This window comes from Acidiplasma cupricumulans, from assembly GCF_001402935.1.
Lineage (GTDB): Archaea > Thermoplasmatota > Thermoplasmata > Thermoplasmatales > Thermoplasmataceae > Acidiplasma > Acidiplasma aeolicum.
Map to the genome: position 1 here is coordinate 1 of NZ_LKBH01000065.1, position 55,811 is coordinate 55,811.

General features: G+C 33.5%; 65 protein-coding genes and 1 tRNA gene. 31 read left to right on the forward strand and 35 right to left on the reverse strand.

Annotated features, from left to right (window positions below):
- Nucleotides 1–39 precede the first annotated feature (39 nt).
- The 4 genes from AOG55_RS02090 to AOG55_RS02105 are packed head-to-tail and all read right to left on the reverse strand — an operon-like array spanning nucleotide 40 to nucleotide 3,265.
- Nucleotides 40–840, reverse strand: a complete 801-nt coding sequence (locus AOG55_RS02090; RefSeq protein ID WP_048102100.1) for an ABC transporter permease — start codon at nucleotides 838–840, stop codon at nucleotides 40–42.
- 4 nt (nucleotides 841–844) lie between these two features.
- Nucleotides 845–1,825: an ATP-binding cassette domain-containing protein gene (locus AOG55_RS02095; RefSeq protein ID WP_048102192.1), complete on the reverse strand. Its 981-nt coding sequence runs from the start codon at nucleotides 1,823–1,825 to the stop codon at nucleotides 845–847.
- A gap of 5 nt (nucleotides 1,826–1,830) precedes the next feature.
- The gene (locus AOG55_RS02100) at nucleotides 1,831–2,253 is read right to left on the reverse strand and encodes a PadR family transcriptional regulator (RefSeq protein WP_052656833.1); all 423 of its coding nucleotides are present in this window, start codon (nucleotides 2,251–2,253) and stop codon (nucleotides 1,831–1,833) included.
- A gap of 52 nt (nucleotides 2,254–2,305) precedes the next feature.
- Nucleotides 2,306–3,265, reverse strand: coding sequence for a BadF/BadG/BcrA/BcrD ATPase family protein (locus AOG55_RS02105; RefSeq protein WP_048102101.1), 960 nt, complete (start codon nucleotides 3,263–3,265; stop codon nucleotides 2,306–2,308).
- A 111-nt stretch (nucleotides 3,266–3,376) separates the two neighbouring features.
- On the opposite strand from AOG55_RS02105, the gene lysS reads away from it, so the two are divergent.
- Nucleotides 3,377–4,498 (forward strand): homocitrate synthase, encoded by a 1,122-nt coding sequence (gene lysS / locus AOG55_RS02110; protein WP_048102102.1) that lies wholly within the window; start codon nucleotides 3,377–3,379, stop codon nucleotides 4,496–4,498.
- On the opposite strand, the gene AOG55_RS02115 is transcribed toward lysS, so the two are convergent.
- From AOG55_RS02115 to AOG55_RS02125, 3 genes are all read right to left on the reverse strand, one after another.
- Nucleotides 4,475–5,830, reverse strand: a complete 1,356-nt coding sequence (locus AOG55_RS02115) for a hypothetical protein (RefSeq protein WP_048102103.1) — start codon at nucleotides 5,828–5,830, stop codon at nucleotides 4,475–4,477. The genes lysS and AOG55_RS02115 overlap by 24 nt on opposite strands.
- Nucleotides 5,820–6,530, reverse strand: a complete 711-nt coding sequence (locus AOG55_RS02120) for an ABC transporter ATP-binding protein (protein ID WP_048102104.1) — start codon at nucleotides 6,528–6,530, stop codon at nucleotides 5,820–5,822. The genes AOG55_RS02115 and AOG55_RS02120 overlap by 11 nt, the downstream gene beginning before the upstream one ends.
- Before the next feature lie 82 nt (nucleotides 6,531–6,612).
- Complete coding sequence (locus tag AOG55_RS02125; protein ID WP_048102105.1) at nucleotides 6,613–7,326, reverse strand: hypothetical protein; 714 nt, start codon at nucleotides 7,324–7,326, stop codon at nucleotides 6,613–6,615.
- A 71-nt stretch (nucleotides 7,327–7,397) separates the two neighbouring features.
- On the opposite strand from AOG55_RS02125, the gene AOG55_RS02130 reads away from it, so the two are divergent.
- The 4 genes from AOG55_RS02130 (at nucleotide 7,398) to AOG55_RS02145 (ending at nucleotide 9,740) form a co-directional block, all read left to right on the forward strand.
- Nucleotides 7,398–7,976 (forward strand): CBS domain-containing protein, encoded by a 579-nt coding sequence (locus AOG55_RS02130; protein WP_048102106.1) that lies wholly within the window; start codon nucleotides 7,398–7,400, stop codon nucleotides 7,974–7,976.
- On the forward strand, nucleotides 7,969–8,526 hold the full coding sequence (locus AOG55_RS02135) for a CDP-2,3-bis-(O-geranylgeranyl)-sn-glycerol synthase (protein WP_048102107.1): 558 nt from the start codon (nucleotides 7,969–7,971) through the stop codon (nucleotides 8,524–8,526). The genes AOG55_RS02130 and AOG55_RS02135 overlap by 8 nt, the downstream gene beginning before the upstream one ends.
- Nucleotides 8,520–8,870 (forward strand): peptidyl-tRNA hydrolase Pth2, encoded by a 351-nt coding sequence (gene pth2, locus AOG55_RS02140; RefSeq protein WP_048102108.1) that lies wholly within the window; start codon nucleotides 8,520–8,522, stop codon nucleotides 8,868–8,870. The genes AOG55_RS02135 and pth2 overlap by 7 nt, the downstream gene beginning before the upstream one ends.
- A gap of 177 nt (nucleotides 8,871–9,047) precedes the next feature.
- Complete coding sequence (locus AOG55_RS02145) at nucleotides 9,048–9,740, forward strand: class I SAM-dependent methyltransferase (protein ID WP_048102109.1); 693 nt, start codon at nucleotides 9,048–9,050, stop codon at nucleotides 9,738–9,740.
- Nucleotides 9,741–9,788: 48 nt separating this feature from the next.
- Here AOG55_RS02145 and AOG55_RS02150 read toward each other — a convergent pair whose 3' ends face one another.
- From AOG55_RS02150 to AOG55_RS02160, 3 genes are all read right to left on the reverse strand, one after another.
- Nucleotides 9,789–10,934: a PLP-dependent transferase gene (locus AOG55_RS02150; protein ID WP_048102110.1), complete on the reverse strand. Its 1,146-nt coding sequence runs from the start codon at nucleotides 10,932–10,934 to the stop codon at nucleotides 9,789–9,791.
- Nucleotides 10,935–10,981: 47 nt separating this feature from the next.
- A complete protein-coding gene (locus tag AOG55_RS02155) occupies nucleotides 10,982–12,169 on the reverse strand; it encodes an MFS transporter (protein ID WP_048102111.1) in 1,188 nt (395 codons plus the stop codon).
- A gap of 302 nt (nucleotides 12,170–12,471) precedes the next feature.
- The gene (locus AOG55_RS02160; RefSeq protein WP_048102112.1) at nucleotides 12,472–13,461 is read right to left on the reverse strand and encodes a VIT1/CCC1 transporter family protein; all 990 of its coding nucleotides are present in this window, start codon (nucleotides 13,459–13,461) and stop codon (nucleotides 12,472–12,474) included.
- A 157-nt stretch (nucleotides 13,462–13,618) separates the two neighbouring features.
- Between AOG55_RS02160 and AOG55_RS02165 the strand changes: the two genes are divergently transcribed.
- The gene (locus AOG55_RS02165; protein WP_054964524.1) at nucleotides 13,619–14,971 is read left to right on the forward strand and encodes an acetyl ornithine aminotransferase family protein; all 1,353 of its coding nucleotides are present in this window, start codon (nucleotides 13,619–13,621) and stop codon (nucleotides 14,969–14,971) included.
- Here AOG55_RS02165 and AOG55_RS02170 read toward each other — a convergent pair.
- Together AOG55_RS02170 and AOG55_RS02175 are read right to left on the reverse strand one after the other, a co-directional pair.
- Nucleotides 14,966–15,481: a hypothetical protein gene (locus AOG55_RS02170; protein ID WP_048102114.1), complete on the reverse strand. Its 516-nt coding sequence runs from the start codon at nucleotides 15,479–15,481 to the stop codon at nucleotides 14,966–14,968. The two genes, AOG55_RS02165 and AOG55_RS02170, sit on opposite strands and share 6 nt — an antisense overlap.
- Before the next feature lie 4 nt (nucleotides 15,482–15,485).
- Nucleotides 15,486–15,974: an acyl-CoA thioesterase gene (locus AOG55_RS02175; protein WP_048102115.1), complete on the reverse strand. Its 489-nt coding sequence runs from the start codon at nucleotides 15,972–15,974 to the stop codon at nucleotides 15,486–15,488.
- 165 nt (nucleotides 15,975–16,139) lie between these two features.
- Here AOG55_RS02175 and AOG55_RS02180 point away from each other — a divergent pair, with 165 nt between their 5' ends.
- Nucleotides 16,140–16,715: a hypothetical protein gene (locus tag AOG55_RS02180; RefSeq protein ID WP_048102116.1), complete on the forward strand. Its 576-nt coding sequence runs from the start codon at nucleotides 16,140–16,142 to the stop codon at nucleotides 16,713–16,715.
- Here the strand turns inward: AOG55_RS02180 and AOG55_RS02185 are convergent.
- On the reverse strand, nucleotides 16,710–17,189 hold the full coding sequence (locus AOG55_RS02185) for an NOB1 family endonuclease (RefSeq protein ID WP_231563440.1): 480 nt from the start codon (nucleotides 17,187–17,189) through the stop codon (nucleotides 16,710–16,712). The genes AOG55_RS02180 and AOG55_RS02185 overlap by 6 nt on opposite strands.
- Before the next feature lie 91 nt (nucleotides 17,190–17,280).
- On the opposite strand from AOG55_RS02185, the gene AOG55_RS02190 reads away from it, so the two are divergent.
- On the forward strand, nucleotides 17,281–18,054 hold the full coding sequence (locus tag AOG55_RS02190; RefSeq protein ID WP_048102118.1) for a sulfite exporter TauE/SafE family protein: 774 nt from the start codon (nucleotides 17,281–17,283) through the stop codon (nucleotides 18,052–18,054).
- Here the strand turns inward: AOG55_RS02190 and AOG55_RS02195 are convergent.
- Nucleotides 18,049–18,819, reverse strand: a complete 771-nt coding sequence (locus AOG55_RS02195) for a HesA/MoeB/ThiF family protein (RefSeq protein ID WP_048102119.1) — start codon at nucleotides 18,817–18,819, stop codon at nucleotides 18,049–18,051. The two genes, AOG55_RS02190 and AOG55_RS02195, sit on opposite strands and share 6 nt — an antisense overlap.
- A gap of 190 nt (nucleotides 18,820–19,009) precedes the next feature.
- Between AOG55_RS02195 and map the strand changes: the two genes are divergently transcribed.
- Complete coding sequence (map, locus tag AOG55_RS02200) at nucleotides 19,010–19,885, forward strand: type II methionyl aminopeptidase (protein ID WP_048102120.1); 876 nt, start codon at nucleotides 19,010–19,012, stop codon at nucleotides 19,883–19,885.
- A 2-nt stretch (nucleotides 19,886–19,887) separates the two neighbouring features.
- On the opposite strand, the gene tmk is transcribed toward map, so the two are convergent.
- Nucleotides 19,888–20,511 (reverse strand): dTMP kinase, encoded by a 624-nt coding sequence (gene tmk / locus AOG55_RS02205; protein ID WP_052656835.1) that lies wholly within the window; start codon nucleotides 20,509–20,511, stop codon nucleotides 19,888–19,890.
- A 320-nt stretch (nucleotides 20,512–20,831) separates the two neighbouring features.
- Here tmk and AOG55_RS02210 point away from each other — a divergent pair, with 320 nt between their 5' ends.
- From AOG55_RS02210 to AOG55_RS02240, 7 genes are read left to right on the forward strand one after another with little or no spacing between them, the layout of a single operon-like run.
- Nucleotides 20,832–21,599 (forward strand): ABC transporter ATP-binding protein, encoded by a 768-nt coding sequence (locus AOG55_RS02210; RefSeq protein ID WP_048102121.1) that lies wholly within the window; start codon nucleotides 20,832–20,834, stop codon nucleotides 21,597–21,599.
- Nucleotides 21,599–23,188, forward strand: a complete 1,590-nt coding sequence (locus tag AOG55_RS02215) for a hypothetical protein (protein WP_048102122.1) — start codon at nucleotides 21,599–21,601, stop codon at nucleotides 23,186–23,188. Before AOG55_RS02210 ends, AOG55_RS02215 begins: the two co-directional genes overlap by 1 nt.
- A 31-nt stretch (nucleotides 23,189–23,219) precedes the next feature.
- A complete protein-coding gene (locus AOG55_RS02220) occupies nucleotides 23,220–23,669 on the forward strand; it encodes a 30S ribosomal protein S19e (protein WP_048102123.1) in 450 nt (149 codons plus the stop codon).
- A 45-nt stretch (nucleotides 23,670–23,714) separates the two neighbouring features.
- Nucleotides 23,715–24,059, forward strand: a complete 345-nt coding sequence (locus AOG55_RS02225) for a DNA-binding protein (protein ID WP_048102124.1) — start codon at nucleotides 23,715–23,717, stop codon at nucleotides 24,057–24,059.
- 2 nt (nucleotides 24,060–24,061) lie between these two features.
- Nucleotides 24,062–24,217 carry a 50S ribosomal protein L39e gene (locus tag AOG55_RS02230; protein WP_048102195.1) on the forward strand — a complete coding sequence of 52 codons (156 nt, stop codon included), beginning with the start codon at nucleotides 24,062–24,064 and terminating at the stop codon, nucleotides 24,215–24,217.
- A gap of 10 nt (nucleotides 24,218–24,227) precedes the next feature.
- Nucleotides 24,228–24,500: a 50S ribosomal protein L31e gene (locus AOG55_RS02235; protein WP_048102125.1), complete on the forward strand. Its 273-nt coding sequence runs from the start codon at nucleotides 24,228–24,230 to the stop codon at nucleotides 24,498–24,500.
- Between the two features lie 11 nt (nucleotides 24,501–24,511).
- The gene (locus AOG55_RS02240; RefSeq protein ID WP_048102126.1) at nucleotides 24,512–25,168 is read left to right on the forward strand and encodes a translation initiation factor IF-6; all 657 of its coding nucleotides are present in this window, start codon (nucleotides 24,512–24,514) and stop codon (nucleotides 25,166–25,168) included.
- Here AOG55_RS02240 and pyrE read toward each other — a convergent pair.
- Nucleotides 25,160–25,663 (reverse strand): orotate phosphoribosyltransferase, encoded by a 504-nt coding sequence (pyrE, locus tag AOG55_RS02245; RefSeq protein ID WP_052656837.1) that lies wholly within the window; start codon nucleotides 25,661–25,663, stop codon nucleotides 25,160–25,162. The two genes, AOG55_RS02240 and pyrE, sit on opposite strands and share 9 nt — an antisense overlap.
- A 78-nt stretch (nucleotides 25,664–25,741) precedes the next feature.
- Here pyrE and pyrF point away from each other — a divergent pair, with 78 nt between their 5' ends.
- Complete coding sequence (pyrF, locus tag AOG55_RS02250) at nucleotides 25,742–26,386, forward strand: orotidine-5'-phosphate decarboxylase (protein WP_052656838.1); 645 nt, start codon at nucleotides 25,742–25,744, stop codon at nucleotides 26,384–26,386.
- Nucleotides 26,387–26,448: 62 nt separating this feature from the next.
- A complete protein-coding gene (gene sppA / locus AOG55_RS02255) occupies nucleotides 26,449–27,180 on the forward strand; it encodes a signal peptide peptidase SppA (RefSeq protein WP_048102127.1) in 732 nt (243 codons plus the stop codon).
- On the opposite strand, the gene AOG55_RS02260 is transcribed toward sppA, so the two are convergent.
- A complete protein-coding gene (locus AOG55_RS02260; RefSeq protein WP_048102128.1) occupies nucleotides 27,175–28,182 on the reverse strand; it encodes a nicotinate-nucleotide--dimethylbenzimidazole phosphoribosyltransferase in 1,008 nt (335 codons plus the stop codon). The two genes, sppA and AOG55_RS02260, sit on opposite strands and share 6 nt — an antisense overlap.
- Before the next feature lie 179 nt (nucleotides 28,183–28,361).
- Between AOG55_RS02260 and AOG55_RS02265 the strand changes: the two genes are divergently transcribed.
- The 5 genes from AOG55_RS02265 to AOG55_RS02285 all read left to right on the forward strand — a co-directional run bounded on the left by AOG55_RS02265 (nucleotide 28,362) and on the right by AOG55_RS02285 (nucleotide 33,294).
- A complete protein-coding gene (locus tag AOG55_RS02265) occupies nucleotides 28,362–29,393 on the forward strand; it encodes an aminotransferase class I/II-fold pyridoxal phosphate-dependent enzyme (protein ID WP_055040837.1) in 1,032 nt (343 codons plus the stop codon).
- On the forward strand, nucleotides 29,377–30,807 hold the full coding sequence (locus tag AOG55_RS02270) for a cobyric acid synthase (RefSeq protein ID WP_231563441.1): 1,431 nt from the start codon (nucleotides 29,377–29,379) through the stop codon (nucleotides 30,805–30,807). Before AOG55_RS02265 ends, AOG55_RS02270 begins: the two co-directional genes overlap by 17 nt.
- A complete protein-coding gene (locus AOG55_RS02275) occupies nucleotides 30,804–31,754 on the forward strand; it encodes a cobalamin biosynthesis protein (RefSeq protein WP_048102130.1) in 951 nt (316 codons plus the stop codon). Before AOG55_RS02270 ends, AOG55_RS02275 begins: the two co-directional genes overlap by 4 nt.
- A gap of 212 nt (nucleotides 31,755–31,966) precedes the next feature.
- A complete protein-coding gene (locus AOG55_RS02280) occupies nucleotides 31,967–32,851 on the forward strand; it encodes a coiled-coil protein (RefSeq protein ID WP_048102131.1) in 885 nt (294 codons plus the stop codon).
- Nucleotides 32,852–32,853: 2 nt separating this feature from the next.
- Complete coding sequence (locus AOG55_RS02285) at nucleotides 32,854–33,294, forward strand: TIGR00304 family membrane protein (RefSeq protein ID WP_048102132.1); 441 nt, start codon at nucleotides 32,854–32,856, stop codon at nucleotides 33,292–33,294.
- On the opposite strand, the gene AOG55_RS02290 is transcribed toward AOG55_RS02285, so the two are convergent.
- Nucleotides 33,275–34,357 carry a sugar phosphate nucleotidyltransferase gene (locus AOG55_RS02290; protein ID WP_048102133.1) on the reverse strand — a complete coding sequence of 361 codons (1,083 nt, stop codon included), beginning with the start codon at nucleotides 34,355–34,357 and terminating at the stop codon, nucleotides 33,275–33,277. The genes AOG55_RS02285 and AOG55_RS02290 overlap by 20 nt on opposite strands.
- 461 nt (nucleotides 34,358–34,818) lie before the next feature.
- Here AOG55_RS02290 and AOG55_RS02295 point away from each other — a divergent pair, with 461 nt between their 5' ends.
- From AOG55_RS02295 to AOG55_RS02305, 3 genes are all read left to right on the forward strand, one after another.
- Entirely contained in the window at nucleotides 34,819–35,064 is a 246-nt protein-coding gene (locus tag AOG55_RS02295) for a hypothetical protein (RefSeq protein WP_156150336.1), read from the forward strand.
- The gene (locus AOG55_RS02300; protein WP_055032639.1) at nucleotides 35,061–36,641 is read left to right on the forward strand and encodes a signal peptidase I; all 1,581 of its coding nucleotides are present in this window, start codon (nucleotides 35,061–35,063) and stop codon (nucleotides 36,639–36,641) included. The genes AOG55_RS02295 and AOG55_RS02300 overlap by 4 nt, the downstream gene beginning before the upstream one ends.
- 183 nt (nucleotides 36,642–36,824) lie before the next feature.
- Entirely contained in the window at nucleotides 36,825–39,263 is a 2,439-nt protein-coding gene (locus tag AOG55_RS02305; RefSeq protein WP_048102137.1) for an ABC transporter substrate-binding protein, read from the forward strand.
- Here the strand turns inward: AOG55_RS02305 and AOG55_RS02310 are convergent.
- The 6 genes from AOG55_RS02310 to AOG55_RS02335 are packed head-to-tail and all read right to left on the reverse strand — an operon-like array spanning nucleotide 39,247 to nucleotide 43,627.
- Nucleotides 39,247–40,644: a hypothetical protein gene (locus tag AOG55_RS02310; protein WP_156318722.1), complete on the reverse strand. Its 1,398-nt coding sequence runs from the start codon at nucleotides 40,642–40,644 to the stop codon at nucleotides 39,247–39,249. The two genes, AOG55_RS02305 and AOG55_RS02310, sit on opposite strands and share 17 nt — an antisense overlap.
- Nucleotides 40,607–41,431, reverse strand: coding sequence for a hypothetical protein (locus AOG55_RS02315; RefSeq protein ID WP_048102139.1), 825 nt, complete (start codon nucleotides 41,429–41,431; stop codon nucleotides 40,607–40,609). The genes AOG55_RS02310 and AOG55_RS02315 overlap by 38 nt, the downstream gene beginning before the upstream one ends.
- The gene (locus tag AOG55_RS02320; protein WP_048102140.1) at nucleotides 41,415–42,446 is read right to left on the reverse strand and encodes a hypothetical protein; all 1,032 of its coding nucleotides are present in this window, start codon (nucleotides 42,444–42,446) and stop codon (nucleotides 41,415–41,417) included. Before AOG55_RS02320 ends, AOG55_RS02315 begins: the two co-directional genes overlap by 17 nt.
- A 53-nt stretch (nucleotides 42,447–42,499) precedes the next feature.
- Nucleotides 42,500–43,030 carry a GNAT family N-acetyltransferase gene (locus AOG55_RS02325; protein ID WP_231563442.1) on the reverse strand — a complete coding sequence of 177 codons (531 nt, stop codon included), beginning with the start codon at nucleotides 43,028–43,030 and terminating at the stop codon, nucleotides 42,500–42,502.
- A complete protein-coding gene (locus AOG55_RS02330; protein WP_048102142.1) occupies nucleotides 43,030–43,353 on the reverse strand; it encodes a transcriptional regulator in 324 nt (107 codons plus the stop codon). Before AOG55_RS02330 ends, AOG55_RS02325 begins: the two co-directional genes overlap by 1 nt.
- Nucleotides 43,354–43,387: 34 nt before the next feature.
- Entirely contained in the window at nucleotides 43,388–43,627 is a 240-nt protein-coding gene (locus AOG55_RS02335) for a hypothetical protein (RefSeq protein WP_048102143.1), read from the reverse strand.
- Nucleotides 43,628–43,698: 71 nt separating this feature from the next.
- Here AOG55_RS02335 and AOG55_RS02340 point away from each other — a divergent pair, with 71 nt between their 5' ends.
- Nucleotides 43,699–45,123 carry an RtcB family protein gene (locus tag AOG55_RS02340; RefSeq protein ID WP_048102144.1) on the forward strand — a complete coding sequence of 475 codons (1,425 nt, stop codon included), beginning with the start codon at nucleotides 43,699–43,701 and terminating at the stop codon, nucleotides 45,121–45,123.
- 1 nt (nucleotide 45,124) lies between these two features.
- Here AOG55_RS02340 and aroF read toward each other — a convergent pair whose 3' ends face one another.
- Genes aroF through AOG55_RS02385 form a run of 9 tightly spaced genes read right to left on the reverse strand, consistent with a single transcriptional unit; the run spans nucleotide 45,125 to nucleotide 52,568 of the window.
- Nucleotides 45,125–45,907 (reverse strand): 3-deoxy-7-phosphoheptulonate synthase, encoded by a 783-nt coding sequence (gene aroF / locus AOG55_RS02345; RefSeq protein ID WP_052656839.1) that lies wholly within the window; start codon nucleotides 45,905–45,907, stop codon nucleotides 45,125–45,127.
- Nucleotides 45,900–46,637 (reverse strand): indole-3-glycerol-phosphate synthase, encoded by a 738-nt coding sequence (locus AOG55_RS02350; RefSeq protein ID WP_048102145.1) that lies wholly within the window; start codon nucleotides 46,635–46,637, stop codon nucleotides 45,900–45,902. The genes aroF and AOG55_RS02350 overlap by 8 nt, the downstream gene beginning before the upstream one ends.
- Nucleotides 46,634–47,197, reverse strand: coding sequence for an anthranilate synthase component II (locus AOG55_RS02355; RefSeq protein WP_048102146.1), 564 nt, complete (start codon nucleotides 47,195–47,197; stop codon nucleotides 46,634–46,636). Before AOG55_RS02355 ends, AOG55_RS02350 begins: the two co-directional genes overlap by 4 nt.
- A complete protein-coding gene (locus AOG55_RS02360; protein WP_048102201.1) occupies nucleotides 47,175–48,323 on the reverse strand; it encodes an anthranilate synthase component I in 1,149 nt (382 codons plus the stop codon). The genes AOG55_RS02355 and AOG55_RS02360 overlap by 23 nt, the downstream gene beginning before the upstream one ends.
- Nucleotides 48,304–48,900 carry a phosphoribosylanthranilate isomerase gene (locus tag AOG55_RS02365; protein WP_048102147.1) on the reverse strand — a complete coding sequence of 199 codons (597 nt, stop codon included), beginning with the start codon at nucleotides 48,898–48,900 and terminating at the stop codon, nucleotides 48,304–48,306. Before AOG55_RS02365 ends, AOG55_RS02360 begins: the two co-directional genes overlap by 20 nt.
- Nucleotides 48,897–49,877, reverse strand: a complete 981-nt coding sequence (trpD, locus tag AOG55_RS02370; protein WP_048102148.1) for an anthranilate phosphoribosyltransferase — start codon at nucleotides 49,875–49,877, stop codon at nucleotides 48,897–48,899. The genes AOG55_RS02365 and trpD overlap by 4 nt, the downstream gene beginning before the upstream one ends.
- On the reverse strand, nucleotides 49,867–50,604 hold the full coding sequence (locus tag AOG55_RS02375) for a tryptophan synthase subunit alpha (RefSeq protein WP_048102149.1): 738 nt from the start codon (nucleotides 50,602–50,604) through the stop codon (nucleotides 49,867–49,869). Before AOG55_RS02375 ends, trpD begins: the two co-directional genes overlap by 11 nt.
- 6 nt (nucleotides 50,605–50,610) lie before the next feature.
- Complete coding sequence (locus AOG55_RS02380) at nucleotides 50,611–51,855, reverse strand: TrpB-like pyridoxal phosphate-dependent enzyme (RefSeq protein ID WP_048102150.1); 1,245 nt, start codon at nucleotides 51,853–51,855, stop codon at nucleotides 50,611–50,613.
- Between the two features lie 59 nt (nucleotides 51,856–51,914).
- Nucleotides 51,915–52,568: a class I SAM-dependent methyltransferase gene (locus AOG55_RS02385; RefSeq protein WP_048102151.1), complete on the reverse strand. Its 654-nt coding sequence runs from the start codon at nucleotides 52,566–52,568 to the stop codon at nucleotides 51,915–51,917.
- 57 nt (nucleotides 52,569–52,625) lie between these two features.
- Here AOG55_RS02385 and AOG55_RS02390 point away from each other — a divergent pair, with 57 nt between their 5' ends.
- From AOG55_RS02390 to AOG55_RS02400, 3 genes are all read left to right on the forward strand, one after another.
- Nucleotides 52,626–53,273, forward strand: coding sequence for a triose-phosphate isomerase (locus AOG55_RS02390; RefSeq protein WP_048102152.1), 648 nt, complete (start codon nucleotides 52,626–52,628; stop codon nucleotides 53,271–53,273).
- A 13-nt stretch (nucleotides 53,274–53,286) separates the two neighbouring features.
- Nucleotides 53,287–53,952 (forward strand): hypothetical protein, encoded by a 666-nt coding sequence (locus AOG55_RS02395; protein ID WP_048102153.1) that lies wholly within the window; start codon nucleotides 53,287–53,289, stop codon nucleotides 53,950–53,952.
- Between the two features lie 45 nt (nucleotides 53,953–53,997).
- Nucleotides 53,998–54,070: transfer RNA gene (locus AOG55_RS02400), tRNA-Gly, on the forward strand.
- A gap of 484 nt (nucleotides 54,071–54,554) precedes the next feature.
- On the opposite strand, the gene AOG55_RS02405 is transcribed toward AOG55_RS02400, so the two are convergent.
- Nucleotides 54,555–54,779, reverse strand: coding sequence for a hypothetical protein (locus AOG55_RS02405; protein WP_156150337.1), 225 nt, complete (start codon nucleotides 54,777–54,779; stop codon nucleotides 54,555–54,557).
- A 206-nt stretch (nucleotides 54,780–54,985) separates the two neighbouring features.
- On the opposite strand from AOG55_RS02405, the gene AOG55_RS02410 reads away from it, so the two are divergent.
- A complete protein-coding gene (locus AOG55_RS02410) occupies nucleotides 54,986–55,333 on the forward strand; it encodes a DUF488 domain-containing protein (RefSeq protein ID WP_048102202.1) in 348 nt (115 codons plus the stop codon).
- Here the strand turns inward: AOG55_RS02410 and AOG55_RS02415 are convergent.
- Nucleotides 55,328–55,663: a DsrE family protein gene (locus AOG55_RS02415; protein WP_162200858.1), complete on the reverse strand. Its 336-nt coding sequence runs from the start codon at nucleotides 55,661–55,663 to the stop codon at nucleotides 55,328–55,330. The two genes, AOG55_RS02410 and AOG55_RS02415, sit on opposite strands and share 6 nt — an antisense overlap.
- Nucleotides 55,664–55,811: the final 148 nt, after the last annotated feature.

Genomic DNA, 55,811 nt, shown 5'->3' on the forward strand with positions numbered 1-55,811 from the left:
TTTCTAAATCTGATGTATTTATAAAAATTTAAAAATTTTTTACTCCCTTATCTCTCTTTCTGATAAAATATATGTAAGCAAAAGCATAAATACACTGAGTACAAGAAGCCCAGTCATATACATTAGCACAGAATGTGCCTGAGATGCACTTAATGAACCATTTATTATTACAAGCCTTACAGACTGGGCAGACCATGATATTGGGTTATATTTGGCAACATTGCTTAACCAGTTTGCCATCAGATCTGGTGGGAACATGGCATAGCTTGCAAACATTAGTGGCAGGTTTATAAGGTTAACTATACCAAAAACTGATTCCATCTTTGTCATTCTCACAGCTATTATGCTGAATAGTGAGGAAAATATAAATGATATCATGAGCACTGCTGATACAAGAATAACAGCATCCATGATGTCAAATCCCTTTGCAATCTTTAGGCCATCTGGAATTAGCAATCCGACAACAAATAAGATTACAACCTGAACCAGTATCCTCACAACAGAGGATAATATTCTTGAGAAAACTATTGATGACCTGTTAATAGGGGCTATTAAAAACCTTTGAAGAATTCCAAGCCTTCTGTCCCAGATTATGTTAACACCTGAAAACATGCCTGTGAAAAGTCCAATAATCGTTAATATTCCTCCCATAAGGTATGTTATATAATCCGGTGCGCCCTCAAAGAAAAAGGCAGACCTAACACCGAATTTTGCAATGTCAAAGGCACTTCCAAATAAAACTATCCAGAATATCGGCTGGATTACACCCACTATGGCAGATACAGGATTTCTGTACCATCTTTTTAAATCCCTTATTGTTAATGGAATCAAACCACCCATGATATCACCTCTGTTTAAAACCCATCATTTTTGCATAATCCTTCTGTTCTGAATCTATATGCTTACCGGTATATTCTATAAACACCTCATCAAGCGAGGGCTTCCTTATACTAATGGATTCAGGTGATATATTATTGCTTGCAAGGTATTTCATCAGTTCAGGCAGAACCACATCAGAGTTGTTTACCTTCATCCTTATATCACCCATCTCCATCTTTTTTACCTCAATTGCATCCTTAAAATTTTCCACTATTTTCTCCTCACTGTCATTTTTGACCCTTAATGTTATAATATCACCCTTAAGACTTTTCTTTAATTCATCTGATGTTCCTGAAACTATTATTTTGCCATGATCCATTATTGAAAGTCTGTCAGAAAGCGCGTCAACCTCATCAAGATAATGTGATGTTAATATTATTGTAATTTTAAACTCATCACGAATGGATTTTATGTATTTCCATAAATTTGATCTTGTGGTTACATCAAGGCCCAGTGTTGGTTCATCAAGAAAAAGGACTTCCGGCGTGTTTATCAGGCCGCAAATCAGTTCAAGCCTTTTTCTCATTCCACCTGAGTAGGCACTTACCCTCCTGTTTTTAACGTCATAAAGGTCAACCATATTGAGCAGTGTTTCAATTCTTTCCTCCGCCTCCTTTTTTGGTACTCCATAAAGATCCGCCACAAGCTTTAGATTTTCATAGCCACTTAAATCTGCATCTGTTGTAAAGTCCTGTGGGACTACACCTGTTATCTGCCTTATTTTCAGTGCATCCTTATTGAGATCAAATCCTGCTATTTTAGCAGTTCCTGAAGTTGGTTTTAAAATGCCTGTTAACATTTTTATAAGTGTTGTCTTTCCAGCACCGTTCTGGCCAAGAAGTCCATATACCTGTCCCCTGCCTATTTTTAGGGTAACGTTATCAACCGCCTTAATATTTCCACCATATATCTTTGTTAAATTTTCTATTTCTATACTGTTATCCATCTTTATCACTCTATCTCCATTTTTGAAATTCTGGATGAAATCTCATCTATTGCCCTTATTATTTTATCCTGATTATTTTTAATATAATCCTTATCAGATTCCTTTATTACATCTATTAAATTTAGCACGCTTTTTCTTAAATTCCTAAAAAATATTTTATTTTCAGTAAAATTTTCAACCATTTTCTCATAATTTTCCTTATTTTTATTGAAGTATTCTATGCCGGCCTCAGTAATTTTATACCTGCCCTCATTCTTGGTTATTAGATTATTGCCCATGAGCCTTTTTAATGATGGGTATATCATGCCCGTGCTTGGTTTATAATCAGCATCAAATTTTTTCCTTATACCCTTGATTATGTCATACGGTTTTTTCTCCGTTGAGTATATCTGTTCAAGTATAAACAGGTCTGATATATGTGCCTTCATTACTAGATAATATCTAACTAATATTTAGATATATCTTTTATGAAAAAAGATATTATTTGATGAACAGCAAATCCTTCTCCACCTGAGATAAATGCACTAACATGTTATCAACATCCCTAATAAGTTCATCCCTTATGGATTCCTCCCTGATATTAAGCAATTTTATTGCATTTCCTATTGCTGCATGGTATCCATAAAAAATTTTAATATCATTAAACTCCTCTTTAAGGTATGTTCTAATTAATTTGGACTGCATTACGCCACCCAGAACCCCCATGGTAACATCCCTGTGAAAATTTTTTCTCATTCCATCCAGCATTAATTTTATCTCTCCAAATGCAGATTTTAATATGTGCATTGAAACTTCATCATTCTGGGACGATGATTCATCTACAATAATTGCAAGTGATGCCATAAGTCTTTTATCAAAATGTTTTTCAAGATTTGCAACCACCTCCCTTAAAGGCATTTTAAAGTAATCCTCAAATTTTTTAATCAAAACCGTTTTTTCTATTAATCCATCGTAGCTTTTCTCGCACATTTCAAGGGCCCTTCTTGCTATCCAGAAACCCGATGCAGCATCATCTGTTAGGTAGCTCCAGCCACCGATTCTATGCATGCGGCCATTGTTAATATATGAGCCAACAGAACCGGTACCAACAGCAGCAACTATACCGTCGCTGCCCAGTGTGACAAGATTTACGGCGGCCTCACCATCATTTGTGATAACCGCATCTTTATTAATTGATTTAACAATTGAATTTACCTCATCTGTATGGTATGCTGAATCACCATAACCCGCTATACCATATATTGATTTTTTAATATCATTGCATCTGGCCATTCTTTTTGCACGATTTATTGACCTAATTATATTGCCCTTTGATGTGGATTTTGACACACTTCTTACATTGCTTGGACCTGCAACCCCTATCCCCACGACCCTTAAATTATTCTCATCAATTATGGCCGAAAAGGTTTTTGTACCACCACCATCAACCGCCAGAATCATAAAAACGATAATATTTTATTATAAATGGTTTTTACTAATATGTTAATACGAATTTAGTAATAAAAATACGAAAATTTTATTTAGTTGTATGATATCATGTTATGATAATATATGTCACAGATAGGTATACTTGATACAACACTTCGTGAGGGTGAGCAGACACCGGGGGTTCTTTTTAAGGAGAATCAGCGGGTTGAAATAGCAAAATCACTTTCCAGGGCCGGTGTCGCCATGATAGAGGTGGGGCACCCACTGGTATCTGAGGATATTTATAGCGGCATTAAAAAAATAATGGGTTTAAAAAATACCGGTGAAATAAAATCAGAAATAATAGCACACAGCAGGGCGGCCCATATGGATATTGATTCAGCAGCATCATTAAACGTTGATAGAATAGCAATATTCTATGGTATAAGTGATATTCACCTTAAATACAAAACAAATAAAACAAGATCTGAGGCACTGGACATAATTTATGATGCGGTCAAATATGCATCATCATATGGCATAAAGGTTAGGTTCACTGCTGAGGACGCAAGCAGGGCCGATATTAATTTTCTCCGTGACGTTATTGTAACCGCCAGGGATGCAGGTGCGGATAGAATATCACTTGCCGATACACTTGGTATACTTACGCCTGAAAGTACAGAACGCCTTTTTAAATCAGTTTCTGATATAAAAAATGTTGAATACGATATCCATGCACACAATGATATGGGCATGGCAGTATCAAACAGCTATACTGCAGCACTTAACGGTGCAACAATAATACACAGCACAATTAATGGTCTTGGGGAGCGTGTTGGCATAACTCCCACACAGGTGATTGCCGCCATGCTAAAATATCATATGAACATTGATGTGATTAATTTAAAAATGCTCATGGAAATATCACGGCAGGTGGAGGATTACACAGGTATATCAATGCCACCAAATTATCCTGTAACTGGGGATTTTGCATTTACACATAAATCAGGCGTTCATGTACAGGGAATAATAAAAAACTCATCAACATATGAATTTTTAAGTCCTGAAATTTTTGGCAGAACGCGCAGATTTACAATAGATAAATATTCTGGAAAGCACGCAATAAAGGAAAAACTTGCAAACATGGGCATAAATGTTGGTGACGACGATATAAATTACATATTAAACGAAATTAAAAGCACAAACAGGCCATATAATGATGATGATTTAATGTCTATGGCATTAAATAAAACCTCTTTCAAATAATTTTAATGCAGCAGATCTCCATAAATTCTTATTTAATAATATGTAAATGCCAGATGCAAAAAGTATTGATGATGATATTATGACTGCGTAAAATGACAGTAATATAAATAAATTGATAATAATGAATGGTATTATTAAAACCATGTAAACTGAATTTTTTATGCTATTTCTGATCTGAATAAATTCAGGGTCCTTTATCTGCCTTGGGTTTGTTCTCATAAGGACAAGGACCCCAATAATTATCATTGATGGAATATTGAATAATATTATTATGGTTACATAATAATAAATACCTCCAATAAATATATATTCCAGTAAAAATATAACTGCACTTGGAATCATTATTGTGTAATACCTTAAAACCTTACCAAGCAAAAAATACCTCATATAAACTGCAGGATCGACCGAGTTAAATGAAAGCCATCCCCTCTCATACATAAAGGTATTCTGGATCATCGAAATTGAAAATATGGTTAAATAGAGAATAAAAAGTATCATAATAAATTCCGATAAAAAACCCTTATCTGGAATTTTTATGAAAAAATAGAATATTAACATGGCAATAATTACACCGGGAGGAATAAATATGAACATATTGTAATTTTTTACAATCCCTCCCCTCATGTATACCATATAATACGATTTTTTTAATATGGACATGCATCCTTTTTTAGAATAAAATCCGATATTATCGGATTCCAGGCTTTTACCCGATATTGAAAGGTCTGAATAGTTCTCCAGGCCTTTAATGGAAAAGTACATGGCAATTATCATGGAGGCGATTATAATCAATGTCCCTGAATATATATGCCCAAAAATAAATCCTAATGGGCCGTAACCAAAAATTGCAGTTGAGGCAATGTATAATATAATAATGGACGCAATTAAAATTTTATATTTTTGCATTGAAATTGAAATTAATTCAGATGCCACGGCAAAAAAAGAAAAAATCACGGTATCAGTCATTGCAATAGCCTTGCCATAAATTCCTGAAACAGTATAAACTGAAAAAGGAAGCAAAAAAATAAGCAACATCATACCTGAAACAATATAATATGATATAAAGATGGCCAAAGCGAAATCTGTTTTTTTTATTGGTGAAACATAAAGAAAATCTATATCAGATTTCATAAGAGGTATCCTGCTGGGTCTGCTAAATAATAATATAAATATTGCAGAGATTAGAATATATACATATCTGTATTCAGGGAGATAAAAATTTATGCCTGTAATTGAACTTATAATGGAAACATATATCATAATTATAATTAAAAGCATGAAAAATACTGTAAATCTTGTTGAAAGTATTAATTTTATGACCTTACCCAACATTTAACATCAGCCTTTCCACTATTGTTTCTATACTTTCATTTTCTCCTGCCATACTCTCAAGCTCTGGCATTGTCCCCTCCCATTTTATTCTTCCATTATTAATTATTATTACCTTTCCTGACAGCCTCCTTGCAATTTCCATGATATGCGTTGAAATTACCATTGTTGCATTTAATCCATTTAAAAGATCACCCACCTTTCTCTGTGTGGGTATATCAAGATAATTTAACGGTTCATCCAGCAAAAGTATTTTTGGATTATGTATTACTGCCAGTGCAATTGATAATTTCTGCCTGTTACCCCTGGATAATGTTAAAACCCTCTTCTTTCTGTATTCATATATCTCCAGATAATCTAATAAATAATTAATTCTTTCCTCCAGATTTTCGACACCGCGTATCGAGCCTATGTATTCAAGATTTGAAATTACGCTTAAATTTGGGTACGGGTATGCATCCTCAGGTAAATATCCTATGTATTTTTTTGCCTCTGATGTTAATGGATCCAGACCGTTTATTTTAACGCATCCGGAGTCAGGTTTCAATATGCCTGTTAAAATTTTAAGCAGTGTACTTTTTCCGGCACCATTAGGGCCCAGAATTGAAACCCGTTCGCCCCCGTTTATATTTAAATTTATACTGTCAAGGGCTGTAAAATTTTTGAAAGTTTTTGAAATATTTTTTGCGGTAATGTCATACATATTTTAAAATAAACGCAAGGTTTTATTAATTTTTTCTTATTAAATGGTGAGATAAATCGTGTAAACTCACTAAGATAAATCTCTATTTTTTTAATTGATTATTATTTAAATTCCCCTTTTGCATGAAATATGCAATGCTTATCCCTGCTATGTATAATATTCCAAGAAAAATAATGTATTTATCCGCCATGGCATAAATGTAATATACATATAATGTAAATGCACTTACATTGACAGGGCCAATGCTTTCCATGTACAGTTTCTTGCTTATATTAAAATAAACAGTGTAGAGTCCGGGTGGCAGTTTAATATGATAGTATGTTAACCTGTAACTTCCAATGGTTTCATGTTCTCCAGACGAATAATTATAAATTTTGTTATAATTACTCGATACAATATTAATGTACGAAGAATTTATATTACCAGTGTAATTTGTTTTTACAGTGATATTATAATATCCAGATGTCTGTGTAAATGGACTTATTATTGTTTCCATATATGTCTGGTTTTCACTGGTTGTTGTTACACCACTGGAATGATAAAAATCAGTTGAATATATGCCGGCAACCACAAGAAGCATGATTATGAGGACTATTAATCCACCAAAAAATCGTGGTTTAAATCTGTAAATTCCAGAATAATGCATCAAAATGAATATTACCACAGGTATTGCAAATACAAGAATTATGGCCTCAGGTACGTAAAGCGCCATTACAAAAATTAATATGGATATTACTGTTGATATTACTGGAACAAGTATCTTGCCGTGTTTTTTTAAAAATTCCTGTGATCTCATTTTATGATTATTTTTTGGTATTATATATTGTTAAGCAATAATTATTAATAGTAATTTTATATTGCAAAATTATGCTTCCCAGTATTGAGGAATTAAGGAAAATGAGAAAATCCCTTGGCATAAGCCAGAAGGAGCTGGCAAGAATAAGCGGGGTAAGCCAGTCTTACATAGCACGTCTGGAAAAGGGAGAAATAAATCCGGCATATGACAAGGTTAGAAAAATTTTTGAATATCTGAATGCCTCCGGTAATAAGGCAAGGGAGATAGACCTTAAGGCAGAAATCATCATGACAAAAAATGTTGTTACATGTGAAATGAACGATTCAATTATCACCGCATTAAACAAAATGAGGGAGAAAGGATTCTCTCAGCTACCGGTTGTTACCTCTGATAGAAGAATTATAGGTACAATTACTGAGTCGGATATAAACGATATGCTAATAAAGGGAACATCCATTGAATCTTTAAAGCACCTTACAGTTAGAAAGGTCATGGGTGCAGTACTCCCACAGCTTGATAAGGACAGTCCCATATCAATGATTTACCCGCTTTTAAAGTATTCAAATGCTGTTCTTATTGTGGATGGCACCGAACTAAAAGGTATTATAACAAAGGCCGATATACTAAAGGCGGTTGAAACATATGGGTAATATTGTACTGTTTGTATTATACTCCATAATTCTTTTTCTGCCGGCATACATTGCAAATCCCGGGGCCGTAATTACCGGTGGGCATATTAAAATAGACATGGGCAAAACATTTCATGGGAAGCGCATACTTGGTGATGGGAAAACATGGTCTGGTTTCATTGGTGGGTCGCTAATAGGTGTTGTCTCTGGTATTATAATATATTATATAACATTACTAATTCATGTTCCATACGGAACCTATGGGGCCAATCTTGTTTCCACAGTTCTGGTTCTCATACCAATGAGTTTTGGTTCCCTGCTTGGTGATTTAACAGGGTCATTCATAAAAAGAAGGATAGGGTTGAAGAGTGGTGCCAGGGGATCAATACTTGATCAGTGGCCATTTGTGCTGGTCTCATTTCTTATGATATACATTTTTGCGAGACCATTTTTTCTAAAATTTTATGGTAATTTTATAGCAATTATAGTGCTTTTAATTATTACACCGCCAATACACAGGGGAGTTAACATACTGGCTTATAAATTTAAAATGAAGGATGTACCATGGTAAAGATGGTTATAGCTGTTAGAAAGGACCTTGAAATGGGCAAGGGTAAAATAGCTGCACAGGTTGCCCATGCTGCGGTTTCATGTGCATTAATCTCCATGAAAAAAAATAAAAAAATATTTAGCGAATGGCTTTCTGAGGGGCAAAAGAAGGTGGTTATCAAGGTGGATGGCCTGCAGGAAATATATAAACTAAATGAAATCTGCAGGGATGCCGGGATTATAACACAGATTATCACAGACGCAGGCTATACCCAGATAATGCCAGGTACAGTGACATGTATTGGCATAGGCCCAGATGAGGATGAAATTCTGGATAAAATTACCGGGGCCTACCATCTGCTTTAACCATCTTTTTTTGATAAAATATTTTTTTAAAAAAGCAAATATTTTTATTCACATAAATTATATAATTATGTGATTTTAAAAAATTTATCAAAAATCTATTATGTAATGGTTTGTGTGAAGAGGCCGTTTAGCGTTCTTCTATTTTTATTAAAATATCGCACTAACCCTTTGTATTACATGGATATAACTTTTAAAAATAATGTTAAAATAGAAAACACAACACCTGGTATGGCATGGTCTTTAATAACATATTATTACTGGGCAGGAAAATTACATTTGTTTTCAGATGAAGATATAATGGACCTGGCCAGCACTGGCAGTGAAATATCCAAAAAACTTGTTGAAAATCTTGGAACAAATACCGGTTATTTCAGAAGTATACAGGGAAAGGATGCTTTATTATACATGCTGATTAGAACGTACAGGCCAGAAATATGCGTGGAAACAGGGATATCGGCAGGTTTCTCAACATATTATATTCTCAAAGCCCTTGAAAAAAATGGCAGTGGAACACTTATAAGTATTGATATCAAGGATGAGGTAACAATGGCTAATAAAAAATTTATGGCAGGCTGGCTGGTCCCTGATAACCTGAAAAACAGATGGCAAAAGGTTATAGAAAGCTCCGATATTGCCCTTACAGCAATATCCTTAAAAATAGATTTTTTTGTTCATGATTCAATGCACTCCGAGGAATATATGTTAAGGGAATATCTGTGGGCAATGGAACACCTGAATATTAATGGAATTCTGGCATCAGACGATATTGACTGGAATGATGCATGGAAAAAATTTATAAGACAGCATAATAATTTTAAGGAAATGATAAAAACCCCAACTTTTGGTGTGGCAATAAAAAAATACAACTAATTTTAAAATTTATTAGGATTAAATAATTTATTAAACTGTGCAAATAAATTATATTTTTTCAAGGGCATTTTTAAAATCATCTATTAAATCCTCAGAATCCTCTATACCAACAGAAAGCCTTACAAGGTTATCCGTTATGCCTGATGCTGCCCTTTCCTCAGGAGACATTGCCTTATGCGTGCCCTCAACAGGTATCGATATAAGGCTTTCAACACCACCAAGACTAACCGCGTATTTTGGTATTTTTAAATTTTTAATTAATTTATGTGAATTTTCTATTCCGCCCTTAACCTTAAATGATATCATACCACCGAATCCCTTTAAATTTTTCTCGGCTATTTTATGGTATTCATTATCCCTTAATCCAGGATAATACACCTTTTCAATTTTTTGAGAGTCATTAAGAACCTGCGCAAGCTCCATGGCATTTTTATTATGCCTTTCCATTCTTATGCCAAGCGTTTTAAGCCCACGATAAGCAAGATAGGCCTGAAATGCGTCGGGTGTGCCACCAAATGTTTTTCTGGAGAAGGCAAATTCATCATAATATCTGTTAAATCCTGCAAGGCCAATAAGAAGGTCAGAATGGCCTGATATGTATTTTGTTCCACTATGCAAAACAAGATCTGCCCCCATTGAAACCGGGTTTTGATTATAAGGTGTGGCAAATGTGGCATCCGTGGCAATTCTTATTCCCATTTCATGACATATTTTTGATAAATTTATTAGATCAGGAACCTCAAGTAGAGGATTTGTTATTGATTCAATATATAGTAATTTATAATTTTTATTTTTTAAATTTCCACTATTCAGGTCTTCCACGGTTGTAAAATCAACGTTTATATTGTATTTTGGCAACACATTTGAAAAGAACTCAAAGGTCTGGCCATAAAGCTCATTTATTGTAAGTAGTGAATCACCTGATTTTATCATGGCCATTACACTTGATGTTATTGCAGACATTCCAGAGGAAAATGCCAGTGCGTGTTCAGTATTTTCCAAATCCGCGTATTTCCTCTCAAATGATTCAACTGTTGGATTCCCCCATCGTGAATATATGTAATCTCCTGAAACACCATTATCATTGAATTCAAATGTGGAGTTTTCAAAAACTGGAGTAACAACATTACCCACACCATCTATGGTCATATCACCGGAATGCACACATTTTGAATTAAAACCCTTATTCACCATAAATAACCATATCTGTATTTAAATATTAAACTTTGTATATATCAAATTTAAATTTTCACCGGTTCTAATTTTCTTTGGATGTTTAAGAAGGCAAGTATGATTATACCAGCCGCAATTGAAACAATACCAGCATAAGCATATGAGAATTCAGGGCTTATTTCATACAGGAAACCCATAATAAGATTTGCAATAAAATATCCAACTGATCTTGAAGAGGATAGAATTCCCATGCCGGCACCAAGCTTTGATGCATCCACAGATTTTGATATTATTGATGGTTCATATGTCTCAACTATGCCAAACGCCACAGATGCAATTATAATTGAAATATAAAATCCTGGCAGGCCGAGGCCATAAATTAGAGTTATTACAATTCCAAGTGTACCGGCACCTGAAAGTATGTAACCAAATATGGCAAGTGAGGAAATTTGACTTTTAATATTTACCCTGCTGAGTATGTATCCTGTCAGTGAGGAAAAACCCAGAAATATTCCATATGATACAATACCGGAGATAATTTTAAGGCTCTGGCTGTAATCCGCATTCTGTGCAACGGTTATTATTGGAAATCCCATGCTGTAGGATCCAAATCCAAAAAGTGAGGTGGCTATTATTATACCATAAAAAATATATTTGTTATTTTCCAGAACTGTTTTTTTATTGCTTTTTTTTAGAGGCAGGTGTTTATTTGATTTAATCGATGCCAGTATTAATGTGGAAATTATTATTGGAAAAATGGAGAATAAGAATAAATATTTGTATGTAAAATTTAAAAGTATTAATATAACAAGAATCAAAATTGAAATTATACCACCGCCAACATCAAGGCTGTGAAGTATCCCAAATGATGATGTCCTCTCATTTTCTTCTGTATTCTCTGCCAGAAACGCCCTCCTTGCCGGGGACCTTAAATTTCTCATCCACCATCCTGTGGAAAAAAGTCCAACAGATATTAATGGTATATATGTAAACCCTGTGAATGATAAAAATGGTATCAGGCTGTTCCCTGCAACTGCCACATTCTTGCTCCCATATCTGTCGCTTAATTTACCACCTAAATAGGAAAATAATGATCCAAATCCAAAAATTAATGCCTCAGCAATACCGAAATATATAAAATTTAATTTCAGCACAAAGACTAGATATACTGGCAGAAGGGCCATTGCCCCCTGATACCCCATATCAGCAAACATCGCGGAGAGACCAACAAAATATGCAATTCTTGGTGCCTTCATTACTTGGACACTATTTATAAATATATATTAAACTTTTTCAATATGAAAGCATTGAGAAGCATGAAAAATATTTATGAAAGGAATAAAAATTGGAGTATTCAGAACATATAAGGGAATTCTTATACATGCAGATTTAATGCATTATATAATATAATTAAAATTGCAGCCACTGAGACATTTGTCAGAATAGATTTATTGGGGTTTATACAGGAAGGTTAATCATCAAAGAGATGATAAGTTCCAAAGTTGTGTGTTAACATGGTTAACAGAAAATAATTTATGTATCATTTATTAATTATTCATTATAAAAGTGAAATATGAAATATTATGTGAAAAATTTCTCCTGCAATAAATGTTATGCCTGCCGCACCAAGTGCAAGCAATGATGCCCTGACAGCGGTTTTTAATATGGGTGTGTTTAAAGACAAAGCAACAACGGCGTTTGCAAATCCCTGTGTTAATCCCACCGCAATAATGGATACAAGAATTGCAGCATATTTACTAAGAAAAACAAATGGGAGTATTGGAATGGCCGCACCCACTATATATGATATTGCAGTGTTTAGTGCAGAGTTTGATGCCTCCTTGGAATAATTTTCAATTAAATCATCTATTTTCCTGCTCTTTGAAAAAATATGCTTTCTATTAAGCATGGATATTTTATATTCAGATTCAGACTTCTGTGCCAGATAAGAACCCAAGGTCATGCTGAATGTTCCACTAATTCCAACAACAAAACCGCTTAATGCTATGTAAATATTATTTGATATAATTGCTGTAAGACCTGCAAGTGTGGCAAGTATCTCAACCAGGCCATCACTCATGCCATATAAAAAATCCCTGCTCTTTTGAATGGTTTTCTCCTCAATTGATATTTTCCCGGCAAATATATCCTCATGCTCCATTTCCTGTGTGATTAGGTCCCTTACCTTTTTTTTGTAATCCTCATTGCCCTTATAGGAATCTATATATTCCTTATATTTCCTAACAGAGGCGTATTCACCATGCTCAAGCAGATTTATTATTAAATTCCTTCCTATTATAAACCTTACAATTTTAAGCCCAAAATATTTTAATTTTCTATATGTTATTTTGTTTATATCTATGCCTGGTTTCTTTTTTAATTCATTCCCCCAGAAATTTGCATGCTCCTTTTCTGTTTCAGCAAGGTGCTCTAAATTTTTTTTCATTTCCGGGTCTGCTATTTTATTATGAAGGTATGTATAGAATACCATATCTGTAAGTTCATCTCTTAAAAAGCGTTTTTGGTATTTCCAGTCCTCAGATGCCATCCGATTAATATTATGGAATTTTATATATAATTTTACAAAATTAGGATAACCTTATAAAAAATAAATAAAATTTTCAACAAGTAAAAATTGCAGGAAATTAGAGGATTTATAATATTCCATTAAAAAAGTTTTTAAAGATAGGTAAATTATATAAATCATGGAAGAGAATAAAATGTTAAAAAAAATTGTTATTAATACAGAACTGCCAGGTCCAAAGGCTAGGGAGATCATAAATATGGACTCTAAATTTCTGGCAACATCCACGAAATCATTACCAGTTGTGGCCTGCAGGGCCAGTGATTGTTATATTGAGGATGTTGATGGCAACGTATTTTTAGATTTTTCAAGTGGAATAAGCACATCAAACATTGGGTACTCAAACAGCCACCTTATTTCCGCGGTTGAGGATCAGATGCATAAAATGTGGCACTTTGCAGGTACTGATTTTTATTATAAAATTCAGGTTGATGCTGCGGAGGCCCTAATAAATGTTATGCCAGGTTCAAGGGATAAAAAGGTATTTTTTACAAATTCTGGAACCGAGAGCAATGAGGCCTCAATAAAATTTGCTAAAAGTTTTACCAAACGGCCTCAATTTATAGGATTCATTGGTGGTTTCCATGGAAGAACCATGGGGTCCCTGGCATTTACTGCCTCAAAGGCCACACACCATGAATATTTTTATCCTGAAATGCCTGGTGTGCACCACATACCATTTGCAGATCCATATAGAAATCCATTTGGAATAGATGGTTATGAAGACCCTGAAAATCTAACAGGTGCTGTGGTGGATTACCTCAAGGATTATGTTCTTGACAGATATGTACCTGCAGAAAGTGTTGCGGGTATTTTGGCAGAACCAATTCAGGGTGAGGGCGGTTACATAGTGCCACCAAAATATTTCCATAAAAGAATGATGGAACTCGCACATGAGTATGGCATGCTTTATATAATGGATGAGGTACAAACAGGCTTTGGAAGAACAGGTTACTTCTTTGCATCTGAATATTTTGGTATTGACCCTGATATTATGTCGCTTGCAAAATCCATAGCATCCGGAATACCAATGGGGGCATCAATTGTAAAATCAAAATATGATTTTGAAAAGTCAGGATTGCATTCAAATACATTTGGTGGCAATATGCTGGCCTGTGCTGCAAGCATAGCAACAATAGATGAAATAAAATCAAAGAAAATGGTTGAGAATTCAAATAAAATGGGTTTCTATTTAAATAAGAGGTTAAGGGAATTGCAGGAAAAATATCCAAGCATAGGGGATGTCCGCGGCCTTGGATTAATGCAGGCCATTGACTTTGTTATGGATGCAAAAAGCAAAAAATACAATAAAAAATTAAGAGATAATGTTATAGAATCCTCTTTTAAAAAGGGTCTTATACTTCTCGGTGCCGGAGAGAGTGCAATAAGGTTCATACCACCATTGATTATTAGAGAGGAACAGATAAATGATGCCATGGAAATACTTGATAATTCGATAAAAGAAAATTTATGAATTTAAATAATCAATAAGTTTTATTAAGGGCAGACCTTTATGCCATTTTAATATAAAATTACCATTTTTTGTTATTTCCTGCTTTGGAAGCAGTTCATACAGCCCGCGCATTCTGCCCGTGTAATTTTTATCGGATTCTATTGAGAAAAATCTCCATGGGTCTCCCTTTACCCCCTTTAATCTGTATGCATATGTAATGAAAAGTCCAGAATTTATGCACCTGTTATTTAATTTTATGGCCTGTTCCTGTTTCACTCCGGATGATTCACTAAACGTAAGCTGTTCCCTCTCGGAGGATTTTACCTCAATAACCATGGAGTAATCATCCCTTAAGGAGATAAGATCTGCACCAAATGAACCTGCTGTTCTGGAAACATAGAAAGGTTTTGATATTAATGAATACAGAATATCCCTTGAAACAGGATCAAGATTTTTACCAATCTTTTCTATGGTTTTAATATTTCCTGAAAGTATGTTTAAAAGCTCTCTTTCATATATGCTTCCATTCATGATATCACTTGTTCAAATTTTTTCTTGCCTCCTCCAATAGTTCTATTCTCATCTTATTTCTTAATTCACCCTCGTGGTACCTCCTTTCCTCATCAGGACCCTGAATTTTAAGCCCGGGAATCTCTATGGAATGCCCGCTGTCATCTATGGCAACATAGGTAAAATAGGCCCTGGTTGTAATTTTATTCTCAGCAGTTTCAACGTTCTCAGATTTCACCGTTATTTCCACCTCCATGGTGGATCTTGTTACATAGGTAATTCTGGAATGTATGTTTACTATATATCCAAGTTTTACAGGTGATAAAAAGAAAAGGCTGTCAATGCTGCCTGTAACAACCTTTGACCTTGCATGCTTAAATGCCGTGATGCTTGCTATGTTATCCATCCATTCCACAAGCCTTCCACCATAAAGATTTCCAAATGAATTAGTATCCTCAGGTAAAACAAGCCTGCTCATCTCAGACTCTGATTCGGAAACAGTTTTTTCATTCATGCCTATAAATGTCAGACAATTTAATAATTTTATTCATTTTAAACATATTCTAATTATCTTATATTTAACCATTAAAACGGAAAATATTGTATTAGGACATAGGATATTATAAATTACCTGTTATTAAAAACGGTAAACTAATCAATAATAAAGCTATACACATAAATGGATTTATCTCCATTACAGGTAAAATATCCCAGGGGTGTTAAAACATCCGGTGGAAAGTTATATGAGGTTAATAAAAATGACATAGGCAATGAGAGTATTTTTTCAATTCTGTATCCTGTTGAACAGACAAAAAATATTGCATTGCATTTAATTGAGGCCGGTTTCTCTGATGCCACTCCAAGCTTTTATAAGGGTGAAAAATTCAGCCTTTCAAGGATAATAAAATTTCCATGGGAACTTCATTTAAGGTTATTTGAGCATAAAAATAAGGGTAAAATATTTGCACATGTTGAGATATCACGAAAATATTTTGAGCATCTTTTTATTATACAGCCTGTGGTTTATGAGGTACTTGATATACTGCAGGATAAATTTACAGGCATACAGGTAAATTATGAACCTGAAAATAAAATTGTTAAGGGTTTTTTAACAAATTATAATGTTAAACTGTTACCGCCTGAAAATTTAATAGAATGGGACCCGCTTTTAAACATAATTTATTCAGAATTTACAAAATATAAGGAAAACATAAGGGAAATCCTGGACAGGATAGAAAAAATATTAAATCTATAATTTTTTTGTAAATCTTTTAAGTTTATGCCCGCATACAGGGCATTCTTTAATGTCCTCATTATAAATTTTATGGCATCCGGTACACCGGTATAACCATCTTATTTCCCTTTTTATTTCATTTATGGATGCACCAGAATATTTTATTTTAAGCCTTGATGCAACGTTCTGTATTGCATAATCATCAGTGATTATTATGGCATTAAACTGCAATGCCAGTGCAATTATATCCATATCAGTGCTGCTTAATACATTATAATCCCCTGTTTTTTTGGATGCCTCCTTAACAATGTTAAGATACCCCTCTTCTGGTCTATAAACCCTTATGTTTTCCATGGAATCAATCAAATATTTAATATTTCCATGCTGAATTTCATTAATCACACTTTCAGGAAATATGAGATTTCCGGCTGCAATGTTAATCTTTCCTGATAAAATTGCTGAGGTATCAATTACATAATAAATATTATTTTCCACAGTACCATATTTTTTAAAATGTATAAATATATTGGTATTTAATCCTATCAGTAAATCAAATAGATTTTTAATGATTTTTTAATGTCAAATAATGGATCTAATTTTTTACATAATTTTAATCATCATTGGTATTGCAGTTGGGGCACTAACAGGTATAACCGGCAGCAGCGGTGTTATAGTTGTTGTTCCGGCCCTATCATTTATGGGCATAAATTTTAAAACCTCAATAGGCACCAGTCTTCTTGTTGATGTCATAACCACAACGATTGTTATTTATGTATATTTTAAGAAGAAAACCATTAATGTGGCAGCCGGAATAATTTTGGGAATCGGTGCCGTAATCGGCGCGCAGATAGGATCGAATATTGCCCATATACTGCCGGTCATCCCACTGGAAATTATATTTACTGCCATGGCTGCATATATGGCGTATTATTCCATTAGAAAATCATATAATATGAATAAAAAAGGAATAAAAAAATGGAATTTAAATAAGTTCTTTTCCTTCCTTTTTGGATTTATACTGAGCATACCAATAGGTATACTTACAGGTGTAATAGGCACCAGCGGTGGCATAATGTTTATACTTATAATAATACTGCTTTTTTCCATGAGGGCCCAGGATATGGTTGGAACAGCCACACTTGCAATGTTTTTATCCGCTCTGTCGGGTTCTCTTGGGTATGTCAGGATAGGGCATATAAATTATGTGGCATCCATAATCATTGGTGTTATCGCCCTAATTTCAGGCTATTATTTTTCAATTTATGCCCATAAAATAGACCAGAAGTATATCTACAGATTCCTTGGTGTGGTGTTTATAATAGTGGTTGTCAGTGAATTGATTAAAATATTAATATTATGATAAAATTGATTTTCCAAGGTTAGAATAATATGCACCAAGATATTTAAAATCCCTGTAATTGCATGCCCTGCACTCCTTATTTTTTTTAATATTTATTTTTGTGATATCTGTATTAAATGCATCAATAAAATAAAGGTCCCCTGAAATAGAACCTCCAAGCATTATCCTAACTGCCATTGTAACGGCCATGGATGCAATTGCGGATGGTACCGGGCTTAAAACTCCGGAAACAGCACATGATGGCATTTCAACAGGATCATTATTATAGCATGCATAGCATGATGTTCTTCCCGGTATTATGGCCTTTATCTCCCCGTACATCTCAATTGCAGATGTAAATATCCATGGTTTGTTAAATTTAATGCATGCATCATTTATAATAAATCTGGTGGTCATGTTGTCTGTGCCATCAAAGACAAGATCAGATTTCTCAACCAGATATGCCTTTGAAGCATCAAAAGTCTCATTATAATACTCAATATCAAGATACGGATTGATTTTTTTAATTTTTTTAAATGCTGTTTCTGCCTTGTACTTTCCAATATCATCATAATCATAAAGCAACTGCCTATGGATATTGCTTATCTCTATGATATCCCTGTCTATGATAATAAGCTTTTTTATACCCAGCCGGGCAAATAGATTGGCTGCTGCACTACCTGTTCCACCGAGACCAATTACAAGCACAGTCTTCTGAAGCAGTTGCCCCTGTCCGGTGCTGCCAATGAATTTTAAAGCCTCCTGCCTTGCGTACATCTGATTCATTTTAATTTAAAATATTTAAATAGTTTTTAATCTTTTCCAAATTCTATCCTAAATGTCATATTAATAATACTCTTGAACTGTTGGCTAATGTAACAAGATTAAAACTTGTGATGCCCATTATAGGAATGCCAAACAGATGCAATCAATTGGATAACTTAATAATATATGTTGAAATAAAAAACAGGATACTATGGATTCAGAGATTAAAAATAAGTGGCTTCTGGCTGGTAAAATCGGAAGGAAAGCACTTGAATATGCGCAGACCTTAATAGAACCCGGTGCACTCTTTTATGACGTTGCAGAGAAAACCGAGCAGTTTATCAGGGATAATGGTGCTGAACCATCTTTTCCTGTTAATTTGTCAATAAATAATGAGGCCGCACATTACACACCATTCGAGGGCGATAAAAAGAAATTTAAAACAGGCGATCTTGTAAAGGTTGATCTTGGAGCCATGATTGACGGTTATATATCAGACAATGCAGCCAGCATTGAGGTTGGCAACACCGGCAATTATTCAGATTTAATTGATTCAACCAGGGAGGCCTTAAATGCTGCAATTAAAATCTTAAGGCCAATGGTTAATATTTATAAAATAGGTGAGGAAATAGAAAATGTTATAACATCATACGGATTTAAGCCGGTAAAAAACCTTGGTGGTCATGGAATAAACAGATATGATTTGCACTCGGAAATATTTATACCAAACTATAATGATGGCAATGATGAAACAATTAAAACAGAGAAGGTTATTGCCATAGAACCATTTGCAAGCACCGGGCTTGGATTAATACATAACGGTCAGCTTGGAAATATTTATATAATCGATGATACAAAGGTCAGGGACAAAAATGAGATAATATATAAAAATTTTAATACAGTTCCATTTGCTGAGAGATGGCTGGCAAAAATTAAAACAGATTATAAGGAATACATCAAAAAAATGATGTTAAGCAGATACATCTCCGGATTCCCCGTGTTAAAGGAACACAATAAGGCAATGATTGCACAGTCAGAGCATACAATCATGATCTTAAACGATGAGATAATAGTAACAACATTATAAAATCATAATAATTTCTCTATTATTTTAATAGTGTCGTTTAAAACCATATTTTCAGGCCTGTTTGCATCTATATACTCGACCCTTATATCCGTGCCAGTAAATTTTTTAATATTTTTGAGGAAATATAAATAATATGTGGATACAAAGCCCAGAACATTTTTTTTCTCAAGAACTGATAATTTCTCATCCCTGTATTTTAAAACTTTTCTATTATTTATTATTCTTTTCAATGCTGTATCTATTTTTACATCCAAATAAATAATCACATCTGGCATGCATTTTACAGGCCTTGAAACATCCATAAGATACTGAATTGTTTCATCAATGCCTGAAAAAAATCTCTCTATTAGCGGCCCCTCATAGGCTATTGATGACGCTATGTATCTATCTGATATAACTATATTTTTTATATTTTCCTTTATTTCCTTTTGATGCCTTATTCTATCATATGTAAACAGAAAAAAATCAAGTATCGAGTTATATTCATTTTCCAGGGGTACAAGACCGGCATAGTCAAAGCCATCTGTTGGTTCTCTCGTGTAATAAAAATCTGGAAATGTATTTTTTAGATTATTTACAAGCGTTGTTTTTCCAGACCCATCGATGCCCTCTATGTTAATAAACATTGCAGCCTCATTATAATTCTGTATAATAATATTTAGAAAAATAAAAGTCAAAATAATTATTCAACCATTGAGGTGCCAGACCACCATTATTATGCATACCTGATTCATCCACAGTGGTTTAACATAACTCCTCATGGCCTAATTTTCTGTATTTCCTGGACAACTTATAATGGTCGAAGGTTTGTATTTAATTGCCCGCATTATTAATTGTTAAATACATCACATGGAATCTTAATCACAGTGATTCATAAATTAAACGTTCACGCCTCCAGAGGGTTTAACAGTAAAATTATATATAATATTTTTGCTTACTTAACATATTGAGCTTTATAGAAATTAAGGATTTGGTTAAAAAATACGGAAATACGACGGCCATAAATAATATTACACTGGATATTGATGGCGGTCAGATTTATGGCATACTGGGCCCTAATGGATCGGGAAAGACAACTTTATTAAAAATAATCTCTGGGATCCTGCCTCCAACCTCAGGGTCTGTTACAGTCAATGGAATAAATGCTGTAACCGGTGCAGACAGTATTAAAAAGTTTCTTGGATATATACCGGAAACCCCTGCTTTATATGAATCGTTAACACCCATAGAATTTTTTAATTTTATAGGATCAGTTTTTAATATAGACAGCGCCACTCTTAAGGAGCGCATAAATGCGTTTTCATCAGCACTTGAAATTGAAAAGTATATGAATGAATTTATTGGGTCATTATCATTTGGTACAAAACAAAAGGTTGCAATTATCTCTGCATTAATCCATGATCCGCAACTTCTTGTTATGGATGAGGGTATGAATGGTTTAGACCCAAGGTCTTCCAGAATAATAAAGGAGCTTTTAAGAGATTTTGCGAGCAAGGGAAGAACGGTAATATTCTCAACGCATATTATGGAGATTGCAGAAAATGTATGCGATACAATATCAATACTTTATAACGGAAATATAGCAGGTACAGGATCTCTTGAAAAATTGAAGGAGGAGGCCGGATCAAACAATACGGACCTTGAGGAAATATTTTTAAGATTGACAGGTGATAATGATCTTGATACATTATTAAATTCATTGAAGGATTTATAATGAAGCACACTGAATTATTTCTAAGCAGGCTTCTTATAGTGGAGCAGCGATACCTGGCTGTTAAGGACACAACAAAATTTCAGAATGCGGTAAATTCTGCAAATAAGCAGGGATATTTTTTTAGAAATATTCTATCCACATATATAATGAATGCATTTACATTTATTTTATTCTCACTTTTAATTAACTCATTGTATTTTGGTGAAAGGAGCCCAGATTCAATAGCCTCATTTGGAATCATATTGTTTTCCTATCTTTTTTTGCTTGGTATTTATAATTCTGTAAATTTCATAAATACAATATATGCCTATGACCTCATGGCCCCATTAAAATCGCTTCCTGTTACTGTAAATCAAAACGTTCCATTTATTTCATGGTTTGTTTATAACTCATCGTCATATATGTTTGTTATAGTTCCATCAATAATTTATTTTTACATACTTACAGGGGATATTCAGACGATTGTTCTTGGTGTACTTTATTCGTTTATGTCACTAATACTTGGTTTTATTATATCAACAGTTATATTTATTTACAGGGGTGCCAGGACATCAAGACATTCATCAATAAGGAATTTCATTAGAATCACATTTACATTTTTGCTTCTTGGATTATTCTATGTAATTTTAGAAAATCCAAATTATTTTTCAGAAATGACAACTATTTTTAACAGTTTGCCCACCGTTTTAAAATATTTCTTATTTCCAATAAACATTGAATACATAGTGTATTTAAATTATTCATCCGGATTTATTATCAGGTTTCTTGAAATTATATTATCTTTTATATTTTTATTCGTTCTTATTTTTGTCTATTATAAAATTAGAAGAAGACTTTTCTATATGCTAATGTCATCAGAGGAACAGAAAAATTCTGAGAAAATATCAACAGGCATAAAGAAGGATAAATTATATGTTGCATTTTTAAAGAAGGATATTAAAACAACATTTAGAAAAATTCAAAATCTAACATACATATTTGTGCCAATACTTTTTGTGCTCCCATTCTTCTTTGCAATCATTGAACCGGAAACCGGTGGCATATCACTGGGCATTTTTATTTCCATCATATATCTAACAGTTATAGTCTCCGCATTTTACTCAATATTCCTTCTTGTTATTGAGGGAAAGGGCATAGAAATTTTAAACTCGCTGCCTGTTGGCAGAGGGCAAATATCAGAATATAAGACAATATTTGGCATGATTATATTTTTTGTTTTAATATCCATATATATGCTTGTTATGGATATTTTCTCCCCCGGGCATATATTGGAATATATATTTGACTGGTCCAATGCTATTATTATGTTTTTTGTTATATTATCCATAAATATCAGAAGGTTAATTAAAAAATTACCAGAGGGGGTTACCAGCATTAATTATTACTCATTTGGAAGATACCCAATGGCCATGCTTTTTATTATTTCAATAATTATAGCATTAATTTCTGTAGTTTCAAGCATGGCCTTATCATATTTTGTATCCCACGCCCTTAATTATTATGTTTACTGGGATTTACCTGTTAATATTGTTATATTATTAATATTAGTTTTAAATACCAGCACATTTAAAATACGAAAATATTATTAATAGTTTATAAATAAACCTACATCGTGATAAAATGGTTAATGTAAAGGAAGTTCCAGCTGAGGCATTAATTTCGGAAATAGTTAATGAATTTAAATCCAGGAATGTTGAAATTCCAGAATGGACTATGTTCTTAAAGGATGGAAAGGGCAAGGAAAAATCATGGACACAGCCAGACTGGTATTATACCAGACTGGCCTCAATACTAAGAAAAATTTATATAAAAGGGAACATAGGAATTTCAAGGATGAGCCAGGAATATGGCAGCAGGCAGGACAGGGGTACAAAAAGATACCATCCTGTACAGAGCAGCAGGTTCATTATAAGGTACATGTTTCATGCCCTTGAGACAATGGGCTATTTAAAAAAAGATAAGGCTGGCAGGGTACTCACACCGGCAGGCCAGGCACTGCTTGATAAGGCATCAAGGGACGCCATGAAAAAGGCTGTTGAGAATAACAAGGTTCTAGAAAAATATTTATGATAAAATTTATCAAGGTTATAATAATATTATATTCCGGTGTTGTAAATGTCTGCTGACGATGATGAACTGGAGCGAATAAGGCAAAGAAAACTGGCCGAACTCGAAAGAGAATCCCAGGAAAGGGCAATGGAAAGCGAGAGCCGGAGGCAGGCACAGGAAGAGGAGGCAAGGAAGCAGCAAATATTGAGGCAGATACTCTCTTCTGAGGCAAGGGAGAGGCTCAATACATTGAGGCTTGTTAAGCCCGAGCTTGTTGATAATGTCGAAAATCAGTTAATTCAACTTGCCAGTATGGGCAGGATCAACAGGGTAATAAGCGATGCCGAGTTAAAAAACATCCTGTTAAGATTGACCGGCACACAGCATGAAACAAAAATAGAGAGGAGATGAAAATGAGCAGAAATAAGCCACTAGGTAAAAAGTTAAGATTGATGAATAGAATAAAATCAAATAGAAGGGTACCTGGCTGGGTCATGCTGAGAACAGACAGGCATGTAACACAGAACCCAAAAAGGAAAAACTGGAGAAGGTCCAATTTAAAGCTTTGAGGTGTTTATAATGGTTGAGGAACAGAATTTAACAAATGAGCAGATAATAAATGTATCCCTGAGGGCCGCAAGGTTTTCATCCAGAAGCCGCAGGGCAGACACTGCAATTAAAATTATAAAGGAGCAGGTTGCAAAATACACAAAATCTGATATGGGCATGATATGGGTGGATAATAAGGTTAATGAGGCCTTATGGAGCAGGGGTAGAAAGCACATACCCACAAAAATAAGCCTTAAGGTAATAAAATTAGAGGATGGAACCGCTGAAATCATCCTACCATAAAATATAAAGTTATGATTAAAAAATTATCAATTTTTGGCAGTGATTTTATTGGCGTTTACGTTAAATCATTTAAGGATATGGCATTTATCCCAAAAAACCTGAATGACGATATTGAAAAGGTTATACAGGATACCCTTAAGGTTGAAACAAAGAGGATAATAATAAATAATTTTAGCCTTATTGGGACAATGATTGCGTTTAATTCAAACGGCATAGTTGTGTCAGGCCTTTCAGGGCCTGAAGATTTTCAGGGTATTGACCTTGACGGTAGAAATATACTATTTTTAAAGGACAGGTTAAATGCCGTTGGAAATAACATAATTACAAATGATAAAACCGCGGTAATACACCCATCATTTACAGAATCCTCAGAAAAAGCGATTGAGGATACACTTGGTGTTGAGGTTATAAAATCGACAATTGCAGGGGTTAAAACTGTTGGGGCTGTTGCCGTATTAAATGATAAGGGCATGCTTGTATCCCCAGAATCCAGTGAGGATGAAATACAAAAACTTAAAGATCTTTTTGGGGTTAATGTAAACACCGGAACAGCCAATTTTGGAAGCTATTATATAGGTGCATCCATTATAACCAATTCCAGTGGAATACTTGTTGGAAATGCAACAACATCAATAGAAATAGGAAGAATAGATGATACACTATCTTAGTTGAGATACAGTTATAACAGGTATTAGATTTATACCGTTTTCTTTTAAAAATTCTTTTGCGCCCTCCTCACGGTCAACAACACATATGGCATTTTCCACCACAGCACCATGGCTTCTTAATATCTCCACAGATTTTAAAATAGAACCGCCTGTTGTTGCAACATCATCTATAACATCTATTTTTTCCCCATTGTTAATTTCTCCTATCCATCTCTTATTTGTGCCATGAGTTCTTTCAGTCTTCCTTATTATTACATAATCTATTTTAGTTTTCAGTGCGGTGGCCACAAGTATTGGAACAGCACCAAGCTCCATGCCTGCAATCTTTTTTGCAGATATTTTTAACGATATTGCATCTGCCATGGCATTAAGTATTTCTGGCCTTGTTGATGCCTCCTTAATGTCAACATAATAATCAGATTTTTTACCTGATGTGAGGACAAAATAGCCAAACTTAACAGCTCCAGATTCCAGAAGCGTTTCCCTGATTCCCATATAGGTTTATTATAGTATGTATTTTTAATCTTTTTATACAATTTAATCTTTTTATACAATTAACCTTAATATGTCTTAATGGACTTACCAACAATGGAAGACAGCAAAATTATTTTTGCACTGGATGTGTATGACCGAGATACTGGAATAGAGCTGGCTAAAAATCTGGCAGATCAGGTTTTCGCCATAAAAGTTAACTGGCCAATCATACTTGAAAACGGCATAAAAATAATATCTGAGCTTTCAAAATATTCAAAGATAATATGTGATTTTAAGCTGGCTGATGTGGAAAACACCGACAAACTGATTACAGAAAAGGTTGCACAGTATGGTGCATGGGGTATTATATCACATGCATTTACAGGCATAAAATCATTAAGGGCGGTTGTAAAATCTGCAGGCCAGATGAAGGTTTTTTCGGTTGTTTCAATGTCCCAGGAATCATATATAGATAATGTATATGATAAGCTCGTGGATGATTCATTAAAGGCTGGAGTTTTTGGGCTTGTGGCTCCGGCAAACCGTCCGGACAGGCTTAAAAAAATAAGGGATATTTCTGGGGATATTAAGATCATAGCACCTGGTGTTGGGGCCCAGGGGGGTAATATCATATCTGCAATTATGGCGGGCGCAGATTATATTATTATAGGCAGATCAATATATGATTCTCCAGATCCCATTGGGGCCATAAAAAAATTTAATGATGAGGCCACAAAATTATGAGAATTAAAAATATATAAAACATTTTAACAATAAATTTAATATGTTATGTTCATTAATTGATTATGTACATTGCAACATTAAATATAAACGGAACAATAAATCAGAATATGGTTTCCAGAATAATGCCGGTACTGGATTATGTGTATAATAAAAACAAGGTTAGGGGTTTGATTCTCATAATTAATTCCGGTGGCGGGGATGCAAATTCAACAGAAATAATTTATAATAAGCTAAGAAAAATAGCAGAAAAAAAACCTGTTTATTCATCAATTCTTGGGACTGGCGCCTCTGGTGCCTACTGGCTTGCGTGCGCATCTGAAAAAATTTTTGCCATGCCCACATCAATAGTTGGATCCATAGGTGTTATAAGCATATCAGCAGATGTATCCGAGTTCCTAAGTGCTGCCGGTATTAGGCCAAGGATAACAAAAATAGGAAAATATAAGGATATGAACTCGCCATTCAGGCCCATGACAGATGAGGAACAAAACATATACTATGAAATAATGCAGGACGTTTTTAAAAGGTTCAGGGATGAGGTTAAATCAAGAAGAAACATCAAAAATATAGATGATGTTGCCACCGGTCTTGTATTTTCATCATCAAGGGCAAAGGAATTATCCTTAATAGATGAGATAGGTGATACGGAGGCATGTATAAACGATATGAAAAACAGAATCAAATCTGGTATTGGCATTAAGGATTTAACCCCACGCGGTGGTATAATATCCAGATTTATCTCAATGTCCACCGATTCATTTTTTAGCGAATTTTTTAAAAACAGGATCTCATAAAAATGAATTATACACCTTTTTGATCTCATCATATATTAAATTTTCATTTTTATTTATAACATATGCAATTCCAAAGGCAGCACCAAAACCGGTACCTTCCTTAACATATCCCTGTTCATAATAATCAAGACCCTGTATTCCGGAAAAATTGGTTTTTGCATATATTATGTTACCGCCTGCAATATCACTTAATAAATCGCCACGGTCATTAATTATATAACCTGTTGTAAATATATATCTTTTCTCATGAGATTTGTTTATTATTTTATCAAGGAGATAAACGCACGCCATCTGTGTGCCTCCGGCATACATTATTGTTGAATTTCTTACAGCCCCTGATATGCCTGTGGCAAGTGCCATCATGTAATCACCATACTGTATCATTGAATCCATTGCATTATTAACAGGTTTATATCGCTGAAAGGCCTCATCTGCAACCTTCCTCTTTAACTGATCAGGCCCGGATTTCATTGAACTGCTGGTCATATAATCATAACCAAGCGATCTAAGAACCATGTATGCTGTTGTTGTCCCGCCGGGAACGCTTTCAGCAAGAACAATATACTTATATTTTTTATCCAGCATCCTGCCAATATACCTGCCTGTTTCAACTGCCACATCATATTTGGTAAGTGCCTCCTGTTTTCTTGGGTCATTTGCAGGCCCAAGTTTTGTATGTAAATATGGAATCTTTGGTGATTCATAAAATCCAGCATCAACTATCAAAATATCAACACCCGAAACCAAATTTGCCGCCCTTGTTATTATTGACGGTGTGGGTATACCGTTTTCGGTCATTGGTATAACATCATAGGAAATGCATTTTCCAGAATATATAATCTCTGAATCAAGAACCGGTGTCAAAAACGTGAGCTCAGAGTTTTCACCTGCGGCAGATATTCCCGGAATTTTTGATATCTCTGTGCTACCGGCAAGCAAAACATATATTATATCATCATTTCTATCAATTTTATTTATTATGCTGTTTCCCTGAATAATCATGCATTTTTTATGCATTCCTTACCATAAACTTTTCCTGAAAAAAATTGTAATAAAACTAAAATGAATTTTTAGGACCCAAAAATTTAGATGCAGTTATTATAAAGTTAAATTTTATACATTAATATTATAAGGCATTTCATTTATAATAAAATTAAATAATTTAATAAATATTAACAATGATGCACGGTGGCAGGGTCCATGAAACTGCAAGGGAAAACGGTTTTAACATAAAATCAATCATTGATTTTTCCTCTAGCATGAATGATTTTATTAAATTACCCGAGATTACCATGGGTAGGGAATGCATTGAAAATTATCCTGACACAGATTATGAATATTATAAAAATTACATATCAGGAGGGGAATTTAAAAAAGATAATATATTAATTGTCCCAGGATTGACATATTTTATCCATAGAATTATGCTGCTTTCATCAGGCAATATAATTATTATAACCCCCACATTCAATGAATATTTATATGCAAGATCAAACTCCAAAAAAGTTGAGATTCCTTTATATGTGATTCAAAAAAATCCATACATTTTAAAAAATTATAATTTTAACTCAATATTTATTGTGTATCCATCAAGCCCAACCGGAGAATTAATGGAAGCCAATGTTATGAATGCAATATTAAATATAAGTTTGTTAAAAAACGCCCGTGTTTTTCTTGATGAATCATTTATATATTTTTCAGAAAAAAGGCCGTTAAATGAAATTTCATTGATTAATAAATATGGCAATCTATTTGTGTGCAGGTCATTAACAAAGGCTTTTTCAATTCCCGGTCTTAGAATCGCCTATGTGGCATCAGCCCCTGAAAATATCATCATGATGGAACATGATTTTGATCCATGGCGTATGTCCTCTGCATCACTTAAATATATATCTAAAATTAATTATAATAATCTGGCAGGACTTCCAGAGATGGTTACGCTTGAGAGAAATTATATTATTAAAAGGATGATGGGGCTTGGTTTCACTCCTGTTGGAAAACCGGTTGCAAATTATATAACATTTAAGGCCCCAGAACATATAAATATACTTGATCTTGATAAATTTTTAAAATCAAACGGCATATTAATAAGGATTCTTGATGATTATAAGGAATTTGGAACAAATTATATTAGAATTTCTGTTAAACGGAGGAATAAAAATGTTAGGCTAATATCAAAGATAAAGGAATACATGGGTGATTTATATAGGTAAAATAATACAGGTTCTTGGCACAACATCGGATTCAGGTAAGACCACTGTGGCCATGGCTCTATGCAGATACTACTCTGACCTGGGCTTTAGAGTCGCACCATTTAAAGCTGTAAACATGTCATTAAATTCAATATCCATAAGAAATGATGGGGAAATATCCCGTGCTCAGTGGTTGCAGGCGCTGGCCGCAAGGACTGAACCAGACGTCCATATGAATCCGTATATACTTAAGCCAGAGGGTTCAGGAAAATCACAGTTAATAGAACTTGGAAAATCGAAAGGTTCCATGCCACTAAATGAATATTTTAATTATCTTAAAATGCATGCCCCGGATGTTATTAAAAAATCCCTTGACTATCTGCTTGAACATTATGATATTATTATAGCCGAGGGTGCCGGATCACCCGCGGAGATTAACATGTTTGGCAGTGATTTTGCCAATACCTTTGTTTCAGGTATCTATAACACGCCTGCAATACTTGTTGCCGACATAGACCGCGGTGGCGTTTTTGCCTCCATTTATGGTACAGTAAAATTAATGGAGAGACCTGATCTATTAAAATATATAATAATAAATAAGATGCGGGGTGATACATCAATACTTGAAACAGGCATAAATAAAATAGAGGAACTTACCGGGAAAAAAATTATTGGCATAGTTAAATATACAAACATAAATCTTCCAGGAGAGGATTCCATGAATTATAATAATTCAAAACTTTACAGCAGAAATGTGGCCATAATAAAATATCCACACATGGAAAATTATAGCGATTTTGATCCATTATATTTATTTGGTATAGGTTATAATTATGTTGACAAAAATAATGTTGATGATATTCTGGATGCAAAAATAATAGTCCTGCCAGGATCGAAACTTGTATACTCTGACCTTGAATATATTAAAAATCATGGCATATATGAAAAAATAATGGAGATGTCAGGAAAATCAATAATAATAGGCATATGTGGTGGATACCAGATGCTTGGAAATAAAATAATGGACCCACATAGAATAGAATCAGAACAAACAGAATATACCGGTCTCAATTTACTGGATGCTGTAACATACTACAATGAAAAGAAAACTGCACGTGGTGTAACATACAGGCTAAATTCCAAACTATTTGGTAATACATCATTTTTTAATGGATATGAAATACATTTTGGATCAGTTTATGATCAAAATGATGCCCCTTTAAATGAATTGTGCGGGGGCTATGAGGGCTCAATCAATAAGAACGTAATTGGAACAAACATACATGGGATCTTTGAAAACACTGAATTCCTGGAGTATCTATTTGGATTAAAATTCCAGAATTATAACTCCATACTAAATAATAACATAGATACAATATCAAGGTCCATAATTTCAGGCATAAATGAAAAATATCTTAAAGAACTGATATTATGACACTAATTATATTGTTTCCAATTATTATTCTGATATTTTCTTATATATATGATATTTTTCTTGGCGAACCACCATTAAAAATACATCCGGTTGTGATTCTGGGAAAAATCATTGATTTTACATCCATTTATTTTAGAAAAATAAGCCAGAAAAGAATTGCAGGGCTTTTATTTCTTTTATTTATCATTATTTTATATGTAATTCCCTCAGCAATCCTATTTCTAATATTTCGCCTCAATAATCCCTATGCAATCTTAATTTATCTTTTAATTTCCATCTATATTTTGAAGTCCACATTTTCGGTAAAATCCATGCATGACCATATATTAAAAATTATTCATGCACTGGAATTAAACAATATTGACATGGCCAGGAGAAGTACATCACTTGTTGTCAGGCGCAGTACCGAGAATATGACACCGGGTCTTATATCATCGGCCGCTATAGAAACAATAGCCGAGGGCTTTGTTGATGGTTACCTCACCCCAATTTTTTTTTACTCATTTACCGGGCTGGCCGGTGCACTGGCATGCAGGGCCATAAATACTATGGATTCAATGGTGGCATATAAGGATAAAAAAAATATTAAATTTGGATATTTTACTGCACTAGCAGACACAATTATTAACTACATACCTGCAAGGCTTTCGTGTATTATCTTTTTCATTAGCTCAATGATTCTTGGCTATAAATCAAAATTCAGAACCGGTATTAATTCAACAGATAGTGTTAATGCCGGATTTAGTATAAATTCAATGGCTGGAATATTAAACGTGAGGCTTGAAAAGGTTGGTGAGTATATTATAAATGAATCTGGCAGGGAACCCAATATCAACGATATTAAAAGGGCACTGAAAATTTATTATTTATCAAGTTTAATATCCTTAGTTTTTGCGTGCATAATAATCTATATTTTGTATCTTGCCGGGATAGTTTTAATAATTTAGAGGTTTTATATTAATTCATATTTTTATTATAAGATTAATATAAATTTAAATATTGGGATAAATAAGGATATTCGTGATAACAGATTTTGCATTTAAATGTGTATTAATGAAGTTAATTATAGGAATACTTATATAGTCTTTTTAAATACAAATCTTGGAACTGTAAGATGTTTAAAATAATCTTGCAGTAAAAAGACTGTCGAAGTGTTATCATGACCGATCTTTTAGAAGATTTTGAAACAAAGAGAGAATCAATCCGGGAAGAGGTTGAATCACACATTAAAAAGCGAGATGAGGCTAATGCACAGGCGCAAAAATATGCCAAGATCCGGGACGAACTTAATCAGAAAACCCATGAAATGAGGGAGCAGGCCAAGGCTAAGATCGCTGAAAAAAACGACCTTATTGAGAAGATCAAAACCTTAAGGGAAGAAAAGGAGGAGCATTATAAAAATCTATCAGAACTTAAAAAGAAGCTCAGGGAAATTAAAAGCGGGGAAGCGTCCGGACTGGATATTAAGGATATTAAGGCCAAGGAAAAGGAACTCCAGTATCTTGAAAAAAGGCAGCAGACAACAGAGCTTACAAAGGAGGAAGAAAATAAAATTATAGTGGAAATAAGAAGACTTAACAATGAAATCAGGAAGGCCAAGGCAAACAGGGAGGAGGAACTATTAAAAAATAAGGACATAAAGGAGCTAACTGATAAAATTAATGAGGAAAGAGCACTTGGAGAGCAGTATAAAAAGCAGATAGAGGAAATGTCAGAAAAGATCTCGAAATTAAGTGATGAGATCAATACCATGCTTCAGGAGCTTGATGAGGTACGCCATACAGCAGATGAGAACCATGAACTATTTGTAAAATACAGTCAGGAATCAGAAAAGGAGCATGCCGCATTTATAAAGGCAAAGAACGATTTAAGGGATCTGGAAAAGGCCATATATGCCATAAAAAATAAAACAAAGGTTAGCAAAAAGAAGGAAAAGGAATCTGAACTTCAGGAAAAGGCCTCAGAGCTTTATGAGAAGTTTAAGGCTGGAGAGCAGCTTACCACAGAGGATCTTTTAATTTTGCAAAAGGCTGGTTTCCTGTAATTATGAAAACCTACAAGGTAGGATTTTTATTAATAATTTCCGGATTTATACTATCATTAATTTTCGCCGTGCTGGGCATAGATAAGGTTGGATTATTTCTCTTTTTTCCATTTATTATAAGTACCAATCCTGTTTCAATAATACCATTTTTATTAATTTTTATAGGTTTTATAATGCTTTTTATATCCCCTATATTTGTCTTAAGGAATGAATATGAAAATAAATACGATGATTACTATAATAATGATATCTATCAGAATTTAAATCAGGATAAAAATGTAATAAATGAGGATAAGAATAAAAAAAATTCATTTGGTGGCCTCATAATGGTTGGGCCCATACCAATTATTTTTGGTAATGATAAAAAAATGATTTATATATCCATGATAATAGTTGTTATAATAATACTTCTTTATATATTCTTTATATATCATCTTCTATAATCTTTGATGCCAGTGATACGTTATATATTCTTGATTTACCCTTTAATTCCAGTTCTGGTGATATTATGCTGTCCACAATTTCTGAATCCTGGCCAATAACACAATCCCTCATTATCACAGAATTCTTTATTTTTGAATTCTCTCTAACTGTTACATTGGGCATTAATATTGAATTCTCTATCTCAACATTTTTTTCTATATTAACAAAATCATATATGGCCGAGCTCTTTATTTTAACATCCCTGTCAATTTTTATTGAGTTCCCTATATAACTGTTATAGATCTGGCATGAATCAAATTTGGATGATGTTTCTATTATGTTTTTTCCCTTTATAAGTTCATCATTGTATTCCTTTCCATATTTATTCACCATTATCTGATTTGCCCTTATAAGGTCGTTGGGCCTTCCCGTATCAAGCCATATGCCCTTCCCAACATAACCATATATTTCAATGTTTTTTCTTAATAATCTTGGAAAAAGGTCACGTGCGAAATCATAGGGCACTGTTTTAATGTAAGATAATATTTCGGGCTCAATAACATATATGCCTGTATTGGCTATATGTGAGAATGTTTCCGATTCTGATGGCTTTTCCAAAAATTTAGTTATTTTATTATTCTTAAGCTCCACTATCCCAAACTGGCTTGGGTCAGAAACCTCTGTTAAAACTATGGTAATTTTGGCATTATTCTTTTTATGGAAATTGATAATATCCTTTATATCAAAATCAGATAATATATCCCCGCTGCCAACAACAAAGGTATCATCTATGAAATTGGATATTAATTTTATGCTGCCTGCCGTACCAGCCGGCTCTTTTTCAACGGAAAACAATATGCTCTGATCCGAATTTTTTGTTTCAATTATACTTTTAATAAGGGCCTCAAATTTGTAACCTGTTGTGACTATGACATCATTTATTCCGGCCCTGTAGAAAGAGTCAAGAAGATATGACATGCATGCCTTTCCGGCCACAGGTATTATTGGTTTTGGAATGGAATATGTTATTGGTCTGAGCCTTGTACCCTTTCCGCCAGCCATTACAACTGCTTTAAAAACCATGAATACCAATAATATATTATCTTATTAATTTTTTTAATGTATGTATAATTTTAATGTAAAATTTAAATATTCCAGTGAATATTAATGCGTGTTGATTTAAATGAATCATATAATTTTTATAAAAAAAGCAGTCTCTGAGGCATTTGCCAGCATATAGTTATTGGTTTATATGAAGAAAGTTTTAGCATCAAAAAGATTAGATCTATAGGTGTTTGTTAACATGGTTAACAGAAACCAGAACAAGATTACTAGAAATTCATTTATATAAATACGTGGATTTATTTCTAATAGATTTATTTATAAATTATTTATTAATAATAGTATCGATATATATACAATTATTTATTATAATATTTATGAATAACTATACGACTAAAAATAGAAGCTATAGATGGATTGGCATTGCGGTGTTGTTTTCATCTTTTACTGCTTTGTTGGCAATTACATTAAGTGGTATAAATTTGTACGGAAATAGCGCCATTTTAGCTCTTTATTTTACTAATCACATATCACTTTCTTCAGCTGAGTTATCTCTCAGTGCTCTGGTTTTTCCTGCAGGATTTGCAATAAAATATCTGCTGGGCACAGCAGGATATGAAGCCTTTATTGACGGAACAACAATAATTTTTATCAGGTATACCGTTCTCGATGTTTTGGGATTTTGGGGATGGATGATACCGGCTTCAATATCAGGTGCATCAGCATGACTAAGAAAATAAAAAGCTTAAATTATGACATTTATTCCTATTTTTTATATTATTTTTTAGTTTTATATTTTGCCATAATTTTTGTGGCCTTTTTTCATACATCTATATTCATACTTTCTTCCACAATTAAAAGAGAAATATTTATTGCATTGGTACTGTATCTAAGCTTTTTGTCAATGAATTATTATAAAACAGGATATTTAAAGCCTTTATATGCATTACTGGAGTTATTTCCACTCCTTCCAATAATTTTATATTTTAAGGGTAAGTTCTTTTCTAAAAACCAAAAGGAGTTAGGTACATATTTTATATACTCTCTCCTATTATTTATTTTTATTTTTTCCTTTACCATTGTGATTTCTGCATTAGCATTGATATATAAACCTTTATTTTTCAGCATGGTTGGAAGTAAGCCCTATGCAGATAAATTTTTGAAGCCTGTAGCTGTCTATAAAAATACTTCGTCTTTCATAATTTTACATAATCTAGCATTTCTTTCATTAATAATATTGGGTGGCCCATTTCTATATATTCCAACCTTCGCCGGTTCGTATTTCATGGCTATAATTACAATGCCAGTACTGGCAGGCGCTATTATAAGCGGATATTTTAATTATATTTTACCAAACGCTATTCTGGAAATTTCTGGAACAATAATAGCCGCTGCCTCCTCTTTTATTTTATTCATGTTTGTATTGGAATCAATTAAAGAAAATAAGCAATTTATATTCCCTAAAAAATATTTAAAATACATCATTTCTGGACTTATTATGTCCCTTATGAGTTTTCTGTTTGCATGGCCTATTGAAGTTTTATTGATTACTAGGAACATCACGTTTGTATGGCTTAAGGCCTTCTATTTTATTGATTTATATATTCTGGTGGTTGATTTCATCATTATTTTTAAGTTATTCAGGGGAACTTTCATGTCCCCTCTAGAATATTTTAGCCTTTATTTTTTCATCTCTTTATTTTTATTTGGTTTAGTTGGTGCAAAAACAATACACTCATCAATTTGGTATTTAATATTATTTGGTACCTTCTCCAATTATTTTATGTTATATTCACTATTTTCAATATTTAATTCTAATAATGAAATAGGTAAAATAGATGGTGACCTCATTTATGTAATAGCGAGGGGAAAAAGTATGACCCCTGTCATAGAGGGGGGAGATATTCTTATTATTAAGAGAGTTAACAGCATAGAAGAATTAAGTATTGGTGATATAATAACATATAGAACATCCGCCATATATTCACCACTGAATAATTCTGGAATTGTAACCCATAGAATAATTAAAATTATGGGGGATAAAATTTTTGCCAAGGGTGATAATAACGCGTCTATTGATGCTCAAACAATATACCCTGATGATATTATAGGTGTTGTATTAGCAAAATTAACATATATAACAGGAAAGGTACAAACATTGGAGATTTTAAAACAGGATGATAAAATTAAAAGCGAATTTCCCTACATTAATAATTTAAATCCAAGAGTTAAACATAATAATCAGTTTCATGAATTTTATCTAGTACTAATATCCTTTTTATTAATCATCTTGGTATTGGTTTAAATTGTAATTTTTCTCTAAAGTCTAGAATAAAAATTGATCTTTTTAATCTTAAAAAAGTCAATTAATTTTAAATATGATTGAATGGATGTGATTTATATTTGGATCAAATTTATGGCAAATTAATTATGCACCCAATTCCAATTATTAAGAAAAGTTAAATATTTTAATTAAAATAAGCCTAAAATGAATTATAACATACCGGAACCAAAAGTTTTTCCGCAGAGGGTTAGATCATCCAAGAGGAAATGGTATGCTATAATTGTAATTATTATCCTTTTAATATCATCATTTTCAATACTCTCGGCATTACATCCGCATCCAATTGCACCTGAAACTTCCATTGCATCAGCAGGCAACTATGTAAGCACCGGCACACCATATAATATTACAATTAAACTCAATCAGCCCCCAAAATACGTGAAAATTTTCTGGGGGGATAATACAAACTCAAATATAAGCACATCCGGTACAGCCATCACCATAAGCCATATTTATACAAATCCAGGAATATATTATATACATTATTTTGCAGTCTTTACCTCAGGTATTTTATTTCCAGATTATTATATACCGGTTTATGTATCTTCTAACTATTTTTCAAATTATACGGCACAGGGCATATTGTCAGTGTATAATTATTCAAGGTCACCCATAAATCCTGACTCAAATATTTTTTATCCTAATACTAATATGAATATATCGGGATCATTTACACCTCCTGATGATCCTAATTACAGCCTTATTTCAGGAACATTTTATCTTTTTAAAAATGGAAATATTATAAAAACTTTTAACATTAATACATATTTTGATCACAGTTCAAAATCATATGTATATAAAAATTTAATTTTTAATTTTAATCATACTGCACCAGGAAATTATACAATGGAGCTTGTTACATATTCTGGAAACGTTTCATCATCGGGAAGTGTTAGTGATATCATATCATCAAAATATTTTCTGGATGTTATTATAACATCCAAAATCCCACATATTTATATAGATAAGAACATGCCATACATTGCATTTGCCTCATCATCACCATATAACAATCTTAATCCAGAAACTGCATATACGTCTGGGGATATGCAGATTTTAATGAACACCGAGGAATTCCTATTTTATTATAATCAGACCTCAGGCAAGTATTATCCAAATATAGCAGATTACCCAGAAATAAAAAATGATAACAAAACCTTTATATTTAAAATATCAAATTCATTTAAGTTTCAGAATGGTGAAACTGTAAATGCCTATGATGTTTATTATTCACTTGTAACTGACATAATCCTTGACAATGTAACACCCCAATCACCAGGATGGCTGCTTGCTCAGTACGTAATCCCTGGGAACTATTATACAAATGTAACATATAATAATATAAAGAACGCAATATCGTATAGCAATACATCAAACACTGTTACAATAAATTTTACCCATCCAATGAGCAATGAAACAGTTTACAGAATACTCACATCTCCTGGTGCATTTATTACATCGGCCTCTTATATGATCCAGCATGGTGCTGTTCTAAATATTACAAACGCTGGAATAGAAAAATTCAGGTCAAACTATGAAGATGGAAACTACAGTTACTTTGTAAACCACATCATCTCTGATGGCCCTTATGAAATTTTATCATTAAATAAAAACGCTGTCACGCTTATAAGAAACCCGTTTTTCATGGGAACAAAATATAATGCAATCCCGCATTTTGATATAATAAAAATATATTACGGCCTTTCCCTGGCAGGCAGGCTGCAGGGATTAAGATTAAATGCACTGCAGATGGCCTCTGTGCCATATGAATATTCAAATGCGTTCAGTGCAATAAATAATATTTCAATATCGGGCAATGTAACATATTCCGAAATATACAGTTTTAATTCAAATGTAAATCTAACAATGCTTGGAAACTACGGTTATTTTAATATGCCATATAATTTATTCTCAAATATAACTGTCAGGGAGGCTTTTTATAATGCATATCCAGGAAATAACCTGACACTTTCCAAGCATCTGTGGGATCAGTTTGTGTTAAATGCCGGTGATAAATATAATATAAAAAATTCAAGTGGTGTATTTCTCTATAATAACGCCACATTAAAAATACCATTATTTGTCAATTCTATAATAAATGACCCGGAGGTTGTTAGATATATTAACAATTTGCAGGGTGTCATAAAAGGATTAAAGGTAATAATAATTCCAGTTACAGGAGATAAAATGAAATCATACGAATTTTATGGTAATAATCCAATGCCTATTTACCTATCACTTTTACCCTTAAATATGAATTTAACCGAGAAAATTAGCTATCTTGGAAATCCAGAAAATGGAACATACATGTATCAGAACGGTTTCAGCATAGGACTGTACAATAAAAGCCACAAAAATCAGACCAAACTTATGTTAAATTTAAGTGCCTCAATAAATAAACTAACATTTAATTATTCAAGTAAGAACATAACCGATGCCCAGGAAAATCTCAGCATGCTCTACCTTTATATATTCACAAATGAAAATGTAACAATAACACATATTCATAGATCCAGTATTTATGGTTTTAGGTACTCTTTAAATAAAAATTATAACATAATAACATTTAATACATTATATTAGTTTCTTTTAAACTCGAGTATAGGAAGCATGCCACCCTGCCGTTGTAATAATCTGTGAATGCCGGTTTATTGTCCTTGCATATATCCATTGCATATTTGCAGTTCCAGAAATATGGACATCCAACCCTGTTCTCCTCCCTGCTTATTTCTCTTCCCGACATCATATCCATGGAAAATGGGTGCAGCTGCTCATTATTAAATTTTACTGTTGAATTTTTCTCCACAGGCATGCCTGCATATATGACGCAGACATCATTGAATGCCCATGGAAATTGAATCACAGCCCTTGGTCCTGATGCCACTGCCAGGGTGGCAAATTTAAATGTCTTTGATAATATATTTACATTTTTTAGTAAATTTCCATCCACATCTCCAGGTTCCTCAATAATAAGTAATTTTACATCGGAGAATGCATAAATAGCAAGCAGTATATGCTTAAGCAGTTCTGGGTCCACCTCATGGGGGTATTTATTAAGTTCTGAAGTATCAGATTTTATATTCATATATTTTAAATATTCGAGTATGTAGGCGTTTATTTCACTGTTAAGATCATGTTCTATTCCATGCCTGTTTATCCTGAGCAAAAGATTAAAAAATCTAAAATTTTTTTTCTCCATATCTATTCTAATCTTGTCCCTTGCATAGCTGTAATTATATTTAGAATTTTTTTTATAATAAATATTGACATAATCATCCTTAAATCTATAGAAATCCCTTAATTCAACTATATTTGCAAGATCTATGCCCTTTTTCTGGAGCAGCATAATCTCCATGAGTTCATTTTCTGGCTCCTCTGATCTTTCAAGTACATTCTTTATTTCATTTAATTTATTAATAACGCCGTATTCTGTTGCCCAGTATCTAAGATAATTTTCAGTATCAGGATACTTTTTATAACCATCCATTAAAAGTTTAATATCCTCCCTAGAAAATGTTTCCCTTCTTAAAACAGCATTTAATATCCTTACCCTTGCAGAATATGGTATAAAATCTATTATTTGATCCTTAATTTTTAAGGTTTTATCAAACAGTTCGCATGCGTGTTCAGGTATTATAAACACATTTTTAAGCGAGTATGCTGCGGCCATTAAATTTTTATCGTTCTTGCTGTATCTTTTAATTCTATTAATTAAACCTGAGACATCCTCACCGAGAATTTCCATTGTTCCTGATACTTTAATATTTTCATCGGCATTAAGATAAAAAATGGACATAAACAGATCCTTTCTCTCATCATTAAAGATTAGAAGTACGCTTTCATTATCCATTATTTCATGGTTTAATCCGTATAGTCTAAGGTTTTTATTATTAATAGCCGAGAAGTTATTGAATTTAATAACAGGATTATTCCTTTCCATAGATTCCGGACCTCCTGATGCCATAGCCTAACCCGTGGGCAGAAAGAACGAATAATGACAGAAAAATAACTGGAAACATTTCAACCCACCACATCCCAATGGATAAATAAGTAATTCCGTTGCCGTTAATATACATTAATGTACCAAGATTAACCAGCAAAAAATTGCCTGTATAAATACCAAAAAATAAAATTAAATTAATAATTGCATACATTGTTCCAATATCTGAAAATATATATGGAATCAATTTTTTAAAGACATATTTTATTAAATATATTAAATTTCCATCAGGTCTTTTAAGATTAATCAGGCGCCTGATATAAAATGGAAACCATGAAATTCCTGCACCTATTATTATGCCATAAATTGACGGCCTTATAATGTACATTAATATTAATATGAACACCATATAAGGCATGCTGAATAGGGATAAATTAAAGAGTCCTATTATTTTACTATAAATCCTATTTCTTAAATAATAACCGGGGAAGGAAATTATAAATCCTATTAAAAGGGCAAGAAAAACCGAGGAAAATGTTAAAGTTAAATCCAGTTTTAGCGTGGCCAGCATTGCCGGAAGTAAATTTATTCCAAATATTGAGGTACCAAAATAATAGTGCCATCCATCAGAAAATTTTGGCGGGCTTGGAAATAAAGTTTTATTGTAACTAAATTCAATAAGGCTGTATATACTTTTAACACCAAGATAATAGGGATATAATTCATCAAGAATGTAAAAAATAATATAAAGTAAGAATACTGCAAGAAATACAATAAGTTCAAGGTTCCAGTTTCTAATATTCCTCTGCATTTTTTGTGCCCCCAAGTATCATTATATCCATCATTAAATTAAACACAATAACCATTGAAGAGAATATGAAAGCTGAACCAAGCATGCCCATCAATCCCGAAGGAAAATCAATTATTGAATATATAAAAAATTCACCAAGATTCATGTATGAAAAAATGTATGTAACTATTATAATTCCACTTAAATAAATTCCGAAGATTGTTTTGTACTCATGAAGCATAATATACCTTATATTTCTCTTAATATGATAAATAAAATTATCATCATCAACATTTTTTAAAATTCTGATCCTAACATATTTTTTTTTGTATTCAATTGTTGTAAGCCTCTTAATAAATATGGTAAGATACAATGCCACCGGTATAATAATTGAGACAAACGGCATTACAAACCTTAATAAATAATAGTAAAGGAATCCTAATGATCCATGTATAATCGCATCAAAAAGTATAATATCTGTTGGCCTTGTTATTATTATACCGTTGTTTGCATAGATAACCCATGAATATTTTGCTGCATAGTATTCAGGCATTATATATCTGTATGGTAATATTCTATATACCCCAGAAAGTATACCTATAAAAACTATTGGTAAAATAAAATATAAAACAGTTACAGGAAAAATATTTATATCAAGTCTCTGATCTTTCATGGATCTGAATCCAAGGAAGAAGCCTATTTTATATGAAATTACAAGTATAACAATAAATGCCAGAATTATTAAAAAAAGTGTTTCAGGCAGCATTTCCATTATACCTGTATGGGTACTCCCAGAATATATCAAATTGGATGTATTTCCGAGCCTTAATGTTATTAAATCATATATAAAATAGAAATACTGTATAAAAAGAGGCTTGTTTAATCCAAGAATGTTATTTGCGCTGGACAATGAGTTATAATCTGCATAGATATATGAAGACGGAATTAATTTTTCAATAATAAAAAGCACAAGAGTAACGCCTATAAAAACTGAAAGATATTTTATTAACAGTGTTTTACAGGCTTTTTTCCACATAAAATGCGCAATACAAAAACCACATTTAAATTTTTATGTTTTTCAGGATGCCATCAATTTTCATTCAGCGTATCGGTAAAAAAGGTCATTAATACATCATCAACGTATTTATTGTCTATTATAAACTGATTTTTTCTGACGCCCTCGTATTCAAATCCGATTTTTCTGTAGGCCTTTATGGCATTTACATTTGTTGAAAATACCTCCAGATTTACCTTTTTTATGCCCTCCTTTTTTGCCCATTTCAGTGCCTCAAGAATTAACCTTGTACCTATCTTCATATGCCTGTATCCAGATCTAATTGCTATGCCCAGATTGGCGGTATGCCTGTTTTTTTTATAAAGCCCCCTCTGCAATGTTAAAACACCAATGACCATTGAGCCATTGAGGCATATTAATGTTAACTCATCGGGATTTTTTAGCCTTTCCTGCTCCCCCCTTTCAGTTAAAAGATAATACTCGCTTACAAGGTATACCTTTTCATCCATAACGCTCTGCATGCAGTTTATTATTCCACGAGCATCTGCCGGTGTTGCCCTTCTAATCTCAAGATCATTCTTTTGGGATTTTTTCCATAACATCATTATTTACTCTCCAGAATATTTTTTATATCGTTATATATAGATTCTATTTTATCTATAACATCCCTGCCGTATTTTAATATTTCATCACGCCGGTCGAGAAACGTTGAGGTAAGTATTGCCCCCTCCCTTGATGCCTCTATAATCCCATCACGTTCAAGTATCCTTAATGAATATCTTATTTTATGTTCTGGTATGCCTGTCTGCTGGGATATTTTAATTATCCCCAAAGGCTGCTCATGCAGCAATGTTTTAATTATCAAAACATGCCTGTTAAGCGTATCTGCGTCTTCATTTATTTCCTTGAAAATAGAGTAATCCTCCATGGTTAATGTATGACAAGGCTTTATATATTATTATCTAAATTTTATCATTATCAATTGAATACAGAATCTTATCGTCTTCCTTTATTGTAAATCTTGATGTTGTGCCCAGAAGTTCCTTTAATTTTTCTATTCTTTCATTTATATATTCATCATATTTTGATGGGTCATTTGAATTTTCTCTTATCTTTAATGTGTTTTTTAACAGTGCTATCTGCAGCTTTATCTCAAATTTCTTTCTATCGCTAAATGAATCTATATTAAAGGTTTTTGACATTTAACCTGTATCCCATTATTATTTTATTAACTTTTTCTAAAGAATTATCTTTTATGATTAAATACACATGTATGTTTAATCTTAAAAAAATCAGTGAATTCGCCTACGAACTGCCAGAGGACCAAAGTATGAAAGTTCCTGGTATAATTTATATAAATGATACACTTTTAAAAAATTTTACAAATGATGAGCCAATAAAACAGGTTAGAAATGTGGCATCGCTGCCCGGGATAGTCAAGGCATCAATAGCCATGCCGGATATACATATGGGTTATGGCTTTCCGATAGGCGGGGTTGCAGCCTTTGATTATGATAACGGCATCGTATCTCCCGGCGGCGTCGGTTATGATATAAACTGTGGGGTAACCCTAATTAAAACAAATTTAAAATATCAGGAAGTAAGAAATAAAATTGCTGATATTATTGAAAATCTTTATAAATCAATACCTGCAGGGATAGATCATAAGTCAAGCCTTAGATTGAACCAGCAATCATTAAGCAATATACTTTCTGAGGGCATTTACTGGGCGTTGGAAAATGGATATGCAACAGAAAATGATATGTTAAATACTGAGGAATCCGGAAAAATTGAATGTGATGCATCCTATGTAAGTGAAAAGGCAATGGCCCGCGGTATTAATGAACTTGGTACCCTCGGGGGTGGAAATCATTTTCTTGAGATACAGCGCGTCAGTTCAATTATGGATGATAAAACATCCAAAATGTTTGGCATGGAACCCGATCAGGTCACCATTATGGTACACACAGGTTCACGTGGACTTGGTCATCAGGTGGCAACTGATTTTATAACTGAGATCTTGAATTCTGGGGAAGGTATAAAAAATGAAAATGATAAACAGTTAACATCAGTGTACATATCATCAAAAATAGGGCAGCGTTATATAAACTCCATGAATGCAGCTGCCAATTTCAGCTTTGTTAACAGGCAGATAATTACATATAAAATAAGAAAGGTTTTTGAGGAAACATTCAAAAGAGATTATGAATCACTCGGTATGGATATACTCTACAGCCTTGCACACAATATGGCAAAGCAGGAATATCATATTATAGAAAATACCAAGAGGAAGCTGCTTGTTCATAGGAAGGGTGCCACAAGGGCATTTCCGGCAGGTGTTGCAGAAGGAAAATTTTCAAGTACAGGATATCCTGTTATAATTCCAGGTGATATGGGCACAGCCTCCTATGTTCTTGTTGGTACCCAGGAAAATATGAAAAATTCATTTGGAAGCTCATGCCATGGTGCAGGAAGGGTCTTAAGCAGAAAGGCATCCAATGAAAAATTCACACCGGAATCTGTTCTAAGGGAACTCAATGATAGGGGCATATATATAAGGGCAGCAACAAAAAAGGTTATAACCGAGGAATCACCAGAAAGCTATAAGGATATTGATGAGGTTATAAAGGTTGTTAATGGGGCTAACATCGCAAGGCCTGTACTGAAATTAACGCCGCTTGCAGTCATGAAAGGATAATTTATATTATATTTTTTCTCGTAATTTCTGTTATTCTTTTAATTTTATCATAAAGTTCCATGAATTCTGGAACTGTTAGCTGCTGTGCAGCATCACTTAAAGCCTCCTTTGGATTTGGGTGAACCTCTATTATCAGCCCATCAGCACCAGCCGCAGTACCCGCCATGGCCAGTGGTTCCACGTATCTGTTTATGCCTGCCGGATGGCTTGGGTCTATTAAAACAGGGTATTCTGTTTTTTCATGCAGAACCGGAACTGCAGATACATCAAGTGTAAACCTTGTGGAGGTCTCGAATGTCCTTATACCTCTTTCAACCAGCATTATTTTTTTATTACCGCCAAGTGCAAGGTATTTTGAAGACCCTATCAGCTCATCAATTGTATTTCCGAAGCCTCTTTTAAGAAGTACTGGCTTATTATATTTACTAACTGCCTTAAGAAGAGAAAAATTCTGTGAATTTCTGGAACCTATCTGTATTATATCTGCATATTCCTCAACAAGTGGCAGGTTTTCCTCATCCATAACCTCGGTAATTATTGCCATGCCTGTTTCCTCCCTTGCCCTTGCCAGAAGCTTCAATCCCTCCTCACCAAGTCCCTGGAAGGATTCCGGCTGCGTTCTTGGCTTGAATGTACCCCCTCTGAGAACATTCACACCGATTTTTTTGAGGTCCCTGGCAACGCCAAGTATCTGCTCCTCACTTTCCACTGAACACGGTCCGGCGATCATGAGGAATTTATCATCTGTTAATTCCAACTCGTCATTTATTTTTATGTCAATCATTTTTACCACTAGCTATTTTATTTATTAAACCTTCACCTGAAAGCAGTGCTGTTCCTATAAGAAGCCCGTCATATTTCTTTATTGGCAGGGCCTCCACATTTTCCAGGGAAATACCGCTTTCAAGGACCAGTGGCAAACCAAATTTTTTTAGGAAGTCATATGCATTTTCTGATTCATCTTCTATTTTTAATGTTTCAAGATTTCTTCTATTGTAGCCAAGCAATACATTTTCATCTGGGTATATATTGCCAATTTTTTTCATATCATGTATTTCAAGGAGCACCTCCATATTTAATGAGGCCCCGTACCTTATAAATTCCCTTATTTTATTGTAGTCAAGGAAATCTGCTATCAGCAGGAACACATCTCCACCGATCATGTAGGATGATTTTATCATATCCGTGCTAGATATGAAATCTTTAATTAATATTGGTTTGCTATAGCATTGCACGGATACAGCATCTAACTGATTCCCATTGAAATAATGGGGCTCCGTTAAAATACTGAATCCTGCAACGCTTTCCTTAATCTTATTATAGTATTTAAATATATCATTATTAACAATATTGTTGAAACCTGATGGTGATTTCCTTTTATACTCAGCTATAATTCCTGGTTTTATTTTAGAACTTTTTAATGAATCCTTTAGGCTCAATGTATTTCTAATGCGTTTATTGTCCATAATTAATTCTCTACTGTAATTCTCCCTGTAAATATCATCCACTATCATACTGCATCAATAAAATTTTTTAAGACCCTATATCCATCATTTGTATAGTAACTCTCGGGATGGAACTGGACTCCAAAAAAGTGGTTATCGCGTGAATGGAAACCCATTATCTCGCCATCAGTTATGGATACCGCATCAACTATAATGTTGCTGTTTTCAGTAACGACTAGGGAATGATACCTTATTGCATTAAACGTTTCTGGTATACCATTATAAATGATGCCTTCTGAGTGTTTAATGGCATCTATCTGCCCATGCATAATTCTTTTTGATAGCCTGATATCTGAACCAAGATAATACGCCAGTGTTTGATGCCCAAAGCATATTCCAAGGAATTTCTTATGCCTGTTATTATCTATAAATTCGTACAGTTTTCCACGGTCCTCTATATTTTTTGGATTGCCTGGGCCCGGGGATATTATTATGCCATCATAATCTGATTTTTCAGGGCTTATCATGTCATTTTCCAAAATTTTTACATCAACCCCCATGGATGCAACATACTGGTATATATTATACACAAAGGAATCGTAATTATCAATTATTAATATCCTTTTCATATAAACCACCTATAACAGTTAATGCCTTGGAATACATTTCATGAATTTCATTTTCTGGGATAGAATCCTTAACAATACCTGCACCTGCCTGTATATATGAACCATCTTTATTTTTATATAAACTCCTTATTAGGAGTGCCATATCAGCATAATTCTTGCCGACAATCCCAAGTGTACCGGCATAAGGCCCTCTGGGCTTTTCCTCGTATAAATTTATGAGCTGCATGGCACGCTTCTTTGGTGCTCCGCTTACAGTGCCTGCAGGAAAAACTGCCCCAAGTATATCACCAAGTTTTTCTGTTTTTAATTTGCCGGTAACCTGGCTAACTATGTGCTGTACTGTTGAAAATTTTTCTATGGTCATGGATTTTACCACCCTTACTGAACCAGGTATGCATATCTTTCCAAGATCATTCCTTGCCAGATCAACAAGCATCCTGTGCTCCAGAAGCTCCTTTTCATCACTTAATAGTTCTTTTTCAAGTCTTAAATCCTCGATTTCGTCATTACCTCTTTTTCTTGTTCCAGCAATTGGGTCTATCATTATTTCATTTCCATTTAATGTAAACAGGTTTTCCGGTGAGCTACCTATTATTTCCATATCACCAAATTTGTAGTAATAAACATACATTGATTTATCATATTCCAGAAAATTCCTGAGCAGGCTGATCGCATTAAAACCATCAACATCAAATCTCTTTGATATTACCATCTGCAGAAGTTCACCATTTTTTATTCTATTTATTATCTCAGAAACAATTTTTTCCATATTATTATCCATTATGCTCTCATTTTTTATTTTTTTAGTACTGTTATTTCTCACAATTTTTCCTGTATAAACCTTTTCAGGGATAAGCATGGCCACAGATGGCCATGATGATTTTTTAATCCCTATATCCGGATATATTGAATCAACAAAATCATATGTAACAAACATTGGTACCATGGAAGAATTTTTTAAATATTCATCAATGCAATTTAACTTATCAATTGCATTTTCATTTATCATGATGGGATTCTTATTAGATACAAATAAATATTCAGTACCATTTATTCTGTCCGCATCAAACCTAACAAAGTATGCAAAATTTTTATCAATACATTTTTTAATACTGTTTAAGAGCATTTTTTTCACCTAGTTTTATGAAAAGTTCATCTATCCTTTTTTCCGATTTTTTACCTATTTCACTTTCAAGCGAACTGCTTAAATCTATAAACTCCGGATTTAATGATAAAATATTAGAAACATTTTCAGGGCTTATTTTCCCTGCAAGTCCAATACCTGTAAGATCAATATTTCTTAGATCATCCATGCGATTTACTATACCTGATCTATCCTCTAAGAGTATATAATCGGATCCTGCCTTTTTATATTCATCTATTCTTTCTAAATAATCATTTTTTGAAATGTCTATTACCGAAATTACATTCTTTTTTAGAACATTTTTTATATATTTAACATCTCCCGGAGAGTGATCAAAATGAAGCTGTATAATATCCTCATTGATTTCATTTGCATCAGGCATTGATGTATAAACGCCAACCACGCCGGTTTTCTTAATATTTTTAATCTCTTTTATTAGATCCTCTGTACCATGCCTTTTAACAGAATAATCAAGAATGACGCCTATAAATTCAGCCCCTTTTTTAATTGAGTATTCAGCATCATGCACATTTGTAATTCCACATATTTTTACCTTCAATTAAACACCTCCTTTATTTTATTCTTTACAGATCCAGAGCTGATATGATCAAGCACAATTGAATATGCCTCATCCATGGTACCGGCATAATTATTTACTATAAGTGCAGGAGCAGCATTTATGGCTATAAATTCAGACACCTTTTTGTTTTTACCAAGCATGCCATCCACTGCCATTCTAAAGCTTTTTTCCGGATCCACTGAAATAATATCATCATAGGCTATTTCCATATCAAAAAAATTCCTGGGCCTTATTTTATATGACTTTATATACCCATCAATGATGTAAAGTATTGAATCATCAAATGGGGATATCTCATCCATTCCATCCATTCCAAAAACAACCACCCCCTTCTTATGGTCATGAAGAATTACATTCGCATACATATCTGCTATTTTCTCATCATATGCACCTAAAACCAGATTATGTGGGTTAAGGGGATTTGTTAGGGGTCCTAGTATATTAAATACAGTCCTGAATCCAAGACTTTTCCTCACCGCGGCAAATTTTGCAAAGTTCTCATTGTACTCCGGTGCAAGTATGTAAACATAATTTTTTGCATTAAGATTATTGATTATTTCACTCTCATCCATTTTAAATTTATAACCTAAATATTTCATAAGATCGGCACTTCCGTGGCTTCCTGTGGCGCCAAAATTACCATGCTTGGCTATTTTTATGCCGATCGATGCAAGTACAATACTGGCAGCAGTACTTACATTAACGGTATTTTTTTTATCGCCTCCTGTACCAACTATATCTGTTAAATTACTGTATTTGATATTTATTCTGGCCATAGACCTTAGAGCATCTGCAAATCCTGAAATTTCCTCAGGAGTTTCGCCCTTATTGTGCATAAATGTTAGAAACTGCGCCTTGAATTCATCGGGCATGTTTAGGGCCCTTATTAACAGTTCTCTTGCCTCATCAAATGTTAGATTTTTATAATTTTCAAAATTAAAATCATCATTCATCATCCAGTACACCCCTTATTTTATTTATATAATCTAAAAATCCCTTCTTATCATTCTTTTCCAGCATTTTTTCTATGTAACTTCCTATGGCAACTCCAGATCCACCGTTTTTCATCAACTGTTTTATATCCTCCTCAGTTTTTATTCCAAAGCCATACGTAATCTCTCTGCCGGGCAAAAGCTGATTTATCCTTTCTGTTGTATAATCTATTTCATATGGTATATCTATACCTGTGGATGGCTGAAGTCCATAATAAATCCATGAACTTGTCATTTCTGCTATTTTCTTAATTATATGATCGGGCGTTGATGGTGAAAAAAAGGGTATGTATTCAAAATTTTTATTATTTAAATACGATATTTTCTCCTCGGCCTCTGAATAATAATCTATGATAAGGTCTGGAATTATGATTCCGGAAAAACCTCTTGATATTAAATAGGATATAAAATCCTCAAATTTTGGCCCTATATCAGAATAATATGATAGTGAATACATCTTAATACCGTTGCTTTTAAAATACTGGAATATTGGTTTATAAAACCCATCATTGAAATTCTGATTTCCAACCCTGTGTGTTATCCTTATTGTTGGCCCATCATATCTGGGGTCGTCTGATGGGAATCCAAACTCAATATAGTTTATTTTATTCACTGGCATGGCCATTAAAAAATCTTTTAATGTATTGTTATCCGGATATCCAAGTGTGAAATATGGTATTAGATTTTTCATTTTACCTCACTGGAAAATGGATAAATCCAAAAGTCCGTGTCCGCTCACATTCACAACTATTGTTTTCTTCTCATTTTTATGAGCTTTTACATAATTCAACATTGTTGCTATTGCGTGACCAGATTCCGGTGCTGCTATTATTCCCTGCGTATTCGCAAATGTTCTTATGGCATTTTTTACCTCTTCCTGATTTACCTCATCACTTTTAATTCTGCCCTTATTTATTAAAAGGGATAATGAGGGTGATGCACCATGGTATCTTAAACCACCCGCATATATTGTGGGTGGAACAAAATCTGCACCAAGTGAATACATCCTAACCTCAGGCAGAACCCCGGCAGAGTCCATCAGATCATATTTATAATCTCCCTTGGAAAATTTGGGGACCTCATCTGCTGTTGTGGCAATTATCTCAGTATCTGGATGGTCGGGTATAAATGGAAATGTAAAACCTCCAAAATTACTGCCACCACCAACGCATCCTATTAAAACATCTGCATGCTCTCCAATAAGTTCAAGCTGTTTTTTGGTTTCAAGCCCAATTACGCTCTGGTGTGTAAGTGCACTATTCATTACACTTGCGACCATGTATCTGTAATCATGATCAAGGGCATATTCCACAGCCTCACTTATACCTATTCCAAGGGTTCCCGGATGGTCAGGGTTCTCACTTAATATTTTTCTACCGTATTCGGTCAGGTTTGAGGGGCTTGGAACAACGTTGCCGTTATAAAGGTTCATGACTATTTTTCTAAGCGGCTTCTGTATAAAGCTGACCTTAACCATAAATATCTGCGCTGGAAGCTTATATAATGATGCAGCCAGGGCTGTTGCCGATCCCCACTGCCCGGCACCTGTTTCTGTTGTTACACCATTAACGCCCTCGTTTTTTGCATAGTATGCCTGTGCAATGGCTGTATTTATCTTATGTGAACCTGTGGCCGTGGCGCCCTCAAATTTGTAAAATATCTTCCCGCCATAATCCAGATACTTTTCCAGGTTTTTTGCCCTTATTAACGGTGTGGGCCTTCCTATTTGCTCGTACTGTTCTATTACCTCATCCGGTATTTTTTCATATCTTTTAAATGTAAATTCCTGCCTTAAAACCTCCTTTGGCAGTATTTTATTAAGCAGGTTTATGGATGAAAATTCCGCCTTTGAATCCTTTGGTGGCGGAAGTGGTTCTGGCAGGTCCGGAATTACATTGTACCAGTTTTCTGGTATTATCTCACTATTAATTGCTGATATCATGAATGGTATATTTATACATAATATATAATCATTATTGAATATTATTTATGTATAAATATTTAAATTTTGATGCTGGTATGTATTACAATGGACCCGGATAAAAAACTCCTTATGTTGATAATCCTAAATCCATGTTTTTTGAGTAATTCTGACACCTGATTTGGTGAATAAAATTCTCTTATAGATTCTGAAAAATATGAGAATGCATCAGTTTTTGTTAATGCGTCTCCAATCTTTCTTAGTATTTTATGAAGATAAAAATCAAATAAAAACCTGAAATATGGGTTGTCGGGCTCATATATTTCCATTATAATAAAAAAGCCCTGTTTCTTTAAAATTCTGTGTGTTTCATAAAAATAATTATTTATTTTATCATTAAGGGGCCTTATTAAAAATGCTGATGCGGCCAGATCAAAATAGTTATCGGGAAAATCTGTTTCAGTAGCATCAGCCCGTAATTTTATTAACCTTTTATTTTTAATCTGGTCTAGCATTTTTTGACTTATATCAATGGAATAAATTCTGCCATCCCTAAATTTTGATGTAAGAACATTGCTTAATTTTCCCGTACCAGCCCCAGCGTCGAGTATGAATGAATTTTTTGGAAGCCTTATTTTTTTTACCATAGCATTTCTCCAGTACATATCCATGCCCAGGGTTTCAATGGTTGTAATCCTGTCATAATTTATGCTAATATTTTCAAAGTTGTACATTATTAAACAATAATTATAAGGCATATTATTATATTTACAATAATTATATACCAATACATGGAACCAGAAATATTTGTAAATTTTAAGCATTACGAAAATGCTGTTGGTAAATCATGCGAGGAACTATTAAAGGATTTTAACACACTTAAAAATAAAAATATCTATTATTGTCTGTCCCCAATAGATTTAAGATTGAAGACTGAATTTACCAGCCTTAATATATTCTCTCAGACAGTTGATGCCAATGGTTATGGCGCTTATACAGGTTCTATTTCAATGGAATCATTAATCGATATAGGCGTAAACGGCTCATTATTAAACCATTCAGAGAGACGAATGGCAAAATCAGACATAATTAAAATAATAGAAAAATCAAAAAAGCTTGATTTCAAAATTGTTCTTTGTGTGGAGAGCCTTGATGAGGTTAGAGAGTATTCAAAATACGATCCCGAGTACATAGCATATGAGCCACCGGAATTAATAGGTGGTGATATTTCTGTTTCAAATGCCAAACCTGGCATAATAAAAAACGCATCCGAAATATGCAATGATAGGAATATTAAACTCCTTGTCGGTGCTGGTGTTAAAACATATGAGGATGTAAAAAACTCAATGAATCTTGGGGCTTATGGAGTTTTAATTGCATCTGGTATAATCAAAAATCCGAAACCAATAAATAAGTTAATTTCATTAGGCAATTTATAATACTGGTGAAGTCATGGCAAATCCAAAGAAAGATGAACCAATTTTCGTTGAACCACCGTTCGATAAAAAAGGTTACCTGAAATATGAAAGGGAAAGGGCAAAGGCCATTATATTTGTCTTTTTAATAGGTTTGGTTGTTGGTATATTATCTGCATTTTTTGAAATATACGGTTTCTGGTATCTTGGCGTCCTTTTGCTAATAGCAATTTTATATTTTTTAAACAGAATTATCAAATTTTTGAAAATAGGTTTGCCAAAACAGACCTCACATAAAATATATATGTACGGTGAATTAATAATAACATGGTTTATATTCTGGATAATCGCATTAAATCCACCAGTGCACCTAATTTCAGGCCCAGAAATAGTAAACTTGCAGTTTGAAAATAACAATCACTGGACAAATTTAACAGAGGTGAGTGGAAAATATGACATACCATTTAATGGTAAAACAACGGATCACCTTAGGTATCATACAGACTACAAATATCCCATAACCGCCATATATATAAATGAAACCACGTCGGGAATAACCAGGCCTGTTAAATATACTGAATCCCATAATGAGGTATACTTTAATTTAACTTCTGTAAGCCCTGAAAGCACATATTATGTTCATATTACAGAAAAATCTTCATACAAGAGTACCAGTGAGACCTTTAAATTCTTTATAACCTGATAATAATAGAAAAATAAATAATCTTAATTGTAATTATGAAACTGCGCAGGTGTGGTGTAGCCTGGTAGCACGGAAGCCTTCCAAGCTTTCGACCCGGGTTCAAATCCCGGCACCTGCATAAATATAAAAGTTCGGTTCTGTACCATATTTTGTGTAAATATAAACCCCGGTTAATAATGAAATATTCACAATATACCTTCTTGTTTTCGGAATTTTTCTTAACAATGAAAATAAATACCATCTCAGGCTTTATGCATATAAAAATTATCTAATTTTTATATTTATTGCATTTTCAATAACCATGATACCATCATCTATGGAATTGTATTGCTCAATTTTTACCTTTATAATACCAACGATAATTTTGGGTTATTCATTGAATTATCTTATGGCCTTTTATTATATAAAATACCAGGAGATCCTAAGAACTAACCTTTTTTTCATCTCATCCCCGAACTTCTTTAACAATTCAGGATCCTTTAATATCTCCTCTAAAACATTCTCTATTACTTTAGATTTAAAATGATTCCGGTGCAGCCTCAATTATCCTTTTTGCAATTCCTTGTAGTGCCTCGGATGGCAGTATTTAGCATCCTCAGGATTTACTGCATTGCACCTTGGGCACTTCTTTGGCATCGGCTCAATGATTTTATTCTCATTTGTTTTATTCCATAGGCCTTTAATATTGCATTGTCATGGTCCCTCATTGATAAATGTATATATGTTCTTGTCTGCCTTGATCCATGTACCCATCCCATCTGTGATTCCAATGGTGCCTCTGCAACCTTTGATGCCAGAATCGCCCTAGCATTAGGTAGCTCACCCACAAAATTTAAGAATAAAATATGTGATAACCTCATTAAGTATCATATAATATTATAAAAAGGCGATCCCTGAAACATTTGCCAACGGGATAGAGGGTATTGGGTGTATCCAGGAAGTTTAAGCATCAAAGAGATGATAACTTCCAAAGGTGTATGTTAACATGGTTAACAGAAACTGTAACCTACATAGTATGAATGGAGATCATAAAATGATAAAATTAAAAAGAATTTACTTGCCATATTCGCAGGATGATGGATTTAGAATACTTGTGGAACGTCTATGGCCGCGCGGTATTAAAAAATCAGAGGCACACATAGATTTATGGCTAAGTGACATAGCGCCATCAAACGATTTAAGGAAATGGTTTAACCATGAGGATTCAAAATGGGATGAATTTAATAAAAAATATTACGAGGAGCTCTCAAAAAATAATGCAACAGAAACCCTAAAAGATATAATTAGGGATCATGATGTTGTAACATTTTTGTATTCCTCAAGAAATGAGATGCATAATAATGCGGTTTCACTTAAATATTATGTTGAAAAATACTTATAGCTGCAAATATGCATATCCCATAAGCTGTTTTTCAACAATTTCCTGGACACCAGCATCAACTATGCCGATTCCAATATCTGTCGCTATCAGGTCCTCATCAATATTCTGTTCTTTCAATGAATTTCTGCATGCATTTATTTTTATATTCATATCTAAGAGTTCCTTTATCCTGTTAAGTTCTGGATAATCTTTTAATAGCGATTTTACCGCATTTCTTGTAAATACAACCTCTATAAATGCATCGGGCATTGCCCTCCGCAAATTTTTAATCTGCTTTATTATGGCGTTTATATTATTTATATCATTGCCGTTTACTATAATATTCTGCATGGTTAACATTATTATAAAATCATATTTTTATATTTTTATGCACCAAAGTCTTTATAATTAAAAATAAATTATAGGGTGTCCAAACATACGTCAACTCACTATGTACATTATTTTCCTCCCTGAATTTCCGGTTATTTTATTGGCCATT

Bases quoted from the DNA above. Each gene is read 5' to 3' on its own strand.
- AOG55_RS02090 (WP_048102100.1), bottom strand. From the start codon at position 840: ATGGGTGGTTTGATTCCATTAACAATAAGGGATTTAAAAAGATGGTAC.
- AOG55_RS02095 (WP_048102192.1), bottom strand. From the start codon at position 1,825: ATGGATAACAGTATAGAAATAGAAAATTTAACAAAGATATATGGTGGA.
- AOG55_RS02100 (WP_052656833.1), bottom strand. From the start codon at position 2,253: ATGAAGGCACATATATCAGACCTGTTTATACTTGAACAGATATACTCA.
- AOG55_RS02105 (WP_048102101.1), bottom strand. From the start codon at position 3,265: ATGATTCTGGCGGTTGATGGTGGTGGTACAAAAACCTTTTCGGCCATA.
- lysS (WP_048102102.1), top strand. From the start codon at position 3,377: ATGTCACAGATAGGTATACTTGATACAACACTTCGTGAGGGTGAGCAG.
- AOG55_RS02115 (WP_048102103.1), bottom strand. From the start codon at position 5,830: ATGTTGGGTAAGGTCATAAAATTAATACTTTCAACAAGATTTACAGTA.
- AOG55_RS02120 (WP_048102104.1), bottom strand. From the start codon at position 6,530: ATGTATGACATTACCGCAAAAAATATTTCAAAAACTTTCAAAAATTTT.
- AOG55_RS02125 (WP_048102105.1), bottom strand. From the start codon at position 7,326: ATGAGATCACAGGAATTTTTAAAAAAACACGGCAAGATACTTGTTCCA.
- AOG55_RS02130 (WP_048102106.1), top strand. From the start codon at position 7,398: ATGCTTCCCAGTATTGAGGAATTAAGGAAAATGAGAAAATCCCTTGGC.
- AOG55_RS02135 (WP_048102107.1), top strand. From the start codon at position 7,969: ATGGGTAATATTGTACTGTTTGTATTATACTCCATAATTCTTTTTCTG.
- pth2 (WP_048102108.1), top strand. From the start codon at position 8,520: ATGGTAAAGATGGTTATAGCTGTTAGAAAGGACCTTGAAATGGGCAAG.
- AOG55_RS02145 (WP_048102109.1), top strand. From the start codon at position 9,048: ATGGATATAACTTTTAAAAATAATGTTAAAATAGAAAACACAACACCT.
- AOG55_RS02150 (WP_048102110.1), bottom strand. From the start codon at position 10,934: ATGGTGAATAAGGGTTTTAATTCAAAATGTGTGCATTCCGGTGATATG.
- AOG55_RS02155 (WP_048102111.1), bottom strand. From the start codon at position 12,169: ATGAAGGCACCAAGAATTGCATATTTTGTTGGTCTCTCCGCGATGTTT.
- AOG55_RS02160 (WP_048102112.1), bottom strand. From the start codon at position 13,461: ATGGCATCTGAGGACTGGAAATACCAAAAACGCTTTTTAAGAGATGAA.
- AOG55_RS02165 (WP_054964524.1), top strand. From the start codon at position 13,619: ATGGAAGAGAATAAAATGTTAAAAAAAATTGTTATTAATACAGAACTG.
- AOG55_RS02170 (WP_048102114.1), bottom strand. From the start codon at position 15,481: ATGAATGGAAGCATATATGAAAGAGAGCTTTTAAACATACTTTCAGGA.
- AOG55_RS02175 (WP_048102115.1), bottom strand. From the start codon at position 15,974: ATGAATGAAAAAACTGTTTCCGAATCAGAGTCTGAGATGAGCAGGCTT.
- AOG55_RS02180 (WP_048102116.1), top strand. From the start codon at position 16,140: ATGGATTTATCTCCATTACAGGTAAAATATCCCAGGGGTGTTAAAACA.
- AOG55_RS02190 (WP_048102118.1), top strand. From the start codon at position 17,281: ATGGATCTAATTTTTTACATAATTTTAATCATCATTGGTATTGCAGTT.
- AOG55_RS02195 (WP_048102119.1), bottom strand. From the start codon at position 18,819: ATGAATCAGATGTACGCAAGGCAGGAGGCTTTAAAATTCATTGGCAGC.
- map (WP_048102120.1), top strand. From the start codon at position 19,010: ATGGATTCAGAGATTAAAAATAAGTGGCTTCTGGCTGGTAAAATCGGA.
- tmk (WP_052656835.1), bottom strand. From the start codon at position 20,511: ATGTTTATTAACATAGAGGGCATCGATGGGTCTGGAAAAACAACGCTT.
- AOG55_RS02215 (WP_048102122.1), top strand. From the start codon at position 21,599: ATGAAGCACACTGAATTATTTCTAAGCAGGCTTCTTATAGTGGAGCAG.
- AOG55_RS02220 (WP_048102123.1), top strand. From the start codon at position 23,220: ATGGTTAATGTAAAGGAAGTTCCAGCTGAGGCATTAATTTCGGAAATA.
- AOG55_RS02225 (WP_048102124.1), top strand. From the start codon at position 23,715: ATGTCTGCTGACGATGATGAACTGGAGCGAATAAGGCAAAGAAAACTG.
- AOG55_RS02230 (WP_048102195.1), top strand. From the start codon at position 24,062: ATGAGCAGAAATAAGCCACTAGGTAAAAAGTTAAGATTGATGAATAGA.
- AOG55_RS02235 (WP_048102125.1), top strand. From the start codon at position 24,228: ATGGTTGAGGAACAGAATTTAACAAATGAGCAGATAATAAATGTATCC.
- AOG55_RS02240 (WP_048102126.1), top strand. From the start codon at position 24,512: ATGATTAAAAAATTATCAATTTTTGGCAGTGATTTTATTGGCGTTTAC.
- pyrE (WP_052656837.1), bottom strand. From the start codon at position 25,663: ATGGGAATCAGGGAAACGCTTCTGGAATCTGGAGCTGTTAAGTTTGGC.
- pyrF (WP_052656838.1), top strand. From the start codon at position 25,742: ATGGACTTACCAACAATGGAAGACAGCAAAATTATTTTTGCACTGGAT.
- sppA (WP_048102127.1), top strand. From the start codon at position 26,449: ATGTACATTGCAACATTAAATATAAACGGAACAATAAATCAGAATATG.
- AOG55_RS02260 (WP_048102128.1), bottom strand. From the start codon at position 28,182: ATGATTATTCAGGGAAACAGCATAATAAATAAAATTGATAGAAATGAT.
- AOG55_RS02265 (WP_055040837.1), top strand. From the start codon at position 28,362: ATGCACGGTGGCAGGGTCCATGAAACTGCAAGGGAAAACGGTTTTAAC.
- AOG55_RS02275 (WP_048102130.1), top strand. From the start codon at position 30,804: ATGACACTAATTATATTGTTTCCAATTATTATTCTGATATTTTCTTAT.
- AOG55_RS02280 (WP_048102131.1), top strand. From the start codon at position 31,967: ATGACCGATCTTTTAGAAGATTTTGAAACAAAGAGAGAATCAATCCGG.
- AOG55_RS02285 (WP_048102132.1), top strand. From the start codon at position 32,854: ATGAAAACCTACAAGGTAGGATTTTTATTAATAATTTCCGGATTTATA.
- AOG55_RS02290 (WP_048102133.1), bottom strand. From the start codon at position 34,357: ATGGTTTTTAAAGCAGTTGTAATGGCTGGCGGAAAGGGTACAAGGCTC.
- AOG55_RS02300 (WP_055032639.1), top strand. From the start codon at position 35,061: ATGACTAAGAAAATAAAAAGCTTAAATTATGACATTTATTCCTATTTT.
- AOG55_RS02305 (WP_048102137.1), top strand. From the start codon at position 36,825: ATGAATTATAACATACCGGAACCAAAAGTTTTTCCGCAGAGGGTTAGA.
- AOG55_RS02310 (WP_156318722.1), bottom strand. From the start codon at position 40,644: ATGGCATCAGGAGGTCCGGAATCTATGGAAAGGAATAATCCTGTTATT.
- AOG55_RS02315 (WP_048102139.1), bottom strand. From the start codon at position 41,431: ATGCAGAGGAATATTAGAAACTGGAACCTTGAACTTATTGTATTTCTT.
- AOG55_RS02320 (WP_048102140.1), bottom strand. From the start codon at position 42,446: ATGTGGAAAAAAGCCTGTAAAACACTGTTAATAAAATATCTTTCAGTT.
- AOG55_RS02325 (WP_231563442.1), bottom strand. From the start codon at position 43,030: ATGATGTTATGGAAAAAATCCCAAAAGAATGATCTTGAGATTAGAAGG.
- AOG55_RS02330 (WP_048102142.1), bottom strand. From the start codon at position 43,353: ATGGAGGATTACTCTATTTTCAAGGAAATAAATGAAGACGCAGATACG.
- AOG55_RS02335 (WP_048102143.1), bottom strand. From the start codon at position 43,627: ATGTCAAAAACCTTTAATATAGATTCATTTAGCGATAGAAAGAAATTT.
- AOG55_RS02340 (WP_048102144.1), top strand. From the start codon at position 43,699: ATGTTTAATCTTAAAAAAATCAGTGAATTCGCCTACGAACTGCCAGAG.
- aroF (WP_052656839.1), bottom strand. From the start codon at position 45,907: ATGATTGACATAAAAATAAATGACGAGTTGGAATTAACAGATGATAAA.
- AOG55_RS02350 (WP_048102145.1), bottom strand. From the start codon at position 46,637: ATGATAGTGGATGATATTTACAGGGAGAATTACAGTAGAGAATTAATT.
- AOG55_RS02355 (WP_048102146.1), bottom strand. From the start codon at position 47,197: ATGAAAAGGATATTAATAATTGATAATTACGATTCCTTTGTGTATAAT.
- AOG55_RS02360 (WP_048102201.1), bottom strand. From the start codon at position 48,323: ATGCTCTTAAACAGTATTAAAAAATGTATTGATAAAAATTTTGCATAC.
- trpD (WP_048102148.1), bottom strand. From the start codon at position 49,877: ATGATGAATGATGATTTTAATTTTGAAAATTATAAAAATCTAACATTT.
- AOG55_RS02375 (WP_048102149.1), bottom strand. From the start codon at position 50,604: ATGAAAAATCTAATACCATATTTCACACTTGGATATCCGGATAACAAT.
- AOG55_RS02380 (WP_048102150.1), bottom strand. From the start codon at position 51,855: ATGATATCAGCAATTAATAGTGAGATAATACCAGAAAACTGGTACAAT.
- AOG55_RS02385 (WP_048102151.1), bottom strand. From the start codon at position 52,568: ATGTACAACTTTGAAAATATTAGCATAAATTATGACAGGATTACAACC.
- AOG55_RS02390 (WP_048102152.1), top strand. From the start codon at position 52,626: ATGGAACCAGAAATATTTGTAAATTTTAAGCATTACGAAAATGCTGTT.
- AOG55_RS02395 (WP_048102153.1), top strand. From the start codon at position 53,287: ATGGCAAATCCAAAGAAAGATGAACCAATTTTCGTTGAACCACCGTTC.
- AOG55_RS02410 (WP_048102202.1), top strand. From the start codon at position 54,986: ATGATAAAATTAAAAAGAATTTACTTGCCATATTCGCAGGATGATGGA.
- AOG55_RS02415 (WP_162200858.1), bottom strand. From the start codon at position 55,663: ATGCAGAATATTATAGTAAACGGCAATGATATAAATAATATAAACGCC.